Annotated in this window: 55 protein-coding genes and 1 pseudogene (1 of these 56 cut by a window edge); 39 read left to right on the top strand and 17 right to left on the bottom strand. The window is 73.9% G+C overall.

Annotation, left to right across the window (positions count from 1 at the left end):
- Positions 1 to 225 carry the 5' end (the start) of a cobalamin-independent methionine synthase II family protein gene (locus KSNIM_RS01795; protein WP_263101417.1) on the bottom strand. 831 nt of this gene lie to the left of the window's left edge, so the window shows 225 of its 1056 coding nt (coding positions 1-225); the start codon lies at positions 223 to 225; the stop codon falls past the left edge of the window.
- A gap of 188 nt (positions 226 to 413) precedes the next feature.
- Here KSNIM_RS01795 and KSNIM_RS01790 point away from each other — a divergent pair, with 188 nt between their 5' ends.
- A complete protein-coding gene (locus KSNIM_RS01790) occupies positions 414 to 566 on the top strand; it encodes a hypothetical protein (protein WP_263101416.1) in 153 nt (50 codons plus the stop codon).
- Positions 567 to 575: 9 nt separating this feature from the next.
- Here the strand turns inward: KSNIM_RS01790 and KSNIM_RS01785 are convergent, their stop codons facing one another.
- On the bottom strand, positions 576 to 1094 hold the full coding sequence (locus tag KSNIM_RS01785) for a SixA phosphatase family protein (protein ID WP_263101415.1): 519 nt from the start codon (positions 1092 to 1094) through the stop codon (positions 576 to 578).
- 198 nt (positions 1095 to 1292) lie between these two features.
- Entirely contained in the window at positions 1293 to 1691 is a 399-nt protein-coding gene (locus KSNIM_RS01780; RefSeq protein ID WP_263101414.1) for a hypothetical protein, read from the bottom strand.
- Positions 1692 to 1845: 154 nt separating this feature from the next.
- Here KSNIM_RS01780 and KSNIM_RS01775 point away from each other — a divergent pair, with 154 nt between their 5' ends.
- The gene (locus KSNIM_RS01775) at positions 1846 to 2601 is read left to right on the top strand and encodes an SDR family oxidoreductase (RefSeq protein ID WP_263101413.1); all 756 of its coding nucleotides are present in this window, start codon (positions 1846 to 1848) and stop codon (positions 2599 to 2601) included.
- Positions 2602 to 2923: 322 nt separating this feature from the next.
- Positions 2924 to 3358 (top strand): STAS domain-containing protein, encoded by a 435-nt coding sequence (locus KSNIM_RS01770; RefSeq protein WP_263101412.1) that lies wholly within the window; start codon positions 2924 to 2926, stop codon positions 3356 to 3358.
- 57 nt (positions 3359 to 3415) lie between these two features.
- Here the strand turns inward: KSNIM_RS01770 and rox are convergent, their stop codons facing one another.
- The gene (rox, locus tag KSNIM_RS01765; protein ID WP_263101411.1) at positions 3416 to 4864 is read right to left on the bottom strand and encodes a rifampin monooxygenase; all 1449 of its coding nucleotides are present in this window, start codon (positions 4862 to 4864) and stop codon (positions 3416 to 3418) included.
- A 394-nt stretch (positions 4865 to 5258) separates the two neighbouring features.
- On the opposite strand from rox, the gene KSNIM_RS01760 reads away from it, so the two are divergent.
- A complete protein-coding gene (locus KSNIM_RS01760) occupies positions 5259 to 6557 on the top strand; it encodes a S1 family peptidase (RefSeq protein WP_263101410.1) in 1299 nt (432 codons plus the stop codon).
- Between the two features lie 310 nt (positions 6558 to 6867).
- Here KSNIM_RS01760 and KSNIM_RS01755 read toward each other — a convergent pair whose 3' ends face one another.
- Positions 6868 to 9780 (bottom strand): BTAD domain-containing putative transcriptional regulator, encoded by a 2913-nt coding sequence (locus KSNIM_RS01755; RefSeq protein ID WP_263101409.1) that lies wholly within the window; start codon positions 9778 to 9780, stop codon positions 6868 to 6870.
- A gap of 169 nt (positions 9781 to 9949) precedes the next feature.
- Here KSNIM_RS01755 and KSNIM_RS01750 point away from each other — a divergent pair, with 169 nt between their 5' ends.
- From KSNIM_RS01750 to KSNIM_RS01740, 3 genes are read left to right on the top strand one after another with little or no spacing between them, the layout of a single operon-like run.
- On the top strand, positions 9950 to 10312 hold the full coding sequence (locus tag KSNIM_RS01750; protein ID WP_263101408.1) for a DUF4386 family protein: 363 nt from the start codon (positions 9950 to 9952) through the stop codon (positions 10310 to 10312).
- Complete coding sequence (locus KSNIM_RS01745) at positions 10309 to 10656, top strand: DUF4386 domain-containing protein (RefSeq protein WP_263107795.1); 348 nt, start codon at positions 10309 to 10311, stop codon at positions 10654 to 10656. Before KSNIM_RS01750 ends, KSNIM_RS01745 begins: the two co-directional genes overlap by 4 nt.
- A gap of 53 nt (positions 10657 to 10709) precedes the next feature.
- On the top strand, positions 10710 to 11006 hold the full coding sequence (locus KSNIM_RS01740; RefSeq protein ID WP_317633979.1) for a hypothetical protein: 297 nt from the start codon (positions 10710 to 10712) through the stop codon (positions 11004 to 11006).
- Between the two features lie 66 nt (positions 11007 to 11072).
- Here KSNIM_RS01740 and KSNIM_RS01735 read toward each other — a convergent pair whose 3' ends face one another.
- Entirely contained in the window at positions 11073 to 12920 is a 1848-nt protein-coding gene (locus KSNIM_RS01735; protein ID WP_263101407.1) for a glycoside hydrolase family 15 protein, read from the bottom strand.
- Between the two features lie 392 nt (positions 12921 to 13312).
- Here KSNIM_RS01735 and KSNIM_RS01730 point away from each other — a divergent pair, with 392 nt between their 5' ends.
- On the top strand, positions 13313 to 14152 hold the full coding sequence (locus KSNIM_RS01730) for an MBL fold metallo-hydrolase (protein ID WP_263101406.1): 840 nt from the start codon (positions 13313 to 13315) through the stop codon (positions 14150 to 14152).
- A gap of 16 nt (positions 14153 to 14168) precedes the next feature.
- Here KSNIM_RS01730 and KSNIM_RS01725 read toward each other — a convergent pair whose 3' ends face one another.
- Positions 14169 to 15422, bottom strand: coding sequence for an RNA polymerase sigma factor (locus tag KSNIM_RS01725; RefSeq protein ID WP_263101405.1), 1254 nt, complete (start codon positions 15420 to 15422; stop codon positions 14169 to 14171).
- Entirely contained in the window at positions 15419 to 15772 is a 354-nt protein-coding gene (locus tag KSNIM_RS01720) for a YciI family protein (RefSeq protein WP_263101404.1), read from the bottom strand. Before KSNIM_RS01720 ends, KSNIM_RS01725 begins: the two co-directional genes overlap by 4 nt.
- 197 nt (positions 15773 to 15969) lie before the next feature.
- On the opposite strand from KSNIM_RS01720, the gene KSNIM_RS01715 reads away from it, so the two are divergent.
- Complete coding sequence (locus KSNIM_RS01715; protein ID WP_263101403.1) at positions 15970 to 16125, top strand: hypothetical protein; 156 nt, start codon at positions 15970 to 15972, stop codon at positions 16123 to 16125.
- An 80-nt stretch (positions 16126 to 16205) separates the two neighbouring features.
- Here the strand turns inward: KSNIM_RS01715 and KSNIM_RS01710 are convergent, their stop codons facing one another.
- Complete coding sequence (locus KSNIM_RS01710; protein ID WP_263101402.1) at positions 16206 to 16715, bottom strand: hypothetical protein; 510 nt, start codon at positions 16713 to 16715, stop codon at positions 16206 to 16208.
- A 111-nt stretch (positions 16716 to 16826) separates the two neighbouring features.
- Between KSNIM_RS01710 and KSNIM_RS01705 the strand changes: the two genes are divergently transcribed.
- Entirely contained in the window at positions 16827 to 17984 is a 1158-nt protein-coding gene (locus KSNIM_RS01705; RefSeq protein WP_263101401.1) for a hypothetical protein, read from the top strand.
- A 47-nt stretch (positions 17985 to 18031) separates the two neighbouring features.
- Here KSNIM_RS01705 and KSNIM_RS01700 read toward each other — a convergent pair whose 3' ends face one another.
- Positions 18032 to 18436: a hypothetical protein gene (locus KSNIM_RS01700; protein WP_263101400.1), complete on the bottom strand. Its 405-nt coding sequence runs from the start codon at positions 18434 to 18436 to the stop codon at positions 18032 to 18034.
- A 480-nt stretch (positions 18437 to 18916) separates the two neighbouring features.
- Between KSNIM_RS01700 and KSNIM_RS01695 the strand changes: the two genes are divergently transcribed.
- The 5 genes from KSNIM_RS01695 to KSNIM_RS01675 all read left to right on the top strand — a co-directional run bounded on the left by KSNIM_RS01695 (position 18917) and on the right by KSNIM_RS01675 (position 21881).
- The gene (locus KSNIM_RS01695) at positions 18917 to 19156 is read left to right on the top strand and encodes a DUF6296 family protein (RefSeq protein ID WP_263101399.1); all 240 of its coding nucleotides are present in this window, start codon (positions 18917 to 18919) and stop codon (positions 19154 to 19156) included.
- A 242-nt stretch (positions 19157 to 19398) separates the two neighbouring features.
- Positions 19399 to 20199 (top strand): GNAT family N-acetyltransferase, encoded by an 801-nt coding sequence (locus tag KSNIM_RS01690; protein ID WP_263101398.1) that lies wholly within the window; start codon positions 19399 to 19401, stop codon positions 20197 to 20199.
- A 78-nt stretch (positions 20200 to 20277) separates the two neighbouring features.
- Positions 20278 to 20502 carry a translation initiation factor IF-1 gene (infA, locus tag KSNIM_RS01685; RefSeq protein ID WP_263101397.1) on the top strand — a complete coding sequence of 75 codons (225 nt, stop codon included), beginning with the start codon at positions 20278 to 20280 and terminating at the stop codon, positions 20500 to 20502.
- A gap of 349 nt (positions 20503 to 20851) precedes the next feature.
- Positions 20852 to 21634, top strand: a complete 783-nt coding sequence (locus KSNIM_RS01680; protein WP_411543838.1) for an EamA family transporter — start codon at positions 20852 to 20854, stop codon at positions 21632 to 21634.
- 52 nt (positions 21635 to 21686) lie between these two features.
- The gene (locus tag KSNIM_RS01675; protein ID WP_263101395.1) at positions 21687 to 21881 is read left to right on the top strand and encodes a hypothetical protein; all 195 of its coding nucleotides are present in this window, start codon (positions 21687 to 21689) and stop codon (positions 21879 to 21881) included.
- Positions 21882 to 21935: 54 nt separating this feature from the next.
- Here the strand turns inward: KSNIM_RS01675 and KSNIM_RS01670 are convergent, their stop codons facing one another.
- Positions 21936 to 22751 (bottom strand): NRDE family protein, encoded by an 816-nt coding sequence (locus tag KSNIM_RS01670; RefSeq protein WP_263101394.1) that lies wholly within the window; start codon positions 22749 to 22751, stop codon positions 21936 to 21938.
- Between the two features lie 396 nt (positions 22752 to 23147).
- Between KSNIM_RS01670 and KSNIM_RS01665 the strand changes: the two genes are divergently transcribed.
- The 6 genes and pseudogenes from KSNIM_RS01665 to KSNIM_RS01640 all read left to right on the top strand — a co-directional run bounded on the left by KSNIM_RS01665 (position 23148) and on the right by KSNIM_RS01640 (position 31435).
- Positions 23148 to 24413 carry an MFS transporter gene (locus tag KSNIM_RS01665; RefSeq protein WP_263101393.1) on the top strand — a complete coding sequence of 422 codons (1266 nt, stop codon included), beginning with the start codon at positions 23148 to 23150 and terminating at the stop codon, positions 24411 to 24413.
- Between the two features lie 184 nt (positions 24414 to 24597).
- Positions 24598 to 27825, top strand: coding sequence for a fused isobutyryl-CoA mutase/GTPase IcmF (gene icmF, locus KSNIM_RS01660; RefSeq protein ID WP_263101392.1), 3228 nt, complete (start codon positions 24598 to 24600; stop codon positions 27823 to 27825).
- Between the two features lie 207 nt (positions 27826 to 28032).
- Positions 28033 to 28533, top strand: a complete 501-nt coding sequence (locus tag KSNIM_RS01655; RefSeq protein WP_263101391.1) for a VOC family protein — start codon at positions 28033 to 28035, stop codon at positions 28531 to 28533.
- 28 nt (positions 28534 to 28561) lie between these two features.
- Positions 28562 to 28924 (top strand): annotated as a pseudogene (locus KSNIM_RS39010) (class I SAM-dependent methyltransferase); the annotation flags it as partial.
- Positions 28925 to 29318: 394 nt separating this feature from the next.
- The gene (locus KSNIM_RS01645; RefSeq protein ID WP_263101390.1) at positions 29319 to 29573 is read left to right on the top strand and encodes a hypothetical protein; all 255 of its coding nucleotides are present in this window, start codon (positions 29319 to 29321) and stop codon (positions 29571 to 29573) included.
- A 113-nt stretch (positions 29574 to 29686) separates the two neighbouring features.
- Entirely contained in the window at positions 29687 to 31435 is a 1749-nt protein-coding gene (locus KSNIM_RS01640) for a penicillin-binding transpeptidase domain-containing protein (protein WP_263101389.1), read from the top strand.
- Between the two features lie 76 nt (positions 31436 to 31511).
- On the opposite strand, the gene KSNIM_RS01635 is transcribed toward KSNIM_RS01640, so the two are convergent.
- Positions 31512 to 32486, bottom strand: a complete 975-nt coding sequence (locus KSNIM_RS01635) for an NAD(P)-dependent alcohol dehydrogenase (RefSeq protein WP_263101388.1) — start codon at positions 32484 to 32486, stop codon at positions 31512 to 31514.
- 232 nt (positions 32487 to 32718) lie between these two features.
- Between KSNIM_RS01635 and KSNIM_RS01630 the strand changes: the two genes are divergently transcribed.
- The gene (locus KSNIM_RS01630) at positions 32719 to 32931 is read left to right on the top strand and encodes a hypothetical protein (protein WP_263101387.1); all 213 of its coding nucleotides are present in this window, start codon (positions 32719 to 32721) and stop codon (positions 32929 to 32931) included.
- A gap of 92 nt (positions 32932 to 33023) precedes the next feature.
- On the opposite strand, the gene KSNIM_RS01625 is transcribed toward KSNIM_RS01630, so the two are convergent.
- Genes KSNIM_RS01625 through KSNIM_RS01615 form a run of 3 tightly spaced genes read right to left on the bottom strand, consistent with a single transcriptional unit; the run spans position 33024 to position 35897 of the window.
- The gene (locus KSNIM_RS01625) at positions 33024 to 34607 is read right to left on the bottom strand and encodes an FAD-dependent oxidoreductase (protein ID WP_263101386.1); all 1584 of its coding nucleotides are present in this window, start codon (positions 34605 to 34607) and stop codon (positions 33024 to 33026) included.
- Positions 34604 to 35260: a DUF5987 family protein gene (locus tag KSNIM_RS01620; RefSeq protein ID WP_263101385.1), complete on the bottom strand. Its 657-nt coding sequence runs from the start codon at positions 35258 to 35260 to the stop codon at positions 34604 to 34606. Before KSNIM_RS01620 ends, KSNIM_RS01625 begins: the two co-directional genes overlap by 4 nt.
- A gap of 7 nt (positions 35261 to 35267) precedes the next feature.
- A complete protein-coding gene (locus KSNIM_RS01615; RefSeq protein WP_263101384.1) occupies positions 35268 to 35897 on the bottom strand; it encodes a hypothetical protein in 630 nt (209 codons plus the stop codon).
- A gap of 275 nt (positions 35898 to 36172) precedes the next feature.
- On the opposite strand from KSNIM_RS01615, the gene KSNIM_RS01610 reads away from it, so the two are divergent.
- From KSNIM_RS01610 to lexA, 11 genes are all read left to right on the top strand, one after another.
- Positions 36173 to 37597, top strand: a complete 1425-nt coding sequence (locus KSNIM_RS01610) for a hypothetical protein (RefSeq protein ID WP_263101383.1) — start codon at positions 36173 to 36175, stop codon at positions 37595 to 37597.
- A 121-nt stretch (positions 37598 to 37718) separates the two neighbouring features.
- Positions 37719 to 38423 (top strand): FadR/GntR family transcriptional regulator, encoded by a 705-nt coding sequence (locus KSNIM_RS01605; RefSeq protein ID WP_263101382.1) that lies wholly within the window; start codon positions 37719 to 37721, stop codon positions 38421 to 38423.
- Positions 38424 to 38984: 561 nt separating this feature from the next.
- Positions 38985 to 40391, top strand: coding sequence for a nucleobase:cation symporter-2 family protein (locus KSNIM_RS01600; protein ID WP_263101381.1), 1407 nt, complete (start codon positions 38985 to 38987; stop codon positions 40389 to 40391).
- Between the two features lie 194 nt (positions 40392 to 40585).
- Complete coding sequence (locus KSNIM_RS01595) at positions 40586 to 41221, top strand: MarC family protein (RefSeq protein ID WP_263101380.1); 636 nt, start codon at positions 40586 to 40588, stop codon at positions 41219 to 41221.
- Between the two features lie 197 nt (positions 41222 to 41418).
- Positions 41419 to 43008, top strand: a complete 1590-nt coding sequence (locus KSNIM_RS01590; RefSeq protein WP_263101379.1) for a serine hydrolase — start codon at positions 41419 to 41421, stop codon at positions 43006 to 43008.
- 73 nt (positions 43009 to 43081) lie between these two features.
- A complete protein-coding gene (locus KSNIM_RS01585) occupies positions 43082 to 43492 on the top strand; it encodes a PPOX class F420-dependent oxidoreductase (protein WP_263101378.1) in 411 nt (136 codons plus the stop codon).
- 124 nt (positions 43493 to 43616) lie between these two features.
- A complete protein-coding gene (locus KSNIM_RS01580) occupies positions 43617 to 45101 on the top strand; it encodes an MFS transporter (protein WP_263101377.1) in 1485 nt (494 codons plus the stop codon).
- 98 nt (positions 45102 to 45199) lie between these two features.
- On the top strand, positions 45200 to 46564 hold the full coding sequence (locus KSNIM_RS01575) for a carotenoid oxygenase family protein (RefSeq protein ID WP_263101376.1): 1365 nt from the start codon (positions 45200 to 45202) through the stop codon (positions 46562 to 46564).
- A gap of 113 nt (positions 46565 to 46677) precedes the next feature.
- The gene (locus KSNIM_RS01570) at positions 46678 to 47181 is read left to right on the top strand and encodes a nuclear transport factor 2 family protein (RefSeq protein ID WP_263101375.1); all 504 of its coding nucleotides are present in this window, start codon (positions 46678 to 46680) and stop codon (positions 47179 to 47181) included.
- Positions 47182 to 47528: 347 nt separating this feature from the next.
- Positions 47529 to 48197, top strand: coding sequence for a peptidylprolyl isomerase (locus KSNIM_RS01565; protein WP_263101374.1), 669 nt, complete (start codon positions 47529 to 47531; stop codon positions 48195 to 48197).
- Between the two features lie 208 nt (positions 48198 to 48405).
- On the top strand, positions 48406 to 49089 hold the full coding sequence (gene lexA / locus KSNIM_RS01560; protein ID WP_411543637.1) for a transcriptional repressor LexA: 684 nt from the start codon (positions 48406 to 48408) through the stop codon (positions 49087 to 49089).
- Positions 49090 to 49220: 131 nt separating this feature from the next.
- On the opposite strand, the gene KSNIM_RS01555 is transcribed toward lexA, so the two are convergent.
- Both KSNIM_RS01555 and KSNIM_RS01550 read right to left on the bottom strand, forming a co-directional pair.
- Positions 49221 to 49508: a hypothetical protein gene (locus tag KSNIM_RS01555; protein WP_263101373.1), complete on the bottom strand. Its 288-nt coding sequence runs from the start codon at positions 49506 to 49508 to the stop codon at positions 49221 to 49223.
- A 280-nt stretch (positions 49509 to 49788) separates the two neighbouring features.
- A complete protein-coding gene (locus tag KSNIM_RS01550) occupies positions 49789 to 50325 on the bottom strand; it encodes an AAA family ATPase (protein ID WP_263101372.1) in 537 nt (178 codons plus the stop codon).
- A gap of 181 nt (positions 50326 to 50506) precedes the next feature.
- Between KSNIM_RS01550 and KSNIM_RS01545 the strand changes: the two genes are divergently transcribed.
- The 6 genes from KSNIM_RS01545 (at position 50507) to KSNIM_RS01520 (ending at position 56612) form a co-directional block, all read left to right on the top strand.
- Complete coding sequence (locus KSNIM_RS01545; RefSeq protein WP_263101371.1) at positions 50507 to 51769, top strand: HEAT repeat domain-containing protein; 1263 nt, start codon at positions 50507 to 50509, stop codon at positions 51767 to 51769.
- A gap of 328 nt (positions 51770 to 52097) precedes the next feature.
- Positions 52098 to 52256 (top strand): SMI1/KNR4 family protein, encoded by a 159-nt coding sequence (locus KSNIM_RS01540; protein ID WP_263101370.1) that lies wholly within the window; start codon positions 52098 to 52100, stop codon positions 52254 to 52256.
- Positions 52257 to 52936: 680 nt separating this feature from the next.
- Positions 52937 to 53719, top strand: a complete 783-nt coding sequence (locus tag KSNIM_RS01535) for a BTAD domain-containing putative transcriptional regulator (RefSeq protein ID WP_263101369.1) — start codon at positions 52937 to 52939, stop codon at positions 53717 to 53719.
- Positions 53720 to 53770: 51 nt separating this feature from the next.
- On the top strand, positions 53771 to 55312 hold the full coding sequence (locus KSNIM_RS01530; RefSeq protein ID WP_263101368.1) for a phage tail sheath family protein: 1542 nt from the start codon (positions 53771 to 53773) through the stop codon (positions 55310 to 55312).
- Positions 55313 to 55323: 11 nt separating this feature from the next.
- Positions 55324 to 55845: a phage tail protein gene (locus KSNIM_RS01525; protein ID WP_116164957.1), complete on the top strand. Its 522-nt coding sequence runs from the start codon at positions 55324 to 55326 to the stop codon at positions 55843 to 55845.
- 8 nt (positions 55846 to 55853) lie between these two features.
- On the top strand, positions 55854 to 56612 hold the full coding sequence (locus tag KSNIM_RS01520; RefSeq protein ID WP_263101367.1) for a hypothetical protein: 759 nt from the start codon (positions 55854 to 55856) through the stop codon (positions 56610 to 56612).
- Positions 56613 to 56715 lie beyond the last annotated feature (103 nt).

The raw sequence follows: 56715 nt of genomic DNA, 5'->3' as shown, positions 1-56715 counted from the left end.
GAGGCCGGACAGTCCCTGGAGCGGGTAGGTGAGGAAGCTCGGCTTGGTCTGCTCGCCGTCGGTGACGACCGGCGACCCGATGGCCTCCAGGCTCTCGACGGTCTCGCGGACGGCGTGGTCCTGGGCGGCGACGAGGTGCGCGCCGTGCTGGCTTCCGGTCGACATGGCGGTCAGCAGCTCGGCGGTGCGCGGAAGGCTGCCGATGAGTTCGGTGGGGATGCTCACGGCGGAACAGTACGGTGACGAACGGACCTGGCCGCGCAGACACGAGCAGCGCGGCGCTGCCCGACTCCTTCGGAGCAAGCACGCGCGGGCCCCGGCCCGTGTCGTCCGGCGCGTCCCGCGCATGGGGGCAGCGGAGGCGGGGCAGGCGGGGTGTCGTCCAACGGAAGCGACCGACTCCGGAGGTGGCCGTGAACACCGTGATGGTCCTACTGCTCGCCCCGCTCGTCCTGGCCGCCGTCCTCACGGCCACCGACCCGGGACGTCGGGCCCGCCACCGCGGAGAGCGGCCCGCTGCGCGGTACCGCCACGGTGGGGTCGCCCGGCACGCCCGGCCGCGCTGAGCCGGACGGTCAGGCTCCGGGGGCCCAGAACGCGACCAACCGCGCCACCCCCGGCTCGACACCCTTCCACGGGCCGCCGAACTCCAGCACGGCCATGGACCCGTTGGGGAACTCGGAGCCGTCCATCCGGTCCAGGAGGTCGCCGTCGGCCTCACCGGCCAACGCGTCGGCCGCCTCGTGGACCCCCGGGTTGTGGCCGAGCACGAGGAGCACGGACACCGCCTCGGAGGTCTCGCCGACCAGCGCGAGGAGATCGGCGGCATCGGCCTCGTAGACGCGGTCCTCGAAGACGGTCGGGGGAGCGGCCGGGAGCTCGGGGACGATCGACTCCCAGGTCTGCCTGGCCCGCCGGGCGGTCGACACCAGGGCAAGACCGGGTGCCACGCCCGCCCCGGCGAGCCACCGACCGGTCTCGGGCGCCTCGAGCCGGCCGGCCTCGGACAGCGGCCGTTCGTGGTCGTTCATGCCGTTCGGCTCGGCCTTGGCGTGCCGGACCAGCACGATCCTGCGCATCGGATCCGCGCCCACGATGATCTCCTGTCCCACGACGGATGTCCCACGACGGATGTCCCACGACGAACGGGTCGGCGCGACGCTACTGATGCCCCGTCACCATCCTGGCGCGACACCGCGTCCATCACCCGAAAGAGGTGCTCCGGGGGCGCCGACCGCCGCACGGTCCACCGGGCCTGCCGGGCCGCTGCCGCGTCCGCCGCCCCGGGAGGGTCACACCGCGGTCGGCCGTGACCCGCCCCGCCCCGTCACGGCGGAGACCAGGGCGGAGACGAGCGAGGTCGCCGCGAGGCTCCCCACCGTCACCATGCCGACACCGACCAGGAAGAGGCCGCTCGCATCGTCCGACCAATCGACGAAGGCCGCAGCGGTCAGACCGGCCGTGGTGCCCAGCACGGCACCCGCCACGCGGCGCCGGGACGCGGCCCAGCACACCGGCGCCAGCAGGGTCAGCACCAGCCCGATCACCTGCCAGGCCTCGTACGGGCCGGACTCCGAGCCGTCGGGGTGCATGTCGCGGTGCTGGTCCCAGCCGAGCCAGGCGGCCCAGGCCGCGATCGGGAGGAGGACCAGAAGGAGAACGGGAGTGAGTTCCCGCAGTGTTCGGCGCATGATCCGAGCCTCCCGTCCCCGCCGGCCCGGCGACAGAGCACGGATACTCATCTTCCCCGAGTGGTCGGCCCGTCGACGGCCGGTCGGTTGACCTGGAGTGCGCTCGACGTCCTAGCGTCGCGGTACGGGAGCTTCGACGAACGGGGTGGTCAGGGTGAAGGTGCTGGTGACCGGCGGGACGAGCGGACTGGGACACGCCATGGCCTCGGCGCTGTCCGCGGCCGGCGCACGGGTCGCACTGACCGGCAGGTCCGCCGCACGGGCGGCCGGGGCGGCCGGTGGGCTGCCGGGCGCGATCGGGATCGGACTCGACGTCCGGGACGAGGCCTCGGTGGCCCGGGCCGTCGACGAGGCGTGGTCGGGGCTGGGCGGCATCGACATGCTGGTGAACAACGCCGGGATCGGCATGCGGACCGTCAACCCGCACTTCATGACGGACCCGCAGGCCTTCTGGGAGGTGCCCGTGGACGGCTTCCGTGCGGTCGTCGACACCAATCTGACCGGCTACTTCCTGATGGCGCGCGAGACCGTGCCGCGGATGCTGGCCGCCGGCGGCGGACGCGTCGTCAACCTCTCGGTGAGCACCTCCACCATGCACCGGGCCGGCTTCGTCCCCTACGGGCCGTCGCGGGCCGGCAGCGAGTCGCTCTCCCGCATCATGGCCGCCGACCTGCGCGGTACGGGAGTCACCGTCAACCTGCTGCTGCCCGGCGGCCCGACCGCCACGGGAATGCTGCCCCCGGACGTCGACCCCGGGAACCGGGCGTTCCTCGACCCGGCCGTGATGGGCCCGCCGATCGTCTGGCTGGCCTCCGAGGCCGCGGCCGCCGTCCACGACGAGCGCATCATCGCCGTCGAATTCGAACAATGGCTGCGCGACCGGACCGGCGGCCACGGAGAAGCCACCTGACGAGGGCGTCGCCGCGCCCACAGTCCTTCCTGCCCGTGGTCCATCCTGCCCACGGTCCCTCCTACCCACGGCGCGCGGCCCGGCCACCGCGCGCGGGTCGCGCCTGTGCACACTCTCCGTGACCGGCTACACCAGCATGTGCGCAGGCCTGGCCCGCCACCGCACGGCCGGCGCGCCCGGGCCGTCGGCGGTCTGGTGCGATCGTCCAACCCGCCGCCGCCGCGCTGCAGATGAGAATCGCGGCGGCGGGCGCCGGGCCACGTGCATCGGGTTCGAAACGTTGCGTTCGGGCAGGAATACCGGAGAGCTGGGAGGTGGCACGATGCTCCGGTGCGACGACCGCGGACAGATCGACGGCAGACCCTCCGAGCGGCCCGCTGCGAGTCCGCTCGGCGTCCGCACCCTGGCCGACGGCGCGCTGTCGCTGCAGCTGGCAGCCGGCGGCCCGGCCACCCTGCTGCTGGTGGCCGGCACCCTGGACGACCGCTGCGCCGTCGATCTGCCGGAGGCGCTGCTGTCGGCCGCCCGCGCCTGCCCGGGCGGCCTGGCGCTCGACCTGCGGGCCGTCGTGGCCTGCGACGAGGCCGGTGTGGCCGCCCTCGCGCGGGCCTGGGAGTACGCGCGGAAGGCCGGCCACACGGTCGGACTGGCCGCGTCCACGGCCGGGCTCGACCGGCTGATGGTCCTCACCGACACCCTTCAGCTGGTCGCCGGCCACTTCGACACCGGCCCCGGTGCCGTTCGGGCGTCCGTCTGACCAGGCTGCTCCCGCGGGGTCTCGGCCCGCGCCCGTGGCGGCTCAGCCCGTGGCGGCTCAGTCCGTGGTGGCGGCCCCGAACCACCTCGGCAGGTGGCCGAGCAGGTCGTCCTGGTCGTCGCCGACCCAGGCCACGTGGCCGTCCGGCCGGAGCAGTACCGCAGGTACCTCCAAGGCCTCCAGTTCCGGGCCGTCGTCGACGACGTGGTCGACCCGGTCGGCCCAGCCCGCCACCGACAGCAGGCCGGTCCGGTCGACCAGCAGCCCGCGCCCGCCGTGCATCAGGCCGTACAGCCGGCCGCGCTTCAGCGCCACGTCCCGCATCCGCCGGCCGAGCAACTCGTGTCCCTCGCCGAAGTCGTAGCGGACCCCGACCGCCGTGATCATCCCGGTGACGTACCGGTTCACCTCCTCGAAGTCCATCAGGCGGGAGAAGAGCCCGCGCAGCGCCGTCGCCCCCGGGTCGGTCCCGAGCAGGGTGATCTGCGCGCGGGTGTTGTCCAGTACGGCGGCGCCCACCGGGTGCCGCTCGGCGTGGTAGCTGTCGAGGAGCCCCTCCGGGGCCCACCCGGCGACCGCGGCGGCCAGCTTCCACCCGAGGTTGAAGGCGTCCTGGATGCCGAGGTTCAGCCCCTGTCCGCCGGTCGGCGGGTGGATGTGCGCCGCGTCGCCGGCCAGCATCGCCCGCCCCGACCGGTAGCGCTGGGCCTGCCGGGTGGCGTCGCCGAACCTGGAGAGCCAGCGCGGCGCGTGGACGCCGAAGTCGGTGCCCGCGACGGCCCGCAGCTGCTGCCTGAACTCGTCCAGGGTCGGCGCGCCCGCCCGGTCCTCGGCCACCCCGTCGGCGGGCACGACGATGCGGTACAGCCCGGCCTGCCCGTCCACGTCGGGCGTGGCCCCGAACCGCAGCTGGGTCCTGCGGACCTCCTCGACGACGGTGGCGATCACGGCCGGATCCTCGGTCGCCTCCATGTCGCCCAGCAGTGTCTCGACCTTGGCGGGCTCGCCGGGGAACCCCATGCCGAGCAGCTTGCGCACGGTGCTGCGGCCGCCGTCGCACCCGACGAGGTACCGCGAGCGCAGCCGCGTGCCGTCGGCCAGCTCGACGTCCACCCCGTCCTCGTCCTGGCTGAGCGCGACCAGCTCCCGGCCGCGCCGGATCTCGGCGCCCAGCTCGACCGCGCGCTCCTCCAGCAACCGCTCGGTGGCGGGCTGCGGGGTGGCGAGGCCGTACGGGTGCGCGGTGTCCAGGCCGTCCGGCCACGGCTTGGCGATGCCGCCGAACAGCCCGCCCACCTGGAACCGCTCGCTCACGGCGGCGAAGCGCTCCAGCAGACCGCGCTGGTCCGTGATCTCGACGCTGCGTGCGTGCAGCCCCCGGCCCCGGGACTGCCCCGTCCGTTCGGTCAACTTCTCCAGTACGACCGTGCGCACACCGTGCAGCCGCAGTTCGCAGGCGAGCATCAGGCCGGTCGGTCCGCCGCCGACCACGATCACATCGATCACGAGAAAAACCCCTCCGTACAGATAGGCCTGCGGCCTGCCATTTCCGGATGCGCCGATTGTGCGCACGCCCGGTGGACCGGCATCGCCGCGGCCTAGATTTCCACGCCCGAATTTCCACCGTCCGCCGGATTCCCGCCGCTCCGGCTTCGGTGGGCAATTCTGCGGCAGTGGAGGGGCCTTGCCGCAAGGCCCCACGTGCGATATATCTTGGGAGTGGCAAGGAGCGAGCGACCTCCTTGCCTTTGCTTTTTCCCGCGGCGGCGTAAGGGGAGCCCGGCATTCCGCTCGGCGGTGCGGTCCGGGCGGGCCCGCGATTTGCGCCGCCGGCGACCACCCGGTTTGAATGGCCCCCGTCAACAGTTCGAGACGCGAACTGTCGAGCAAGGGGGGAATTTTGACGGCTCTGCGCAAGAACACCCTGGCGGCGGTCATGGCGACCGCGCTCGTGGCCGGTTCGATCCTCGTCACCGGGATCAATGCGGCCCACGCCAAGGACGGCGACGGGGATGCACCGGACACCGACTCGGCGATCCTCTCGCTCGCCGCGAAGACCGAACCGCTGAACGCGATCGCCGACGCCCTCGGCGAACAGGGCCGCACGGCCTATTCCGGCACCTACGGCAACCTGTTCGTGGACGAGGACGCCGAAAAGGTCACCCTGTACGTGACCGACGCCCAGCAGGGCCGGAAGCTCATCGCCGCCGCCAAGGCGGCCCACCCGGCCATCGACACCGCTCTGATCAAGGTCGCGTCCGCCAAGTACACGATGAAGGACCTGGACGCCCAGGCCGACCGGCTCCTGGAGACGAGCGACGCCGACGGCCTGACCGGCGAGCCCGAGGTCCTCTCCGTCTCGGTCAACCCGGACAACTCCGGCCTCACCGTGGCCGGCAAGAAGGACAGGCTCGACTCGGTCAGGACCAAGGTCGCCTCCGGCATCACCGGCACCGCCGGCGCGCCCGTCACGATCGTCGAGGGCGACCCGGCCGAGGCCCAGTCGTGGCGGTGGAACGACACCGCCCCGTTCATCGGCGGGGACGTGCTGGTCGGCTCCGCCCACAAGAGCGGGACGGTCACCCAGTGCACCGCGGGCATGGCCCTGGAGAACGGCGTCGGCGAGGACTACCTGATCACCGCCGCCCACTGCTTCCGCAACGTCACCGACGTCTACGGCGAGGGCGACCCCGAGGGCGACTTCAGCCTCGCCTTCGGCCACAAGGTCGGACGCGTCGTCAACACCAACCCGTACTGGGACTTCCAGGCCATCCTCACCAGCGGCCGCAACGGCGCCGGCACCAACTCCGACGAGGCCGACAAGCCGAAGGGCAAGTGGTACCGCGTCAAGGGCGCCTCATACTCCTACAACGGCCAGTCCGTCTGCCAGGACGGCGCACGCTCCTACTACACGGGCCACGGCGTCCCGTGCGGCATCAAGGTCCAGAACTCGGACATCCGCTACCGCTTCCAGTGGTCGGACGGCTCCTGGCACACCGTCCGCGGCGTCAAGGGGCACAACGGCAACTGGGCCGTGACGCGCGGTGACTCCGGCGGACTGGTCTTCAGCGTCACCAACCGGACCGACCGCCGGGCCCGCGGTCTCGTCTCCGCCGGCGACGGCCACACGGACATCTACTGGACCGAGGCCCCGGACATCATCAACGCCCTCGGCATCGACCTGAACCCGCACACCTGATCCACACACCGGCCCCCGCACCTGACCCGCACCGTCCGGCCGCCCCACGGAACGGGCGGATGCCCTTCCGGGGGCGGCCCGGTGGTGCCAGACCGCGCTGGCCGATCACGGTGCGCGGGAGGGGTCGGCGTGGGGGAGTTGCGGGGCGGCCGCCGGGTGCACTTCGTGCTGGCCCTGGCGCTGTGCGGGGCCGACCTGCTGTGTACGGCGTCGACCTGGCTGCGCGGCGCGCACGCACGGGTGCTCCTCGGCCCGGTGTCGGTCATCCGAACACGTGCGGGGACACTCCGACACCGCCGCGTGCAGCGGCTCACCCGGCTGTGCCGCGCCCGCACACCGCCGCGAGGGCGTCCCGCATGTGGACCAGGGCGGTGCGGTCGTCGATCCGGACGGCGGCGGGGACGCCGTCCGGGGCGCCGGGGAGGTCGGGGACGAGTGTCCGGGCGGCCAGGGCGCCGAACTCGTTGGCCGTCGCCAGGTATCCGCGCACGCGGGCCGCCTCCGCAGTACGGCCGGTGGCCGCCATCATGGTGACGAACTCGATGCCGACGACGCTCGCCGCGATCACGTTGTCGGTCTCGATCAGCCGGTCGACGTAGGAGAGGAGCAGCCGGAATGCCCTGTCCCGCTCGCCGCGCCGGAACGCCGACCGGGCCCGGGTGAGCTCGTCGGCCGACAGTGTGCCCGCCGGGACGTCGACCCCGGCCGCCTCGTCGAAGAACCGGTCGGCGTCCTCACGCCGGCCCTGGAACATGGCGCTGTAGCCGAGCGTCTGCAACGCCCAGTGCAGCAGGGTCGGCGGCCCACCGGCCCGGTACCGCTCCGCCAGTGCGGCGACCGAGGCATCGACCTGGCCGAACGCGCCGATGCCCAGGAGCGGCCCTGCCGAGGTGAGTTCGAGGAACGAGGCAAGGTGTTGCCCGCGCCGGCGGCGGACCTCGGCGACCGCTTCCGGCAGGACCCGCCGCAGCGCCTCACCGTCGCCGGACGCGTATGCGAGGGCATGGCGGGCCAGCGGTCCGTTCGGAGCGCCGTACCGCTGCGCGACCCGGTGGTATGCCGCCGGGTTGGCGTTCTGGGTGTGGCGTTCGGCGGCCCAGAGGAGCCAGAAGGCGCGCAGCTCCCGGCCGTCGGGCGAGGTCGCCGGTTCGGTCGCGGCGAGGATGCGTTCCGCCCAGGCGCCGATCTCCTGCCGGCCCCGCAGCGGGAGTTCGGTGACGACCGGCCGGGCCAGCGCATCGGCCAGCCGCGGGTCACCGGACGTGCACGCCCAGGCGACGGCCGCCCGCAGGTGCGGCCAGAGCTCGCCGAGGCGGGCGACCCCCTCGCCCTCCTGCGGCCCGGTGAGCAGCCGGCCGACCCGGGCGACCTCGACCCGGCACCAGTGCGCCTGCCGCTCGGCCACCGCGTCCGTCCGCCCGCGCTCGTGCAACCGCTCCGCGGCGAACCGGCGCACCGGTTCCAGCAGCCGGAACCGCCGACCCGCGGCACCGAAGGCGACGGTGACCATCGACCGCTCGACCAGCGAGCCGACCAGGTCGTCGACCTCCGGCGGGCCGAGGGAGCGGCCGTCCGGCGGGCTGAGGTTTCCGCCGTCCGCCACGGCCAGGGCCGCGCCCGGCTCGAACGGCGCGGTGAACACCGACAGCCGGGCGAACAGCTCCTGTTCGGCGGGAGCGAGCAGGTCGTACGACCACTGGATGGCCGCCCGCAGGGTGCGGTGCCGGGCGGTGCCGGTCCGCCGGCCACCGGCCGTCCGCAGGGCGTCGTCCAGCCGGGCCGCGAGGTCGACGGGCCGGTGGCTCGCCATCCGCGCGGCGGCCAGTTCGACGGCCAGCGGGATGCCGTCGAGCCGCCGGCAGATCTCCTCGACGTGCTCGTGCTGCGCTCCCGGGTCGTAGCCGGGGTCGGCGGCGCGCGCACGGGTGTGGAACAGCGCGGCGGCGGCCGCTGGGGCCAACGGCCCCACGGGCAGGACCTGTTCGCCCGGGACGGCCAGCCGCTCACGTGCGGTCGCCAGGATGCGGACCTGAGGGCAGCCCTCCGCGACGGCCCGGGCGAGTGCGGCCGCGCCGTCCAGGACGTGCTCGCAGTTGTCGAGGACGAGCAGGGCCCGGGAGGTGCGCAGGCCCGCGACGACCGACCGGGTCGGGGTCTGCCCCGGACGCTGCACGAGGGACAGCCCGTCGGCCAGTGCGTCGGCGACCGCGCGGGGCACGTCGGCCGAGGCAGTGATCTCAGCCAGTTCGACCAGCCACGCCTCCCGGTCCTGCTCGGACGAGGCCGTCCGAGCGGCGGTCAGCGCGAGGCGGGTCTTGCCGATCCCGCCCGGCCCGACCAGGGTCACGACCGGCGAGTGAACGAGTGCCCCGGCGACGGCCCGCAGCTCGTCGGCACGGCCGACGAGGCGGCCGACGGGAACGGGCAGAGCGCCTCCGGCCGGGGCGGGGCCGGCTACGTCGGTGCCCGCCTCCTGCGTTGCGCCGGCGGGCCCGGCCGGGTCGTGCGGCGGCGCGCCCGGCGATCGGTGCAGCAGGTCGTCCTGGGCGAGGACCCGTGCTTCGAGCGCGCGCAGGGCGGGCCCGGGTTCGACGCCGAGTTCGGTGACGAGGTGCTGCCGGGTCCGCCGGAACGCCGCGAGGGCCTCGGCCTGACGTCCCGTCCGGTAGAGGGCGGTCATCAGCAGGGCGCAGAAGCCCTCGCGGAGCGGATGGCGTTCCGTCAGCTCCGCCAACGGGCCGACCGCCCCGCGCGGGTCGGCCCCGACCCGGCGTTCGAGGTCGGTCTCGACGGCGCCCAGCCACTGCTCGGTCAGGCCGGCCACGGCCGCGGCGAGGCCGGGCGCATCCAGGCCGGCCAGCGGATCGCCTCCCCACTGGGCGAGGGCCGCGGCGGGATCCCCTGCCCGCAGGTGGTGTTGGAAGCGCGTCACGTCGACCGCGTCCGGCGGGACGTCCAGGCGGTAGGCGGCGCCGACCCGGACGATGGTCTCCGCCCCGAGGACCTTGCGCAGCCCGGCGACGTGCCACTGCAGCGTCTTCTCGGCCGTCCGCGGGGGTGCGTCGCCCCAGACGAGTCCGACCAGGCGGGGCACCGGCAGCGGTGTGCCGGGCGTCAGGGCCAGTGCCGCGAGCACCGTCTGCGCCTTCGCCGGTCCCACGGCGAGCGCACGGCCGTCGTCGGTGGCGGCGCGGACGCCCCCGAGCAGACCGATCCGCACCATGGTGCCGCCTCCCGGGCCTCGACCACCGCCGAGCGTGCCATAGGCCCCGACCCCGGACAAGCCTCCGCCCCACCGCCCGCACACCCGTGCCCCACCGGCCGCACACCGGTGCGACCGACCATCGGCGGAGCGGCCACCGCGGCCGCGACGACGGGGACGGAGCGAACGCATGGACAGGCGGACAACGGCACGGGTGACGGGCCTGCTCTTCGTCACCGCAACGGCGGCGGGCGCACTCGGAGCAGGCCTCATCGGAGACCTCGACAGCCTGGACTCGGCCCGGTCCGTCGCCGACCGGTCGGACTCCCTCACCGCGGGCGCCCTGCTCGTCCTGGTCATGGCGGTCGCGATCGCGATGATCCCGCCGACGCTCTACCCCGTCCTCAAGGAGCACGGCGAGGCACAGGCCCTCGGCTACGTGGTCGCCCGGACGGTCGAGGTCGTGCTCGTCCTCCCGGCCGCCGTCGGTCCGCTCGCCCTGGCGGCCGCGGGTACCGGGCAGCCGGACGCCGTCGACCGCTCCGGACGCTGACCCGGACGTACGACCTGTGGGGGCCGGCCTGCAGCTCGGTGTTCTTCTGCCTGAGCGTCCTGCTGCTCAACCACCGGCTGTACCGGTCGCGGCTCGTCCCCCGGTGGATCCCGGTGTGGGCCCTGCTCGCCGTCGTGCCCTACCTGGCCGACGCCCTGCTCGCCGTCCTCGGCCCCTCCGTGCCGCCGGCCGTCCGTGCCGCGCTCGTCGTCCCGCTGGCGCTGAACGAGATGGCGCTCGCGCTCCGGCTGCTGGTGCGGGGCTTCGCCGCGCCGGAGGCGCCGCACACCGCCCGCGCCACCGCCCCCGGGCCGGAGGGCCGCCCGGTGGGCAGCACTCCCTGAGGCCGGTCGGCCCCGCGGTGCCGCGTGTCGGATGGCGTGCGGGGTGGGTGCTCGTGCGACTCAGCCCCTCGGTGAACGTCGTCCAGTCGTGCTTCCCCGCGGCGCAGCAGGGCGAGATCTCCGGACTGTCGCGGAGTATCTCCAACCTCGGCTCCTCGCTCGGCACGGCCCGTCGCCGGCACGATCCTGGTGTCGGGGCCCAGCAGGGGCGCGTACGCGGCGGCGTGGCCGTGCTCGCGGTCCTCGGTCTAGGCGGGTTGACCGCCGCGTTCCTGCTGCCGTGCGTCCGTCGGCCCGCGACCGCCGGATCGGCGGCGGTGGCAGCGCCCGGCGCCCCGCAGCAGCAGTGACCCCGCTCCGGACGACACACCGCCGACCGCCCCGGGAGGATCCGGGACGGCCGGCGGTTCGTACGGTCACTCCGGGCTGCGCTCCGCGCGGTCGAGTTCCTCGTCGAGGGCGAGGGCCGCGTCGATCAGAGCCAAATGGGTGAATGCCTGCGGGAAGTTGCCGAGCTGCTCGCCCGACGGGCCGATCTCCTCGGCGAACAGGCCGACGTGGTTGGCGTAGGTGAGCATCTTGTCGAAGGCGTAGCGGGCCTGGTCGAGCCGGCCCGCCCGGGCGAGCGCCTCCACGTACAGGAAGGTGCACAGGTTGAAGGTGCCCTCGGAGCCGCGCAGGCCGTCCGGGGAGGCAGCCGGGTCGTACCGGTAGACCAGGCTGTCGCTGACGAGTTCGCTGTCCATGGCGTCCAGGGTGCTGAGCCACTCCGGGTCCTTCGGGCTGAGGAACCCGACCTTCGGCATGAGCAGCAGGGAGGCGTCGAGGACGTCGGTGTCGTAGTGCTGGACGAAGGCGCTGCGCTTCTCGCTCCACCCGCGCTCCACGATCTGCCGGAACACCGCGTCGCGTTCGGCCTGCCAGCGGGGGATGTCGCCGGGGCGGGAGTGTGCGGTGGCCAGCCGGATCGCCCGGTCGAAGGCGACCCAGGTCATCAGACGGCTGTAGGTGAAGTTCTGGCGGCCGCCGCGGGTCTCCCAGATGCCCTCGTCGGGCCGGTCCCAGTTCTCGGTGAGCCAGTCCACGACACCGGCGAACGCGCGCCAGCCGCGGATCGCGCCATGGTCCATGGCCTGGGCGAGGGCGTACGCGGCCTCGCCGTAGATGTCGAGCTGGATCTGGTCGGCCGCGGCGTTGCCGGCCCGCACCGGCGCGGAGCGCCGGTAGCCCTCCAGATGGTCGAGCACCTCCTCGGTGAGGTGCGGCTCGCCGTCGACCCGGTACATGATCTGCAACGGCTCGCCCGAGGCCGTCCCACCGGCGTCCAGCCGGTCCCGCAGCCAGCGGCGGAAGGCGTTCGCCTCCGTGACGAAGCCGAGGTCGATCAGCGCCCGGACCGACAGCGAGGCGTCGCGCACCCAGGTGTAGCGGTAGTCCCAGTTCCGCTCCCCGCCGATCTGCTCGGGCAGGCCCATGGTGGCGGCGGCGATCGGCGCGCCGGTGGGGGCGTACGTCAGGAGCTTCAGGGTGATCGCCGAACGGGTCACCATCTCGTGCCAGCGGCCGCGGTAGCGGCAGGACCGCAGCCAGTGCAGCCAGAACCGGGTGCACGCCTCGAACTCGGCGGTGATCCTCTCGGCGGTGGGAGCCGGACCGCCCGGCCGGCCGCTGAGCGTGCCCGGCTCGCCCGACTCGCTGGTGAGCACCACGGCGGCGCGCTCCCCGGCGTTCAGCGTGAACCGGGCGGACACGTCCGTGCCGTCCGGGTGCAGCGCGATCGGCGCGGTCGTCTGCAGATGCAGGTCCGTGCCGGGGCCGCTGAACAGCACCGACCCGTCGTCGAGCCGGGTCAGTCCGTGCGCCGCCCGGCCGTAGTCGAAACGCGGCCGGCACAGCAGCTCGAACGGCAGACTGCCGCGCACCACCCGCGCCGCCCGGATCAGCCGGTGTCGGGCCGACGGTGTCGACGAGGGATCGGGCGGCATGAAGTCGACGACCTCGCCGACCCCGCCGGGCGCCATGAAGCGGGTGATCAGCACAGCCGTGTCCGGCAGGTAGAGCTGGCGGACGGTCGCCTCGGGGCCCACATCGGCGGCGAGCCGGCAGAAGCCGCCGCGGTCGCTGTCGAGCAGCGAGGCGAACACGCTGGGGGAGTCGAACCGGGGGGTGCACCACCAGTCGACGGTGCCGTCGGCGGCGATCAGCGCCGCCGTCTGCAGGTCGCCGACGATGCCGTGGTCCGCAATCGGGGGGTAGTCGTTCACAACGCCTCCTCGGCCCTACGCGCCGGCCGGGGCCGTAGCGGCCCCGAACCGCGCCGCGACCGTCCAGGGATCGGTACCGCGCCACCGGAGCGGGCGTGCTGTCGGTTGCACGGCCCTTCCGGGGCCGGATGCCGGGCGGACGTCCGCCGCGACCGGCTCGGGGCCATCGACCGGATCTGCCCATCATTGCGGCGGCGCCCGCCCTCGGCCACTTCGCTCCGGTCCCGGCTTCCCAACGGCGCGCGGCCGCCGTCGCAGGGCCGCCCGCGCAGGGCTGCCGCCAGGTTCCTACTCGCTGGTACGCTGCCGCGCGGCACCGATGCCCGGGCACCGTCCGCGAACCCTGAGGACCGGTCACGACCCCGCCTGCGTCCGAGCGGCCTGGAGGCCCCATGCGCGTGCACCACCTGGACTGCGCCACCATGTGCCCCTTCGGCGGCCGGCTTCTGCTCGGCAGCGGCGGACCCCTCGTCGGCCGGCTCTCCGCGCACTGCCTGCTGATCGAGGGCCCGACCGGGCTGATCCTCGTCGACACCGCCTTCGGCACCGCCGACGTCGCCGACCCCGGCCGGCTCGGGCGGCAGTTCCTCACCACGGTCCGGCCCCGCCTCGACCTCGCACGCACCGCACTGCACCAGGTCCGCGCCCTCGGGTACCACCCCGAGGACGTCCACGACATCGTGCTGACCCACCTCGACCTCGACCACGCCGGCGGCATCGGCGACTTCCCGAACGCGCGGATCCACGTCCTCGACGAGGAACTCCGCGCCGCCCGCGCCCGTGCCACCCGCGGCGAACGCGACCGCTACCGCCCCGCACAGTGGGCCCACCACCCGCGCTGGGTCGAACACCCTCGCAACGGCGCCACCGAGGACTGGTACGGCCTGCGGGCCCTCCCGATCCTGCCGGGCGAAGCCCCCGACCTGCTCCTGGTGCCGCTGCCCGGCCACTCCCGCGGCCACAGCGGCGTCGCCGTCCGCACCGACGACCGCTGGCTGCTCCACTGCGGCGACGCCTACTTCTCGCACACCGACGTCGCCCCCGGCCCCGTGCGCCGCCCGCCCGGCCTGACCGTCTTCCAACGCCTGGTGGCGATCGACGACCACGCCCGCCGCGACACCCTGGAGCGCCTCCGCGAGCTGCGCCGCAGCCATGCCGACAAGGTTCGGACGGTCTGCGCCCACGACCCGTTCGACCTGGTGACGGCCCCGTACGCCGAACCGCAGCCGTGAGCGCGCCGGCAGCCGGTCACGGGTCGGCGAGCTCCGCGAGCCGGCGGGCGAGGGTGGCGCGCTCCGGCTCGTTGCCGACCAGGTCCAGGGCGGCCCGGTAGGCGGCGGCCGCCTCGGACGTGCGGCCGAGTCGGCGCAGCAGGTCGGCCCGGGAAGCGGGCAGCAGGTGGTAGCCGCGCAGTTCCTCCGCCCCGGCGAGGTCGTCCAGCAGGGCGAGACCCGCCCGCGGCCCGTCCCGCATCGCGACGGCCATCGCCCGGTTCAGCGCCACCAGCGGGGACCGCTCGATCCGCAGCAGCACGTCGTACAGCGCGACGATCTGCGGCCAGTCCGTGGAGTCGAAGTCGGCCGCCTCGTCGTGCAGCGCCGCGATCGCCGCCTGCACCGCGTACGGCCCCGCACCGGGACCGGTCAGCGCCGGAACGAGGAGGCGCCGACCCTCGGCCACCAGGTCGGGGTCCCACAGCGCGCGGTCCTGGTCCTCCAGCAGCACCTGCCGCCCCGCGGCGTCGGTCCGCGCCGCGCGCCGCGCATCGGTGAGCAGTAGCAGCGAGAGCAGCCCCGCCACCTCCCGTTCCGCCGGGAGCAGCCGGTGCAGGATCCGCGCCAGCCGGACGGCCTCGTCCGCCAGATCGGGCCGCAGGAGGTCGTCGCCGGAGCTGGCCGCGTACCCCTCGGTGAAGACCAGGTACACCGCCCGAAGCACCGTCGGCAGCCGCTCGGGCAGCTCGTCCGGCCCCGGGACGCGGAACGGGATCCGCGCACTGCGGATCTTGCGCTTCGCCCGCACGATGCGCTGCGCCATCGTCGCGGTCGGCACCAGGAACGCCCTGGCGACCTCGGGCGTGGTCAGGCCGGCGAGGAAGCGCAGCACCAGCGCGGTCTGCGCCTCCGGCGACAGCGCCGGGTGGCAGCAGGTGAAGAACAACTGCAGCCGCTCGTCCGGAACGTCCTCGAAGCCGGGCTCGGGGAGGAGGACGGCCGCCGCCCGGTCGCTCTCCACCTGGAGCACCGCCAGCCGCTCCGCGAACGCGCGGTCGCGGCGGATCCGGTCGATGGCCCTGCGCCGTGCCGTGGTGAGCAGCCACGCCAGCGGCTTGTCCGGCACGCCGTCCACCGGCCATCGCTCCAGCGCGGCCTCGATCGCCTCGGACGCGGTCTCCTCCGCCAGGTCCAGATCACCGAACCGGGCTGCGAGCAGGGCGAGCAGCCGGCTCCGGTCCTCGCGGAACACCGCCTCGACGGAGCGGGCCGCCCGCCGCTCGTTCACGACCGGTCCGGCTCCCAGACGGTGCGGACCTCGACCGTGCCGTACTTCGCCCCGGGGCACCGGGCCGCCCAGTCGAGCGCGGCGTCCAGGTCCGGAACGTCGATCAGGTAGTAGCCGCCGACGATCTCGCGCGTCTCGGCGAACGGCCCGTCCGTCACCACCCGCTCGCCGTCCACACGGACCCGCACGGTGGTCGCGTTCGACAGCTCCAGGGCGTTGCCGTCGAGCCTGACCCCGGCCTCGGTCACGGCCTTCTCGAACGCCATGAACTCCTCCACGGTCGGCTCCCCGGCAGGCCGCTCCTCGGCGGAGCCGGGTGCGGGGGTGTTGATCAGCAGCAGGTACTTCACGGTGCGCCTCCTCGTGCATCGGACGGTCGTGCAGGTATGACGAACGGGCAGCGGCGGAATCGACAGGGCGACCGGAGAATCTCCTCGGGAATCCTGCCGCGGATCCTGCCGCGGATCCGGGGCCGACCGCGAGCAGCCCCGCCGGAGCGGGCCCACCGATGCCGGAACCCGGTCGTGCCGTGGTGAACGATGGACGGGTGATCACCGAAGAGGGCGCTGTCGAGCTGGCCCAGGCACCCCTGGAGAGGAGGACGGAGAGCGCCGTCGCCGCCGCCCGTCTCGCCGACCACCACGCCGACCTGGCGGTGACCGGCCTCCACCTCCTCGCCCTGGGCCGCCGGCCGGCCGGCTGACCGGTCGGACCCCGGTTGCCCGGCCCGCGTCCGCAGGAACTCCGCAGCCCGGCACCTGAGGCGTCACCCGGTGGTGGAGCTCAACCCCGGTGGGACGGCTCCGGATTCAGCGGGTTGTCGTCCGCGGACACCAGGAGGGCGGCCGAGGCGCCCAGGCGCGCCTCCCAGGAGCGGAAGGCCTCGGGGTGGTGGATATCCAGGGAGTCGAGGCAGCAGGAGCAGCATTCCTCGGTGGCCACCGCGAGGAACCGCGCCTCCGGCTCGGTCGCCGTCTCCGCCATGCCGTGCCAGACCCGGGCGGCGACCTCCCTGGGAGTGAGGTCGCCGTACACCAGACGGGCGGACAGGTGGTGCAGCAGGCAGCGTTCGGCCGTGCCGTGGTCCGGTGCCGCCACGCCGAGTTCGGCGACGGCTCGGTGCAGCAGCGCGTCGAGTTCGGCGGTGTCCTCGTTGCGGCTGCGTCCCGCGAGGTCCCGGAGGGCCGGGGAGTCCAGGCCTTCGGCCAGCAGCTCGGCGGCGGCCATCGGCAGGTCCTCGGGGAGCACGTGGCCGACGGCGTGCTGCCAGGCCAGGGTGAAGGCGGGGTCCATGGCGGCGTGCTGCCGGGCGCCCACCGGCGGTGACCAGCGATTTCCTCGCCACCGGGTCCGTGGCAGTCGGCGGTCGCTGCTACCGTCCTGATGATCGTTCAAGGGGGAGTCATGACCGACAGCACGCCGATCGCCGCGCTCGCCGAGCGGCTGGTGAACACCGAGTGGGACGACACGGCCGAGGCCGCCGGAATGCGCACGGTCGTCGAGGGGCTCGGGTTCGGCTGGACGGACACTCCGGACGGCGCCCGGGCGGCCACGCCGTTCGCGGCGGGTGACGCGCGGATCGACCGGATCGCCGACGCACCCTTCGACCGCCGCGCGGAGTTCGCGGAGCTGGCGATCCCCGTCCTCCGCACGGACGGTACGGCGCTCGGTCACGCCCGGGCGTTCCGGCACGCCGCCGACGCGGTCGAGGGCGTCCTCGGACGGGCCGTCAGGATGGGTTCGTACGGCACGAGGGATCCGTACGGGCGGCCGGGTGCCCGCCGGGGCGACTGGGGCGCGCCCTACCTGCGGTGGGAGTGCACCGCCGGCCACGGTGCGATGCTGGAACTCACCGCCGGGGCCGAGGGGCCGGAGCTGCTGCTCCGCTCCACCTCCCGGTTGTTCGCGATGGCCCACCACTGGCGGTACGAGGGGTACCTGCTGACCGGGTTCACCGGGACGTGCGAGGAGGACGACGAGGACGCCGACGAGTACGGCGCCGGCACCCGCCCGTACATCGACGAGGCCGGCGACTGGGACGACCTGCGCAGCGCCCTGACGGAGTTCCTCACCGTGCTGCCCGCCGAACTGCATGCGCTCGGCACCTCGCTCGCGCTGCCGCTCTACGCCTTCCTGGAAGCCCCGCAGCGGACGGCCCCGCTGCTCTTCGACCTGGTCTGCGACGGCGGAAGTCTCCTCGTGGGCCACTACGAGCCGTCCGCCGCCGCGCCCGCCCGCGGTGGCACGCCGGCCGAACTCGGCTGGGAATCCGCCGACCTGCTGCCGGCGGGCGCCGTCCCCGAGGTGCGCGGCCGGCGGCTGCCCTGGCGGACCGACCTCGCCGTGTACGGCTGGGGCCGGGCGGAGGTGCCCCCGGCACGCTGGCGCATCGACGCGGGCGGCCCCGGCGAGGTCCGGGCCGCCCAGGTCGCCGACCTCCTGGTCAGCACGGCCCGGGCCGCCGGCGTCGGCACCGCACTGAACCTGCTGGTCGGCACCGAGGGCGAACGGCACCCCCACTTCGAGCTGGCCTTCCCCGGCCTGCGGCTGCGCGTCGGCTGACCTCCGGCTCGTCCCCGGCCGACGCCCGCCCGGAGCAGCCGGCGCCGTCAGGACCGGGCGCCCATCCGCCCGGGCACGCGCCCGGACAGCACCTGGCCCAGGTCCAGCAGGCTCAGGCCGAACATCAGGATGCCCAGCGGGACGTGGAACGCGGGTATGCGCGCGACGCCCAGCACCACCTGGACGGAGGCGAGCACCAGGAAGACCGAGGCGTGGAGGATACGGCGCGGCGACCCGCCTCCGGGGCGCCAGGCCAGGATCGCGGCGAGCACGTACAGCATCGACGCGCCGTACATGACGCGTGCTCCGACACCGTGCAGTACCTCGCTCCCGGGCGAGGAGAGCAGCAGCCCGGCGGTGACCGCCTGGAAGAAGACGGCCGCGGTCTGCAGGGCGATCGAGATCTGCAGGAATCCGAGGCTGCGCCGATCCGTCGTCGTCCGTCCGTTCATGGTGCGATCCCCTCGTCCGCCTCGTGGCGGGTCGCTCGGTGGCCTGACGGAAGGAGGACGACGCAGGCCCCCGGAACGTGACAGGGCACGGAGAGGCGGTGCGCGCCCGCCGGAGCAGCCCACCGCGGACGACGGGCCGTCACCCGCCGGCGCGTGCGGTGATTTCCATCGTTGGACACCTTCCCCGTGCGGCCCCGCCTCCCCCTGCCGTCTGGGGATGCTCGCCGACCCCGTCGAGCGGCACCGGTCGGAGATCCACCCCACCACAGGGTCAGGAGCACCTCATGCACGACTGGAGGCCGGCCACCCCGCGGGCCGTCCCTGCCGCGGCTCGCGGCACCCTCCGCCACGCCAGGGTCCTGGTGGCAGCCGTGGCCGCTCCCGGACTCACCGCGGCCGGACGCCCGGCGGGTGCACGGCGGCCGGGCCGTCGGACAATGGAGGCCGGGGCAGGGCCGTTCTGGAGAGGGAGTGATCGCCGTGGCACCGGACACGGCCCGCTGGATGCTGACCTTCCCCGGACCGGCAGGGTCCCACGGTGAGCAGGACACCGTGGTGGTGGAGCGGCAGGCCGGCTACGGCCCGCACGGGCACCCCGTCTACGAGGACGCCGACCGGGCCGTCCGGGTGGAGATCGAGGACGGCGGCCTGGTGCACATCATGGACCTGGTGAGCCGGCCCGTGCCGGACACCCCCGTCCACGCCGTCCCGCTGCGCTGATCGCACCCGCCGCTGCCGTTGTGGCGGTGGGCGCTCCGGGTCCCGCTCGGCCGGTGCCCGGAAAACCGGTTGGGCCGGGCGGGGCCGGCTGGTAGCGTCTGGGCAGCCGTGAGAAGACCGAGGGAGGTGACACCCGTGAAGGCTGTATCCGTATGGGTGCTCCCCATCTCCGTTGCGGCGGGCGGCTGACCGAGGTGTCGCCGGGAGCGCCTGGAAGAAGGCACTCCCGAGAGGCAACACCCATGAATCCCTTGAATTCCGCCCCGGCCGGGGGCAACCGCGCCGCGGTCCGGGTCACCCGGGTCTCCGACTCGCAGTGGCAGGCCGTCGAGGACGGCCTGGTGGTCGGCAGCGGCGACACATCGCTCCGGCCCGACGGACGGCTGTTCCTCAGCATCGACGCGTGGCACGGCGCCGCGTTCGACCGCATCGCCGACGCCGTGCTGGCCGACCTGGCGACACCGCTGTACACCCTGGTGGACGAGGCGGACCCCGACACCGCGTCCGCCTGGGAGCGGGCCGGCTTCACCCCCGCCCGCCGCGAGTGGGGCCACCTGGTGCCCACCGATCCGCAGATCACCGGCCTCGACCCGGTACAGTGCCCGGAGGGCGTGACGATCGTCCCCGCCGGCTCCGCGGAGGAGGGCCCGCTGCGCGTCCTCGACCGGACCGTCCGCGAGGAGGTCGAGGCCACTGTCGGGTGGCACACGATGCCGGCCGAGGTCCTGCCCCGCCCGGCGGGGGACACCGTGGTCGACCCGTCGAAGTACGCGGTGGCGCAGGAGGCGGACGGCTACGTGGGCCTCGTCCGGGTGGTGCCGTTCCTCCGGCAACCGCGGATCGGACTGGTCGCCGTCCGGGCCGACCGGCGGCGCCGCGGCATCGCCCGGGCACTCCTGGCCCACGCGCTGGGCTCGCTGCACACGTCCGGGAAGGCCTGGGCCTGGGCCGAGGTGGACGAGTCCAACACGGCCGCCACCGCCCTCCTCGCCGGCCTCGGGGCCCGGCGCGCCGGCAGCACCCTGGAGCTCGTCCGCCGCTGACCCGCGGCCCCACGACCGGGCGCACGCGGCCGCCCGAGCCCGTCGCCCACACGATCACCGACCGAGAAGTGAGGAAGCATGACCAAAACAGCAGGGGGCATCGAAGTCGAGGGCATCGTCCTCGAGTGCCTGCGCAACGCCACCTTCACCGTGCAACTCGAGAACGGGCACAAGGTGCTCGCCCACATCAGCGGGAAGATCCGGAAGAACTACATCAAGATCCTCCCGGAGGACCGGGTCCTCGTGGAGCTCAGCCCCTACGACCTCACCCGTGGACGCATCCGCTACCGCTACCGCTCATGACCGGCCGCGGGGAGCAGTGATCCCCCGACCGCGACGGCGCGGGGAGTGCTCCGCGGCGTGAGGACGACGGCCCTGCCGAACCCGAGGTTCGGCGGGGCCGTCGGCGTTGGCGGGCGGAAGGGCGGAAGGGCGGAAGGGCGGGCCGGCGGGTCGGTCGGCCGGTGGGTCGGTCGTGGGGGGTCGTCGGTTGACGGTCTGCCGCCCCGGCCTGTTGTATGGCCCGAAGTTGGCTATACATCTTTGGGCCCGGGAACTGCTCCCGACCCGTCCGGAAGGGGTCCGTGTGACGCGGGAAGCGGTTCCGTTCGTGGTGCTCGCCGCCGCGGTGCTGCACGCGCTGTGGAACGCGATGGCGCACCGCAGCAGGGACGGCCTGGCCGGGTTCGCGCTGATGAACACCGCGATCCTCGGCTGCGGCGCCCTGCTCGCCTGCCTCGCCCCGCCGCCGGACCGGGCGGCCTGGCCGTTCATCGCGGCGTCCACCGTGTTGCAGGTCGGCTACCAGCTGCTCCTGCTTCAGGCGTACCGGCTCGGCGACTTCGGCCAGATGTACCCGATCGCCCGCGGCACCTCGCCCCTGGTGGTCGCGCTGCTGTCGGTCACGGTGCTCGGCCGGCCGCTGCCCGTCGGCCAGGCCGCCGGAGTGCTGGTCATCTCGCTCGGGCTGGCCGGGCTGGCCTTCGCCGGCGGACTGCCCGGCCGCGCCCAGCTGCCCGCGCTCGGCGCCGCACTGGGGACGGGCGTGCTGATCGCCGCGTACACCGTGGTGGACGGCACGGGCGTCCGGCGGGCCGGCGGCACCGCGGGCTACCTGGCCTGGATGTTCCTCGCCCAGGGCGCGGCGATGCTGCTGGTCGCCCTCGCCGTCCGCGGCCGGCCGCTGCTCGCCGCGATGCGCCGACGGCCGTGGCGCGGCCTGGCCGGCGGGGTGATGTCACTGGCGGCGTACGGCCTGGTGGTGTGGGCCCAGTCGGTCGGCGACCTTGCCGCGATCGCCGCGCTGCGCGAGACCAGCATCCTGATCGCCGCCCTGATCGGCGCGTTCGTGCTGCGGGAGCCGCTCGGCCGTGCCCGGCTGGCCGCCGGCGCCGCGGTCCTGGCCGGCATCGTGGCGCTCAGGCTCGGCGGCTGACACCGCGTCGGCAGGTCGACGGGGCGGTCGGGGCGTCGACGACGACAGCGGCGTGGGCCGGCAGGTGTACGGATGCCCGGGCGGCGGCGAGTGCCGGGCACGCCGCGCGGTCGCGTTCGGCACCTACGTGATGACCGGCGGACTGCTGGTCGGGAACACCGTCCGCCTGACCCGGGACGCCGACGACACCCCGCTCGTCGAGGTGGTCGGCTTCGAGACCGTCCGCCGAACCGTCGGCCTGCCCTGACCGCGGTGGGACCGCCCCGGCGCTGCCGCTCGCCGCACCGCGCCCGGTGCGGACTCAGCCGGCGGGCGGGCGGGTGTCGACCGGGTACCAGGCGGCGTTGCCCGGGGCCGGGTTGAAGTCGTAGCGGATGCCGTCACGGCCGAGGCCGACCAGGGCGAGCGAGGTGGTGGCCCAGACCCGTCCGCTGCCGAAGTCGCGGTGCTGGACGAGGGCGGCCGGGTCGGTGCGGTCCAGGCCGTCGCCGTCGGCGATCTCCGGCCAGTCGCCCCACACCTCGGCGGTCGGGGCGTCCGGGCCGCCGGCCGGGTCGGTGGGCGGCTCCGGCCGGTGGACGGCGGCCAGTCGGGGCCGGAAGTGCGCCAGCCGGGCGGCCATCATCCGCGAGGCGCTCCGGGACGAGGTCCGGTGCGAGGCGAGGCCCTCCATCCCGTCGTTGATGACGGCGTGCAGGCCCGGCTCCAGCGACCGGCGGGTGAGTTCGGTGCCGCTCCACCCCAGCATGGAGACCGCGTCCGGCACCGCGGTGATCAGGTGGAACGGGTCGTAGCGCGCCCAGTCGCGGTCGCCGAGGTCGTCGCCGTCCGCGGCCAGCAGTGGCAGTTCACCGCGGGAGAGGCGGTTCGCCGGGTCGGCCGGGAGCCCGAAGCCGTTGAGGATGCAGGCCAGCCGCGGGGTGCGGCCGGCGCCGCCCGGGTCGACCGCCAGCCAGGTACCGCCCGCCAGCAGGTCGAGGCCGCCGAGCAGCCGAGGCCGGGCCGGCCAGTGCCTGGCGGGCGGCAGCCACGCCCGGTCGGCGTACTCGTCCCGCGCGGCAAGGATGACGACCGGCACCGGGGAGCCGGGGTCGAAGCTGACGAACACGGTGCACACGGCGCATCCCCTCACCCGAGCCGTTCCCTGCCTGTGATCCTCGCACGGGGGCGGAAGGCCCGGGCTGCCGGGCCGTCGCCCGCTCGTTGCCGGGATCTGACGTGCCGTCCGGGCCGCGCCGTCCGGGCCGTGCCGTCCGGGCCGTGCCGTCCGGGCCGTGCCGTCCGGGCCGTGCCGTCCGGCGGGGGCGGCCCGGCCCGCATCGTCCCGTCCGCCGGGATCCGGCCGGCCGACCGTAGGAGCCGTTCCCGATCGATCGTCCGGGAAATCTCGATATGAAGTATCTTGATATCGAGATTTGTTGGCGGAGAGACGAACGGGGGGCTCGCCATGCGGCGGCACGCGAACGGACTGGTTGCACAGCTGCGGAGACCGCCGGGCGGGCGCGACGGGCGGATGATGCTGCTCTCCCAGTTCGTCGACCGCACCGGCACCGGCGTCTGGTCGGCGGCGTCCGTGCTCTGGTTCACCTTCGTCCGTGGCCTGGACGCCCGGCAGCTCGGCCTGCTGCTCGGCGTCGCCGCGGTGGCCGGGATCGCCGGATCGCCGCTCGCGGGACGGGCGGCCGAACGGCTCACCGTCCGGGGCCTGCTGGTCGCCTGCCACCTGCTGCGCCTGGGCACCATGGGCCTGCTGCTGGTGGTGGACGACTACGCGGTGCTGCTGGCCGTGGTGGCCCTCACCTGCCTGGGCGAGCGCGCGGCCAAGACGCTCGAGATGCTCTTCGCCACCCGGGTCGCGGGCGAGCGCCGCGGTGTCTACCAGGCGCTGTTCCGCAGCACGGCCAACGCCGGCTACGCGCTCGGCGCGGGCATCGCGGCCCTCGGGCTGGCCGTGGGCACCCCCGCTGCGTACCGGGCACTGATCCTGGCCAACGCCCTCTCCTTCCTGCTGGCCGCCGTCCTCGTCCTGCGCACGGCCGAGCCCGCCGGGCAGGGCCTGGTGATGGCGCGAGGCGCGGACGGCGGGGGAGCGGCGGCCGCGGACGCCCCGACCGCCACGCCCAGCCCCTGGCGGGACCGCGGCTACCTGCGGTTCGTCCTGCTCGACATCCCGCTGAACCTCGACGACTCGGTGCTCAATGTGGGCCTGCCGCTCTGGCTGGTGCACCACACCGCCGCGCCGCACGCCCTCGTCCCCGCCTTCCTGGTGGTCAACACCGTCCTGGTGGTGCTGCTCCAGCTGCGCGTCTCCGCCTGGGCCGACGGCCCGCGCGGGGCGGTCAAGGCGCTGGGGTGGTACGGGGCGGCGCTCCTCGGGTGCTGTCTGCTGCTCGCTGCCGCGACCGCCGGCGACGCCTGGTCCGCCTCGGTGGCACTGCTGGCGGCCGCCGTCCTGGTCACCCTGGCGGAGCTGCTGCGCTCGGTGAGCTCGTGGGAGCTGGCGGTGAGCCTGGCGCCGCCGCGGGCCCGCGCCTCCTACCTGGGGGTGGCCGGGATGGCCCAGTCGGTGCAGAAGTCGGCGGGGCCGCTGCTGATCACGGGGCTGGTGATGACCGCAGGCCCGCTGGGCTGGATCGCCCTGGGCGGAGCGGCGACCGGTCTCGGCGCCGTCCAGCGCCGCGCGAGCCTGCGCCGGCTGGCCTCGGTGGCGGCGGCGTCGCCGGCGGCGAGTCGCGCCGGCCGGTCACCCGCCTCCCGGGCCGGGGCCGTGTCCCCCTGAGGGGTGATTCCGGGCCGTGCCGCCCACCGCCCGCCTGGCCCTGGCGAAGGCCTCGCACACCGGCTCTACCGCGGGCGGCCGTCCGGGCGACATGTGCGTCTGGTCACATCGCTCCTCACAAAAATGCTAGGACGTCCTACTATATTTGTTCAGTAGTCTTCGCCGAACCGACATGAGGTCCTCCATGAGTGATCTGCACCGTCCCGTGCACCCCGTCCGACTGGTCACCGCGTCGGCACTGTTCGACGGGCACGACGCATCGATCAACATCATGCGGCGGATCTTCCAGTCGCAGGGCGCCGAGGTGATCCACCTCGGCCACAACCGCTCCGTCCAGGAGGTCGTCGACGCGGCGCTCGAGGAGGACGCCCACGGCGTGGCCGTCTCCTCCTACCAGGGCGGACACGTGGAGTACTTCGAGTACCTCGTCGACCGGCTGCGCGAGGCCGGGGCCGAGCACATCCGCGTGGTCGGCGGCGGCGGAGGCGTGATCGTGCCCGAGGAGATCACCCGGCTGCGCAGCAGCGGTGTCACGATCTTCTCGCCCGAGGACGGCCAGCGGATGGGCCTGGCCGGCATGGTCAACACGGTCGTCAAGGACTGTGACTTCGACCTGTGGGACGGCCGGGCGGCCGACCTGGACGCGCTGCTGGCCGGCGACCGGTTCGCGATCGCCCGCAGCATCACCGGCGCGGAACTGGGCAAGCTGCCCGCGGACTTCATGGAGCGGGTGCGAGCCGCCGCGGCCGCGCGGGTGACCCCCGTCCTGGGCATCACCGGCACCGGCGGCTCCGGCAAGTCCTCGCTGACCGACGAGCTCGTCCGCCGGTTCCGCGTCGACCAGCAGGACAAGCTGCGGGTCGCGGTCATCGCCGTCGACCCGACCCGGCGCCGCGGCGGCGGTGCGCTGCTGGGCGACCGGATCCGGATGAACTCCCTCGACGGGAACCGGGTCTTCTTCCGCAGCCTGGCCACCCGCGGCAGTCACGAGCTGCCCGAGCACCTCTCCGACGTGCTCGACGTCGTCAAGGCCGCCGGCTTCGACCTGGTGATCGTCGAGACGCCCGGCATCGGCCAGGGCGACGCGGCCATCGTGCCCTTCGTCGACACCTCGCTGTACGTGATGACGCCGGAGTTCGGCGCCGCCTCGCAGCTCGAGAAGATCGACATGCTGGACTTCGCCGACGTCGTCGCCATCAACAAGTTCGAGCGCCGCGGTGCCAAGGACGCCCTGCGCGACGTCGGCCGCCAGCTCGTCCGCAACCGCGAGGCCTTCGGCATGCGGCCCGAGGACATGCCGGTGTTCGGCACCTCCGCGGCCACCTTCAACGACGACGGCGTCACCGCGCTCTACCAGAGCCTGAAGGCCGCCCTCGCCGAGCACGGGCTGCCGCTGACCGAGGGCGCCCTGCCGGAGGTCTCCGTACGCCACTCCTCCGGCATCCGCCAGGTCGTCCCCGCCGAGCGGGTGCGTTACCTCGCCGAGATCACCGAGACCGTCCGCGGCTACCACGCCGAGACCGAGCGGCTCACCGAGGCGGCCCGTTCGGTGCAGCGCCTGGACGTCGTGCGGGGCCAGCTCGCCGACGCCGGCCACGACGCGGCGAACGTCGAGGCGCTGCTGTCGACCGCCCGCAAGCAGCTCCCGCACGAGGTCACCGAGCAGATCGAGAACTGGCCCGCCGTGGTCGCCTCCTACTCCGGCGACGAGCAGGTCGTCGTCGTCCGTGACAAGGAGATCCGCACCAAGCTGACCCGCGAGTCCCTCTCGGGCAACCGGATCCCGCGCGTCGCACTGCCCCGCTTCACCGACCACGGCGAACTGGTGGGCTTCTGGCGCCGCGAGAACCTGCCCGGGCTCTTCCCGTTCACCGCCGGCGTGTTCCCGTTCAAGCGGGACGGCGAGGACCCGGCCCGCATGTTCGCCGGCGAGGGCGACCCCTTCCGCACCAACCGCCGGTTCAAGCTGCTCTCCGAGGGCCAGCCCGCCACCCGGCTGTCCACCGCCTTCGACTCGGTCACCCTCTACGGCCGGGACCCCGACGAGCGCCCCGACATCTACGGCAAGGTCGGCACCTCCGGAGTCTCCGTCGCGACCCTGGAGGACATGAAGGCGCTCTACGACGGCTTCGACCTCGCCGCGCCCACCACCTCGGTGTCCATGACCATCAACGGTCCGGCGCCCACCGTCCTGGCGTTCTTCCTCAACACCGTGATCGACCAGCAGGTCGACGCCTTCCGCGCCGCCGAGGGCCGCGACCCCTCGCCCGAGGAGGCCGCCGGGCTGCGCGCCCGCGCGCTGGCGAACGTCCGCGGGACGGTGCAGGCGGACATCCTCAAGGAGGACCAGGGCCAGAACACCTGCCTGTTCTCGACCGAGTTCTCGCTGCGGATGATGGCCGACATCCAGGAGTGGTTCATCGCCAACAAGGTCCGCAACTTCTACTCCGTCTCCATCTCCGGCTACCACATCGCCGAAGCCGGCGCGAACCCGATCAGCCAGCTCGCCTTCACCCTCGCCAACGGCTTCACCTACGTCGAGGCCTACCTGGCCCGCGGCATGCACATCGACGACTTCGCGCCCAACCTGTCGTTCTTCTTCTCCAACGGCATGGACCCCGAGTACTCGGTGCTCGGCCGGGTCGCCCGGCGGATCTGGGCCGTCGCGATGAAGCAGAAGTACGGCGGCAACGAGCGCTCCCAGAAGCTGAAGTACCACGTGCAGACCTCGGGCCGCTCGCTGCACGCCCAGGAGATGGACTTCAACGACATCCGCACCACCCTTCAGGCGCTGATCGCCATCTACGACAACGCCAACTCGCTGCACACCAACGCCTACGACGAGGCCGTCACCACCCCCTCCGAGGAGTCGGTGCGCCGGGCGCTGGCGATCCAGCTGATCATCAACCGCGAGTGGGGCCTCGCCATGAACGAGAACCCCCTGCAGGGCTCGTTCGTCATCGACCAGCTCACCGACCTGGTCGAGGAGGCGGTGCTCGCCGAGTTCGACCGCATCAACGAGCGCGGCGGCGTGCTCGGCGCCATGGAGACCGGCTACCAGCGCGGCCGCATCCAGGACGAGTCGATGCTGTACGAGCAGCGCAAGCACGACGGCACGCTGCCCATCATCGGCGTCAACACCTTCCGCCGCCCCGGCGGCGACGGCGAGGCCCAGCAGCTGGAGCTCGCCCGCGCCACCACGGCCGAGAAGGAGTCCCAGCTGCAGCGCGTCCGCGACTACCAGCGCGGGCACGGCGCCGAGGCCGCGGAGGCGATCGCCCGGCTGAAGTCGGCCGCCATCAGCGGCGAGAACGTCTTCGAGGTCCTCATGGACGCCGCCCGGGTCTGCTCCCTGCAGCAGGTCACCGAGGCCTTCTTCGAGGTCGGCGGCCAGTACCGCAGGAACGTCTGACGTCCGCGGAGGACACCGTCGGGCCCCGGCCGGCCACCCGCGTGCGCCGGCCGGGGCCCGCGACCCGTTCCGCCCGGACACCCGGGTGACCGACGCGGACGCGACTGCTCCGTGCCACCCGCACGGAGCGGTGCGGCGTGGCCCCGGTGCGTGCGGGAGCTCCGCGGCCTACCGTCGTCGGCGAGACCCGACGAACGGGAGGACGCAGTGCCCGAGCAGAAGATCACCACCTTCCTGTGGTTCGACCATCAGGCCGAGGAGGCGGCGCGGTTCTACACCTCGCTGTTCCCGGATTCCCGGATCGTCGGAGTGCAGCGCTACGGGGAGGCCGGCCCCGGCGCGGCGGGCTCGGTGATGACCGTGTCCTTCGATCTCGCCGGACAGCGCTACGTCGCACTCAACGGCGGCCCGATCTTCCCGTTCACCGAGGCGATCTCGCTCCAGGTGAACTGCGAGGACCAGGCGGAGGTCGACCGGCTGTGGGACGCCCTCACCGAGGGCGGGCAGGAGAGCGACTGCGGCTGGCTGAAGGACCGTTACGGGCTCTCCTGGCAGATCACCCCGCGACGCCTGATGGAGCTGATCGACGACCCGGACCCGGCTGTCTCCCAGCCGGCGATGCGCGCGATGCTGCAGATGAAGAAGATCGACATCAAGGCGCTGGAGGACGCGGTGGCGGACGGCGGCGCCACGGGACCGGCCTCGTAGGCACCCCGGTCGTCACGCCAACTTCCTTGTGCCGTCCGCCAGTACGGTGGTCGAGCGGGGCGGAGGAGACGCTCTGCCGCGACCGCGAGCCCGCGGGCCCGGACGTCGGAGGCCCGCGGGGTGGCGCGGACCGGACTGCGCAGGAGGGGGGCAGCCCGTGGGCGTGCAGCAGTACGACGAGATCGGCGAGGTGTTCGAGGGATTCAAGTCCCTGCCGTTGACGCGCTACGGGGAGGTGCCCAGCTTCCTGGGGCTGGTGGGGGTGGAGGGCCGATCGGTGCTCGACCCGGCGTGCGGCACCGGCTTCTACAGCCGCGAGTTCACGCGGCGCGGTGCCGCGGAGGTCCTCGGCGTCGACATCTCCGTCCAGGTGATCGCCGCCGCGCGGGACATCGAGCGGCGCGACCCGTTGGACGTGCGGTACCAGGTCGGGGACGTGTGTTGCCGTCCCGCGCCGCGAGGTCTACGAGGAGTGTCTGCGGGCAGCCGGGTTCCGCGAGCTCGAGTGGGTCGCGCTGCAGGTGTCCGAGGCCGGCATCCGCGCGTACGGCGAGGACTTCTGGACGGACCTCCTCGCCCAACCGTCGCTGGCGATGCTGCGCTGCCGGGCCTGACCGCGGGCGCGGTTCCGCCCCGCGGGCGGCACGGGCGGTGAGCCGTCCGGGTGCCTTCCGCCCCTCTCGCGACCGTGGGAGGGCCGGTGGGGGTATGCCGTCCCGGACAGATGCGACCCAGGGATGCGCGAGGAGAACGGCGTGTACGCAGCAGTGCGAAGGTACGAAGGCGTGACGGATCCCGCCGAGGCGGGACGCCGGGTGGCCGAGGGGTTCCTCCCCCTCCTCCGTCAGGTACCCGGCTTCGTGGCCTACTACTGGGTCGACGCGGGGAACGGCGTGATGGTCTCGACCAGCGTCTTCGAGGACCGCGCCGGCGCCGAGGAGTCGGTCACCAGGGCGGCCGACTTCGTGCGCGACAACCTCGCGTCGCTCCTTCCGAACCCGCCTCAGGTGACGTCCGGTCAGGTCGTCGCCGCCGGATAGCAGATCGTCGCACATCCGTTCCCCGGCCGGGCCTCTGAGTACGGATACTCATTGCGCCCGGCCGTTCGGGAGCGGATGATCTCCACCGCCATGATTTTCACGAGGGGGCGGGGATGATCGGGTACGAGGACGACCGGTACGAGGAAGCCGAGTACGGCGACGCCGAGTACGAGGACGCCGAGGACGGGGCGGAGGCGACGGCGCCCGGGCGGCGCCGGCGAGCGGTCCGGGCCGGCGTCGCGGTCGTCTGCGGGGGCATGCTGGCGATCGGCGGCGTGGGTGCGTACAACGTCGCGCACGCCGTCTGGGGCGGATCCGGGGGCGGCGGCGCGGCGAAGCCGGCGCAGCAGGCCGCGGCCACGGCCGCTCAGGCGCCGACCACGGACCAGGCCGCGACCGCCGCGAAGGGCTTCCTCGACGCCTGGGGGAGGGGCGACGTCGCGGCGGCCGCCGCGCTGACCGACCGCCCGGACCTCGCCACCGGTGCGCTGTCCTCCTTCCGGCAGGAGCTCCACCCGAGCGAGTTCACCCTCACGCCCACCGGCGCGACCGGTGCCACCGCGGCCGCCTCGGCGCAGCCCGGCCGGACGGCGCAGGGCTTCCACGCCCGGATGCGGTTCGAGGGCACCGACCGTGCCTGGGAGTACGACGGCCGCCTGGGCGTGGTCCGCACCGACGAGGGCCGGACCGCCGTGCACTGGGAGCCGGGTGTGATCCACCCGAGGCTGGCGGAGGGCGGGTCCATCGCCGTCCGGACGGTGGACGCACTGCCCGGCCGGCTGGTCGACCGGAACGGCAAGCCCTTCGACGACTCCTCGCCCGTCAAGGCGATGCTGGCGGGCGTCAAGACGGGCGGCCGCCCCGGCACGCCCGGCCGGGCGGTGGTGCTGGTGCGCGGTGCCGCGCAGCCCGCCGAGCAGCTGTTCACCCTCACCGACCCCGGCGCGGCCGAGTTCCGGGTGACCCTCGACGCGGCGCTCCAGCGCGCGGTGGAGGCCGCGCTGCGGGAGCAGACCGGCGGGGGCCGGGCCGGGTCGGTGGTGGCCGTCGAGCCCAGCACCGGACACGTCCTGGCCGTCGCCAGCGCCCCGGCGGGCACCTTCAACCGCGCTTTCGGAGGCGAGATCGCGCCGGGCTCCACCATGAAGGTGGTGACCGGCGCCGCGCTGCTGGAGGCCGGCCTCGACCCGGACAGCCCCGCGCCGTGCAGGGACACCGTCAACTCCCCGAAGGCGTGGCACAACGACGAGCGCGGCGACCACCTCGGCTACACCCTGGCCGACGACTTCGCGCACTCCTGCAACACCGCCTTCATCGAGCAGGGCCTCGCGAAGCTCGGGCCGGGCACGCTCGCCAAGGTCGCCGCCGAGCAGTTCGGCCTCGGCCTGGAGTGGCACACCGGCCTGACCAGCTTCGACGCCCGGATCCCCGCCCCGGGCAGCCGGGACGAGCAGGCGGCGGAGTACATCGGCCAGGGCAGCATCCAGATGAACACCCTGCTGATGGCCTCCGTCGCGGCGACCGTGCAGAGCGGCACCTTCCGCCAGCCGGTCGTGGTGGACGGCGTCGCCGACCGGGCCACCGCCCCCGGCCGGCTGCCCGCGGCGATCGCCCGCGACCTGCGGGCCATGATGGCCAAGACCGTCCGGGAGGGCACCGCCCGCGCCCCGATGGCCGGCCTGTCCGGCCAGGTCGGCGCCAAGACCGGCACCGCCGAGGTCGACGGCAGGAACCCCAACAGCTGGTTCATCGCCTACCGCGGCGACCTGGCCGTGGCGGTGGAGGTCGAGGGTGCGGGCCACGGCGCCGAGGCCGCGGGCCGGGCGGCCGCCCAGATCCTGCGGGTGGGCAACCACGGCTGACCGCAACGCCGTTCGCGCACCACGGGGCCGAGGCTCCCCGCCGTCACCGTGTGCCGTGCGCTGCTCCCGGGCGCCGTCACACGGTGACGATCACCTTCGCGCGGGCGTGCTCCACCTCCAGGTACCGGATGGCATCGGGCACCTCGCTCAGGGCGTAGGTCCGGTCGATCACCGGGGTGAGCCTCCCGGACTCGGCGAGCTCCCGCAGAGCCGCGAGGTTCTCCCTGGCCGGCTTCGCCGTGAGGACGAGCAGCCGCTGGCGGACGAACGGTGACATCAGCTTGCCCCTGAGGACGAGGCCGATCGGGCCGACGGCACTCCCTCCCTCGAACACGCCTCCGCCGGCGAGGACGAGCCTGCCCACCGGCGTCAGAGCGCGCCGGCACTCGGCCAGCGAACGGTTCCCCACCAGGTCGAACACGAGGTCGTACTGCCGGCCGGTCGTGGTGAAGTCCTCCCGGGTGTAGTCCACGAGGTGGTCCGCACCCAGGGAGCCGACCAGGTCGAGATTCTTCGTGCTGCACACGCCGGTCACCTCCGCGCCCAGCGCCTTGGCGATCTGCACGGCGAAGGTGCCGACACCGCCCGACGCGCCGTTCACCAGGACCCGCTGACCCGGCTGCACCCGGCCGAGGTCGCGCAGGCCCATCAGAGCGGTGTTCCCCGCCAGCGGGAGAGCGGCCGCCTGCTCGAACGACAGACCGGCCGGCTTCACCTCGACGACGCTGTCGGAGGCGCACACGTACTCGGCGAACGCACCGTCGGCCTCGCCGAACACCTCGTCACCGGGACGGAACCCCGTCACACCCGGCCCCACCGCCTCCACCCGGCCCGCGAAGTCCGTGCCCCGGATCCGCGCCTTCGGGGCGCCGACCCCGAGCGCCAGGCGTGCCAGGTACGGATCGCCCCGCATCGTGTGCCAGTCACGGGCGTTGACCGACGCCGCACGGACCCGCACCAGGACCTCGTGCTCTGCGGCGACCGGTCTGTCGACCTCCCGGAGCTCCAGAACATCGGGCGGGCCGTACCGCTCCTGGACGATCGCCTTCATCGAGTCCCCCTGTTGACCATGAGTCCGGTGCGAAACGGACACGGCCGGCCGGAGTCCCGGGGCCACCCACGACGGTAGGGGAACGCCCGGGGTACGGGCATCAGGGCGAGTCCCTAGGTGACAGCGGATGCCAGGGGCGCGCAGCCGGCGGCACAGGTCCGATATTCCCGACGATCAAGGACGGATGGGGCGTATGGTCGTGAATCCCCCTCGAGGGAGAGGAGTTGACCTGATGGGACTGTTCAGGGACGCACCGCCCCAGGTGCATCCGGAGTACACCCAGCTGCGCTTCATGGCCGCAGGGTCGCCGTCCTGGTGGAAGCAGAACCGGCACCGCGTCCTCGCCGTCGCGGGCCTCCTCGTCGGCTTCTGGCTGGCGGGGCACCACGACGCTACGCCCAGGACCTGCGACACCCCGGCCGCCACTGCCAGCCCCGCCCCCTGATCCGGCCGCCGCCGCAGCTGCGGCGGCCGGATCGGGCAGGGCCTTCGGCCCACCGGCTGCCGACCGTGGTCCCACCGCCGGGCCGCCGGGGATCACGGCGGTGGTGCGCCGTACGTGACGGGGACTCCGGCCTGGTTGGCGCGGGCGACGACGGCGGGGACGGCGCGCTCGGCGAGGGCGGCGATGGTCAGCGACGGGTTGACGGTCAGGGAGGTCGGGACGGCCGCGCCGTCCGTGACGAACAGCCCCGGATGGCCGCGCAGTTCGTGCTGGTCGGTGAGCGCGGAGGTACCGGGGTCGTCGCCGATCCGGCACGACCCCAGGGGGTGGGCGGTGACCGAGCCGCCGACCTGCTCCGTCCAGGGCCGGACGGTGGCCAGCCCGTCCTGCTCCAGGACGGCACGGAGTTCGGCGTCGGCCGCGTTCCAGCCCGCCCGGGTGTCGGCGGTGGGCGAGTAGGCCATGGTGCCGAGCCCGAGGCCGGGGGCGAGGCGGACGAAGCCGCCGGTCGGCGGCGGCGGGCCGAACGTCCCCTCGTTGTCGTCCTCGGTCATGGCGAGCACGGTGAGCCAGGACCGCCACGAGCGGCGCAGCTGCCGCTTCGCGGTGCCGAACCACCCCGGGCCGAGGGTGGCCCGGGCGAGGGTGCTGGTGATCGGTGGGAAGTAGATCTGCTGGAGCGTGAAGCGGCTGAACTCGGGGGCGGCGCCGTCGAGGTGGTCGAAGGTGGCGGCGGTGATGGGTTTGCCGATCGGCAGTGCGGCGTACGCGGAACCGTCCGGACGGGAGAGGCCGAGCAGGCCGCGGACCTTGGCCTCGTCCAGGACGGCGACGGAGACCCGGTCGCCGTTGCCGGAGAAGTAGCGGCCCACGGCCGCGGGGATGCCGCCGAGGGCGAGGGCGGAGCGCTGCAGGACGACCGGGGTGCCGACCGCGCCGGCCGCGAGGACCACGACCTTCGCGTGGATGGTGCCGGTCTCCAGTGTGCAGCCGTAGTCCGAGGGATCCAGGACGGTGTAGCGCACGGCGTACCGGTGACCGTCGATCCAGGACGGGACGACGGCCTGGACCTCGTGCAGGGGCCGCACGTCGGCGCCGTGGGCCTCGGCCGCGGGCAGGTAGTTCAGCAGCATCGAGCGTTTGGCGTCGAAACGGCAGCCCGACAGCATCCAGTTGCAGTCCGTGCAGCGTTCGGGGTCGACGGCGACGGGCACCGGGTTGCAGGTGCGCCCGGCCCGGTGGCAGGCCGCGGCGAGGACGCCGCCGGCGTACGAGATGCCGTCCCAGCCCAGACGGGTGGTCGGCAGGGACTGCTCGACCCGGTCGTACCAGGGGTCGAGCGCGGCGCGGGTCAGTGCGGCCGGCCAGATGCGCCGCCGCAGGCTGCCCCGGCGCTCGAAGACGAAGGACGGGGCGCGCAGGGATGCGGCGAAGTAGACCACGCTGCCGCCGCCGACACAGTTCCCGGCCACGACCGAGATCCCGTCGCCCTTGATGACGTCCACGATCCTCGTGTAGCTGCCGAGTCGCAGGTCGTGGGTGAAGTCGCCGGCCGCCAGGCGGGGTCCGCGTTCGAGGACGGTGACGCGGGCGCCGCCGGCGGCGAGGTGGTAGGCGGGTATCGCGCCGCCGAACCCCGAACCGATCACCAGCACATCGGCGGTCTGCGCGCTCATGCCGGGCTCCCCGAGGCCGTGGTGCGCGGATGGAGGCCGGCCAGGGGCCGGTTGTAGGAGTGCTCGGGGAAGCGCCACAGGCCGTCCGCGTCCGGCGGGGGGAAGCCGATCCAGGCGAGCCCCGGATGGCCGGCGGCGAGGGCGTCGGCGGTGTGCCGGTGGGCGGCGGTGTCGAACGCGAGGCCGACCAGCAGCGCCAGGACCTGCCAGACCGGACGGTCCACCTCGCCCGGTTCGAAGAGGCCGGTGACCAGGGCGGTCCGGTGGTCGAAGGGCAGGCCGACGAACGGCGGCCACCCGGGCGGGAGCCACAGCAGATGGGTGGCGGCCCGGGCCAGCGCGCGGGCGTCGAGCAGACCGGCGATCTCCGGCAGCCACGGGCCGAGCGGCAGGTCGGGCGAGGTGAGGACCTGGACGGCGCCGGCCTGTACCGCGCCCGGTCCGGTCACGGCGCCGGCGATCGGCAGGTCCCCCGGGTGACGCCGCTGCCCCGGGACGAGGGTGTCGGCGAACGCCTCCAGGCTCTGCGTCGTCCAGGGGTTCAGGTCGCCGGCCCGGGCCGGGGCCGTGCCCGGCCGACCCACGGCGAGGACCGCGGTGGCCGCGGCGAGCGCCTTGAGCAGACCGCGCCGGTCCAGTGGGGCGAGGGGCATCGTCGGCTCACCCGGCCAGGGCGCAGCGGAGATCGGACGGCAGCGCCGTGGTGAAGCCGCTCTCCCCGGAGGCGGTGCCGTAGGCGGCGAGCGCGTCGGCCAGGGCGGGGTGGTGCGGCCGCAGCGCGATGACGGCGTCGCCGATGCCGACGGGCACTCCGTCGACGCGGAAGCCGGTCAGCCGCACGCCGGCCCTCCGGCCCGTCCGGTCCCACCAGTACTGGCCGTCCCAGGCCACCCACGGCGCCGCACCGGTGCTGGGCTGCACGCTCCAGTGGTCCTGCTGGTAGTAGTGGCAGGTCAGCAGCGAGGCCGCGATCCGTGCCGGTTCGGCGAGCAGGAAGCGCAGCGCGCCACCGTTGTCCACGGTGATGTCGCGCTTGCTGTACTCCACGCACAGCGGGTCGGTGAACATCAGCCACCACGGCGGCTGCTCGCCCTCGCCGTAGCGGTGCCACGCGCAGGTGGCTGCGAAGTCGGGTTCGGTGAACGGGCCCGGAGCGGAGAGGGGCGTGGCGGCGGACGGCGTGGTGGCGGCGGGTGCGCCGGCGGCGCCGGCCGGGGTCGCGGCCGAGGCCACCGCCCCGGTGGCCAGGACGGCCGCCAGCAGGGCGGTACGCAGACGTGGACGGGACACAGGACCTCCTGGGAACAGGGCAGGACGGGGTGTCGCGCAAGGACGCGGCGCGGCGCCACCGCAGTGGTGGGGGGCGCTCGGGCCGGCACGGACGAGGATGCGGCACGACTACCGGCGAGTACAAGAGGTGGGACGGTGACTCATCCACGGCACCCTGCGGCATCCGGAGTGCCATCCACAGTGCCTTCGCCACCGCTCTATTGACGGACCGTCAACCAGGTGGTTCGGTGGCTGAGCCACTGACGCCGGACGTGCGGACCGCAAGGGGGACGGGCATGGGATCCCGCGGAACGGCCTTCGCCGAAACGCTGCTCGGCACCGTCCGCCTGGCCGGGGAGGCCGAGGCGCGCCCGATGCGGATCGACCTCGAGGTCCGCGCGGACGCACTGCTCCTGCCGCACCGCACCGCCGTCGCCACGGTGACGGGCAGGATCCGGATCCGGGGCATCGCCGACGACCCCTGTGCCACCGGGCAGTTGGAGATGTCCCTGCTGGCCCGCCGGCGGATCGGCTACCGGCTGGACTTCACCGCAGGCGACCGCCGCCTGACCCTGGACGGCCGGAAATCGCTCTCGCTCCGGCGGCCGGTGCGGTCGGCGACCGTCCTGCCGTACACGCTCTCCGCGGACGGACGCGAGGCCGGCCGGGGCGCGCTGCGCCTTTCGCCCGGCGGGCTGCTGCCGTTCCTGGCCGGCTGGCGGTTCCCCCGCCGCGGCGAAGGGGAACGGCAGTTGGAGCCGCGCTGGGACGGCAGGCCGGGCCGCACCGAGGTCTGGTACACCACGCTCACCGAACCGACCGGGCGGACGGGCGTCTGGCTGCACCACGAACTGGTCGCCCCCACCGACGGCTCGCCTGCCCGGGTGCACGGCTGGATCGCACTCTTCCCGCCCGAAGGCCCGGTGGAACACGCCAGGTTCGGCCCCGAGCCCTGGCCGACCCGCCGGCCGTACTCCACCGCGGCCGCGGACGAGAAGGACACCGCGGAGGCGGCGGAGAAGGCGAAGGCCGGCGAAGGCGTGCGGCACCTGCGGGGCACCGCCGGCCCGTACACCTGGGACCTGACGGAGCACCCGGCGGGCGAGCCGCTCTACACCTTCCCCCGCTGGGCCTGGCACCACGGGGGCCTGCCGGCAGCCCAGATGCTGCCGGCCGCCGCCTCCCGCTACACCGGCACGATCGACCGCCCCGGCGGTGTGCTCCACCTGGACGGCGCCCCCGGGGCGACCGCCCGGATCCACGGCCACGGCAACGCCGAGCGCTGGGCCTGGCTGCACGCCGACCTCGGCCACGGCGACGTGCTGGAGGTGGTCGCCGCCGTGTCCAGGAAACCCGTGCTCGACCGGCTGCCGCCCCTGGTCTTCCTCAGGCTCCGTCACCGCGGGCGCACCTGGCCGCGGGGCGCACTGCGCCCGGCCGTCGGTCTGGCAGGAGCGGCCCGGTTCAAGGCGCACATCGGACTGCCGACCTGGACGGTCACCGGCCGGACCCTGCTGCGCCGGGTCCGTGTCACGGTCACGCAGCCGGCAGAACGCACCCTGGCACTGGAGTACACCGACCCGGACGGGAGCCGGGCGGTGTGCCGCAACAGTGAGGCCGCCGACGCCCGGATCGTGCTCGAACGCTGGTGGGGCCGATGGCGCCCGGAGGCGTCCTGGACGCTGGCCGGAACCGCGCACGCCGAGGTCGGCGGCCGGTGAGCCGCCGCACGCGGCCCGCTCGAGCGGGCCTTGACGGTCCGTCCGCCACCGGATTGACTCCCGGTCCAGAGGCCGGGCGCCACCCGGCCGCAGGAGTCGAGGAGCGAGGAGGCCGCTGCCGATGCCCGAGACCATCCCACGCCGGTCCGTGGTCGACCTGCTGGCCCACCGACTGCGCCAGGACATCCTGAGCGGTATCCACCTCCCCGGCGCCCTGCTGCCGCCCGAGCGGGACCTCGCCGCCGGCTACGGCGTCACCCGCACCACCCTGAAGCACGCCCTCTCCCGCCTCGAACAGGCCGGCCTGATCATCACCCGACACGGCATCGGCACCCGGATCCGCGACTTCCTCCACGAGGGCGGCGCCGACCTCCTGCCGATGCTCGCCGCCCACGACCCCGGTTGGCTCACCGAGGTGTTCGAGGTACGCCGCCACATCGGGGCCCTCGTCGCCCGCCGTGCGGCCGCCCGCCGCACCGCCCACCACGCCCGGCGCCTCGACGACCTCCTACAGGCCGTAAGGAACGCACCGGACGGGGACGCCGCCCAGCTCGCCGACATCGAGGTGCACCGCGAGCTGGCCCGCGCCACCGGCAACCGGGTGTACCTGCTGCTCACCAACACGCTCTTCAACGCCTACCTGCCCGTCCGTGCCGCCCTCCGCGCGCCGTTCGAGGACCCCGCCGCCGCGGCCGACCGGCTGGCCCCGGTCGTCCGCGCGGTCGCCGACGGCGACGAGGGCCGAGCTGAACGGGCTGCCGAGGAGTACCTCCGCAGCACCGAAGGCATCATGCTCGACTCGCTCGGGGCGGGCCGGACCGGCTGACCGCCCGACCCGCCGGACGGACCGCCGGACGGACCGCCGTCGACGCGACCGCACCGACGCGAAGCGACCCGCACCGAAGCGACCCGCACCGAAGCGACCCGCACCGGCGCTGACGGGGCAAACCGGCAAGCCGGCGGCCCCGCTCTTGCGTGCGCCCTTCTTCAGGACCACAGCCGATCGGCCTGGACGTTTCCGCACGGCCGCTGCTTGACGCGCGCGCGGTTGTCGTTGGTCCGGCCGTCGGCGGGGAGGCGCCGGCCTGGCGGCGTGGGCTCGCCTGCGGCGTGGGCTTGGAGGAAGCGACAGGTCCTGCCGCGGGCCAGGGCAATCGGGCCGGAGCTCTTGACCATCGGGGCCGCGCTTTCTACATTCTGTGGAACCGAATCGCGGAACTGATGTTCCGCATCGCGGACCTGTTCATGGGCCGGGCCTGTTCGCCGCGGGTTCCGGCAGGTGGGCGACGGCACACCGCCGTCCGCCAGGGTCGTCCCGACGTCGCCGTGTCCCGTTCCGGTCGGCGTTCCCGGGCCCGAAACCACCTCGGATGTGGAGGGACAGCACATGGGACGTCGCGAAGCGCCCCTGAAGCCCGCAACGCCGCCGCACCCCGTCGACGAACTGCTGCCGCCCGGGCGGATGGCGACCGTCGCCCTCCAGCACGTCGCCAGCATGTACGCCGGGGTCGCCGCTCCACCGCTGATCATCGGCGCCGCGGCCGGCCTGACCCCGGCCCAGCTCACGACCCTGCTGGCCGCCAGCCTGTTCATCGCCGGCATCGCCACCCTCCTGCAGACCCTGGGGTTCTGGCGGATCGGCGCGCGGCTCCCCTTCGTGAACGGTGTCTCCTTCGCCACCGTCTCGCCGATCCTCGCCGTCATCGAGGCGCAGAAGGGCGCGGCGCTGCCGCTGATCTTCGGCTCCACGCTGGTCGCGGGCCTCTTCTGCTTCCTGCTGGCACCCGTCTTCTGTCGGCTCGTCAGATTCTTCCCGCCGGTCGTCAGCGGCACGGTGATCACACTGATCGGCGTCTCCCTGCTCCCGGTCGCCGGGAACTGGGCCCAGGGCGGCAACTCCGGGGCGCCGGGCTACGGCTCGCTCGGCAACCTCGGCCTCGCGGGGCTCACCCTGGTGTCCGTACTGCTGTTCCACCGCTTCCTGCGCGGCTTCCTCCAGCGGATCGCGATCCTGCTCGGGCTGCTCGTGGGCACCCTGGTGGCGATCCCGTTCGGCAAGGTGGACGTCCACGCGCTCGGCAGCCTGCCGCTCGTCGAGCTGCCGCACCCGTTCGCGTTCGGTGCACCCCGGTTCGAGGTCGCGGCGATCGTGTCGATGCTGGTGGTGATGGTGGTCTCGATGACCGAGTCCACCGCCGACATGATCGCGCTGGGCGAGGTCGTGGAGAAGCCGGCGGACGACCGCACCATCTCCGGCGGCCTGCGGGCGGACGGGATCGCCACCGCCCTGGGCGGCGTGTTCAACGGCTTCATCTGTTCGGCCTTCGCCCAGAACATCGGGCTGGTGGCGCTCACCAGGATCCGCAGCCGCTTCGTGGTGGCCCTGGCCGGGATCTTCCTCGTGGTGATGGGCCTGCTGCCGGTCGTCGGCGGGTTGGTCTCGCTGGTGCCGCAGCCGGTGCTCGGGGGAGCGGGCGTGGTGCTGTTCGGTTCGGTGGCGGTGGCGGGCCTGCGCACGCTCGGCAAGGCGGACCTGAGCGTCGGCTCCAACGCGCTGATCGTCGCCGTCAGCCTGGCCTTCGGCATCTTCCCGATCGCCTACCCGGGCTTCTACCGGGCGTTCCCGCAGCAGATCGCCACCGTCCTGCACTCGGGCATCTCGGCGGGCTGCCTCCTGGCGGTCACCCTGAACCTGGTCTTCAACCACCTGGGCCGTGCCCGCACGGTCCCGCCCGCGCCCGTGCCGCACGCCCCGGTCGTCGAGGCGGTGGCCCGCGTGGCGGACCCGGCCTGACGCCTGCCGGCGGGCCGGGCGCGACTCCCGGCCCGGCCCGCCGGGCGATGCGACGTCGGGCTGACGCGACGTCGGGCTGACGTGCCGCCGAACCGACGTGCCGGCGGCCGGCCTGACCTCGCGGGTGCGGGGGCTGACACGGCGCCAGGCGCGTCGCACCCGGCGACGCAGGGACGCCCCCCGATGATGAGGGGATGCGCGACCTGACCACCGTCACCGCCTTCGTGACCTTCTTCGCGGTCATCGGCCCGCAGAAGGTGCTGATCGCGTTCGCCCGGCTGAGCCGCACCCGCACGATCGGGCAGATGCGCCGGTTGACGATGGTCAGCTCGCTGCTGGCGGCGGCGGTCGGCATCCTGATGGCCTACTCGGCCGAGTTCCTGACCACGTTCTTCCACGTCTCCACCCAGTCGCTGCAACTGGCCGGCGGGGTGATCTTCTTCATCTACGCCGTCGCCCTCGTCATGGGCATCCACCTCGGCGAGGGCGAGGAGGAGGACGAGGAGTCGCTCCACCCGATGTTCGAAGGGGTCCGGGAACTGCTGCTCCCGTACATCGTCAGCCCGCTCGCGGTGACGGCGGAACTGCTCGGATCACTGGACGAGAACACATGGGGCTGGCGGACGACCGTGGCCGGCATGTACGTCCTGGTGATCGTCATCGACTGCGCATGCGTCCTGCTGCTCGCGCCGCTGCTGCAACGGACCCACGGCACCGTGCTGGAGGTGCTGTCCCGGCTGCTCGGCCTGCTGCTGGCGGCGGTCGGCGTGGAGGTCTTCCTGTCCGGGCTGGAGAGCCTGGGCGTCCACCTGTCCAACCCGCACTACTGAGCCGCCGTGCGCGTCACCGCTGGACGGGTGGATTGCGCGCGGATCGGCGCGCGGCGGCGGGCGGGGCGGCCCCGGGCCGACGAATACTCGCGAGGTGGCGCGCACGGTGCCGCCGGAGCGGGGCCGTACCGCCCGGACGAGGGGAGAACTCGATGGTTCGTCACGGTGGCCGGAGGGCCGCGCGGCCCGGGTTGCGCGTGGCCGTGCCGCTGCTGGCCGGCGCGCTGATCGCCGGATGCACCTCCGGCGGCGCGAACGGTCCCGTGGTCGCGCCCGCGCCGAGCCCCTCGTCCACCCCGGCGAGCGCACCGCCCGCCCAGCCGCCGCCGCAGCTGACCGAGCAGCAGGTCTCCGCCGCGGTGGCGCAGATCGACGGCTACGTGCAGAACGCGATGGCGAAGACGGGCGTGCCGGGGGTCGCCCTCGCCGTCGTGTACAAGGACGAGGTCGTCCATGTGAAGGGCTTCGGCGTCCGCCGGCTCGGCTCACCCGAGACGGTCGACCCGGACACCGTCTTCCAGCTCGCCTCGCTCTCCAAACCGATCTCCTCCACCGTGGTCTCCGGAGTGGTCGGCCAGAAGGCCGTGAAGTGGGACGACCCGGTCGCCGCCCACGACCCCGGCTTCGCACTGGCCGACCCCTGGGTGAGCAGCCACGTCACGGTCGCCGACCTCTTCTCGCACCGCAGTGGACTGCCGGACCACGCCGGGGACCTGCTGGAGGACCTTGGCTACCAGCGTGACTACATCCTCCAGCACCTGCGCGACCATCGGCTCGCACCGTTCCGGGCGAGCTACGCCTACACCAACTACGGCCTGACCGAGGCGGCCGTGGCCGTCGCCAAGGCCAAGGGCGTGGCCTGGGAGGACCTCGCCGCGGACGTCGTCTACAAGCCGCTGGGGATGAGCTCCACGAGTTCGCTGCGCTCCGCCTACGACAACGCGGCGAACAAGGCGACACCGCACGTGCGGACGGACGCCGGCTGGCAGGTCAGCACCACCCAGAACCCGGACCCCCAGGCCCCGGCCGGCGGGGTGAGCTCCACCGTGCAGGACCTCGCCCGGTGGATGCGGCTGCAGCTCGCCGACGGCAGCTTCGAGGGGCGGCAGATCGTCGACCCGGCAGCCCTGAACGAGACCCGGCTGCCGCACATCGTCTCCAACCCGCCGCACGCGCCCGCGGGCAACGCCGGCTTCTACGGCCTCGGCTGGAACGTCAGCACAGACCCCCGCGGCCGGCTGCGGCTGAACCACTCCGGTGCCTTCGAGCTGGGCGCGGCGACGGTGGTCACCCTGCTGCCGTCCGAGCAGCTCGGGATCGTCGTGCTGACCAACGGACAGCCGATCGGCGTCCCGGAGGCGGTGGCCGAGGAGTTCTTCGACGTCGCGCAGGAGGGTCACGAGACGGTCGACTGGCTGAGCTTCATGGGCAAGGTCGTGCCGGCCGCCGCCCAGGGCGCGGCCTCGCCGACCGACTACACCAAGCCCCCGGCCGGCGCGGCCCCGGCCAAGCCGGACACGGCGTACGTCGGGACGTACGGCAACGGGTACTTCGGGCCGCTGACCGTCGGCTCCCAGAACGGCCGGCTGGTGATGAGCCTCGGACCGGAGAACCTGCAGTTCCCGCTCCAGCACTACGACGGCGACGTGTTCAGCTTCCAGACCCGCGGGGAGAACGCGGTCGGCCTGTCCGGGGTGACCTTCACCGTGGGCGCCGACGGGCAGGCCTCCACCGTGGTGGTCGAGCAGTTCGACCACGACGGCCTCGGGACCTTCACCCGCGGCTGACCCGCCGCCAGGTCCCGTGGACGGGCCCGGGGCTGTGCGTGCACCTGACCGGGCGGCAGATAGCCTCGCCCGAATGACGACCATGCTGAACGAATCCGTCCGGGCACTGCTCGACGCGCCGATCCCCGCCGTCCTCGCCACCCTCAACCCGGACGGGGCCCCGCAGACCTCGGTGGTCTGGGTCGGCCGCGACGGCGACGACCTGCTCGTCTCCACCGCGGCCGGCCGCCGCAAGGCACGCAACCTGGTCCGCGACCCGCGCGCCAGCCTCACCGTCTACGACCCGGCCGACCCGGACCGATACGCCGAGATACGCGGGCTCTGCACGGTCACCGAGGACACCGGCCGCACCCTCGCGGTTGCCCTCGCCGAACAGTACGAAGGCCCCGGCGCCGGACAGGAGTACCTCGACCTGCCGGCGGAGGTCCTCCGCGTCGTCCTCCGCATCAGCCCGACCAGGGTGGTCGGCAGTCTGACCGCCTGACCTCCTTACGGCAGCCTCCGGCTCCACGTGCGATCAGCAGGTGGACAGGTCCGGACAGGAGTGGACAGTACCCGCTCCTGCCGGGCCTGGAGAGTGGACACCGCCCCGCACGAAGCTGTGCGGCATGAACCTCCCACGCACACAGCCGAAGCACACGCAGCAGGGGCGGCTGCCGCCCGTCCGCCGGCCGGCCGCCGTCCTCGCGGTGCTCGCCGCCGCCCAGTTCACCGTCATGCTCGCCACCTCGATCGTGAACGTCGCACTGCCGCAGATCCGCACCGGTGTCGGCCTGTCGGAGAGCGGCACCACCTGGGTGGTCAACGCCTACGGCCTCGCGTTCGCGGCGCTGCTGCTGGCCGGCGGACGGGCGGGCGACCTGCTCGGCCACCGCCGGGTGCTGCTCACCGGCCTCGCCCTGTTCGCCGTCGCCTCGCCGGCAGCGGGGCTCGCCCACTCGCCCGAGGTGCTCATCGCGGCCCGCGCCGTCCAGGGCATCGGCGCCGCCGCCATCGCCCCGGCCGCGCTCGCGCTCGCCATGGACGCGTACCCGCCGGGCCCCGGCCGCGGCCGGGTCCTCGGAGTGTGGGGCGCGGTCTCCGGCGCGGGAGGCGCGGGCGGTGTCCTGCTCGGCGGTGTGCTGACCCAGGCGCGGGGCTGGCCGTGGATCTTCCACACCGTCGCGCTCGGCGCAGCGCTCGTCCTCGCCGCGGCGGCGGTGCTCGTCCCGCCGGCGGCCCGCGTCGGGGCCGGGCGGTTCGACCTGCTGGGCACGGTCACCGTCACCCTCGCCCTGACCTGCCTCGTGTGGGGGCTGACCGCCGTGCGCGGCGCCGGCTGGACGGACGGCCGGGTGCTGGGCGCCCTGGGCGGCGCCGCCGTCCTGCTCACCGCCTTTGCCCTGGTCGAGGTCCGCCGCCCCAACGCACTGGTGCCGCCACGGCTGTTCGGCACCGGCCGGGTGGCAGCGGGGAACCTGCTGATGGCCCTGCTGGGGTCGGTGTGGATCGCCCTGTTCTTCTTCCTGCCGCTCTACCAGCAACTGGTCCTCGGCTCCGGCCCGCTCGCCACCGGGGTCGGCCAACTCCCGCTCGCCGCGGCCAACATGATCGGATCCGCGGTCGCCCCGCGCCTCGCCCGCCGGATCGGCGCCGCCGCGACCGTGGTCGGGGCGCTGCTCACCGAGGCCGCGGGCTTGCTGTGGCTGGCCCGGGTCAGCGCCGGCGGGAGCTACCTCGCCGACGTCCTGGGTCCGAGCGTCCTGGTCGGCCTCGGCCTGAGCATCGCCTTCGTCCAGCTCACCGCCTTCGCGGTGGAAGGACTCCCGCCCCAGGACGCGGGACTGGCCGGCGGGCTGGTCAACACCACCCGCCAGGTCGGCGGCGCGATCGGCCTCGCGGCGCTGGCCAGCCTCGCCGGCTCCGTCACCGCCCGCGCGGCCACCCACCAGCCCCACACCGAGGCGCTCACCGCCGGCTACCGGGCCGCTTTCGCGGCCTCGGCCGCCGTCCTCGCCGCAACGGCCCTCCTCGCGGCGCTCCTGACCCGCCGCACGTCCCGGGAACCGGAACCGGCCCGGGCATCCCGGACCCCGCTGCTCCCCAGGACCTGACCGGTCCCCAGGAGCCGGCCGCACCACCCGCAATGCCGTACCCGCTGCCCGACGCGCCGTCCGGCAGATCACCCCACCGACCGAAGGAGACTCCCGCCATGACCGCGGACAAGCCCTACCTGACCGGCCACTACACCCCCGTCGCCGACGAGGTCACCGCCACCGGGCTCACCGTCGAGGGCACCCTGCCCACCGAGCTGACCGGCCGCCTGCTCCGCAACGGCCACAACCCGAAGCCCGGCATCACCCCCACCCACTGGTTCAAGGGCAGCGGGATGGTCCACGGCATCCGGCTGCGCGAGGGCCGCGCCGAGTGGTACCGCAACCGCTGGGTGCACACCCCGGCCCTGGACGGCGCGCCCTACATGACCGAGCACGGTCCCGACCTGACCGCCAGCACCGCCGGCACCCACGTCATCGAGCACGGGGGCCGGTTGCTCGCACTCTGCGAGTCGAACCTCCCCTTCGAGCTCACCCCGGAGCTGGACACCGTCGGCGCCCACGACTTCGACGGCAAGCTGCGCGGCGCGATGACCGCGCACCCCAAGGAGGACCCGGTCACGGGGGAGCTCCACTTCTTCGGGTCCTCGCCGTTCCCGCCGTACCTGATGTACCACGTCGCCGACGCCAAGGGCGAGCTCGTCCACAGTGCCGAGATCCCGGGAGCGACCGCCTCCCTCAAGCACGACTTCGCCGTCACCCGCCACCACGTGGTGTTCATGGAGGGCAACGTCACCTTCGACCCGGGCGAGCACTCCGGCATCCCCTACGGCTGGAGCGACCGGCAGCCCGCCCGCATCGGCATCATGCCGCGCGGCCGCGACGGCGCCGGCCAGGTGCGCTGGTTCTCCGTCGAACCGGGCAACATGCTGCACGTCTCCAACGCCTACGAGGACGGCCGCGGCCGCATCGTCCTGGAGGGACCCACCGTGGACCGCGAGGGCTTCCGGCTCTCCTGGAACTGGTGGATCGGCGCCCCCGGACGCGGCACCGAGCCCAACGCCCGCTCCTACACCCGCCGCTGGACCGTCGACCCGGCCGCCGGCACCGTCGACGAGCAGATCGTCGACGACCTCGCGGTCGAGTTCCCGACCCTCAACGAGGAGTACCTGGGCCGGGAGAACCGCTACCAGTACGCCATCTCCTTCCCCGACGAGCGGGGCTTCGGCAGCTACGGCGTCGTCAAGTACGACCGCACCACCGGCGCCCGCCGCATCCACCCGGTCGGCGACGCCCGGCTGCCCAGCGAGGCCGTGTTCGTCCCCGCCGCCGGCGGCACCCGCGAGGACGACGGCTACCTGCTCACCGTCGTCTCCGACCTCAAGCAGGACGCCTCCCAGCTCCTCGTCCTCGACGCCTCCGGCCTCGACCGGGTCGCCACCGTCCACCTGCCCCGGCGGGTGACCGCCGGAATCCACGGGTCCTGGATCCCCGACACCGCCCCGGACGGCGCCGCGGGCTGACCGCGGCCGCCCGCAGGGTCGCGGCGGTGCCACCGACACCCGCACCGCCGCGGCCCCCGCTCCCGCCCGATCCCGGCCCGGTCCACAACCCCGCAGCCGAAGGAGCCGCCACGATGTCCCGCCCCTCCCGCGCCACCACCACGCTCGTCGCCGCCGCAGCGCTCTGCACGGCCGCCACCACCGCCACCGCCGCCGCGCAGGGCGCCGCCGGGCACCCGCCGAGGATCGTCACCGCATGGGCCTGCGCCTGGAACGGCACCGACCCCCGGGAACTCGGCGCCCTGTTCACCGTCGACGGCACGTACACCGACCTCGCCGTCGGCGTCACCTTCCGCGGTCGCCAGGAGATCTCCGGCTGGAAGGCCCGCGCGGACGACCTCATCGCCAACGTGCACGTCACCGTCCGCACCACCCACCGCCACAGCCGGCGCATCACCGCCGAGGCCGTCTACTCCGGCCACCTCAAAGCCGCACCCAAGGCCTTCGCCGTCCCCATGACCACCCTCCTCGACCTCGACGACCACGGCCGGATCACCTCCGACCGGGACCACTACGACCTCGCCACCGTCCTCACCCGGTCCGGCCTGCCCACCGAACGGACCCCACCCACTCCCTGACGCACCGCCCGCGGCGCGGCACCACCCACCGGCGGTGCCGCGCTGCGGGGTGCCGGGCAGGAGCCCGCTGGACGGCAGCGCACCGACCTGGAATCCTCCAACCGTGCCGATCTCCGTTCTGCTCGCCCTCTGCCTGCTGGGCTGCTTCGGCCTCGGCCTGCTGCTCACCGTCCTCGGCCTGGTCGGCTCGCCCGCCCGCGACGCCTGACGGGAGCTGTCGAGGGCCGCGTGCACGGTTCCGGCCGGGCCGGTCCTTCGGGTCCCGTGCTCCGTGAGTCGGTGCATGGCCGGCGTCCGGGCGGGCATGCATGACGGGTCCGCGCCAACTCCACCCGGAAGGCTGCCACGTGAAGCGCAAGACCTGGTCCCTGCTCACCGCCCTGACCACCCTGCCGCTGGCGCTGTCCAGCACCGCCGCGGCCGCCCAGCCGTCCGCCGCAGGTGGCACGACGGCCGCCGCCTGCAGCTACACGCCGGCGGTTCCGGCCGACAACTTCAAGGGCATCCCCGTCTTCGACGCGAAGAAGGCCGCGAAGCCGTACAGCGCGACGCTGCGGACCAGTCAGGGCGCCATCACCTTCAAGGCGCTGACCGACAAGGCCCCGTGCACCACCTTCTCGTTCCGGTTCCTCGCCGAGCACGACTACTTCGACCGCAGCCACTGCCACCGGCTCACCACCCAGCGGATCTTCGTGCTGCAGTGCGGCGACCCGACCGGCACCGGCAGCGGCGGACCCGGCTACTCGTTCCCGGACGAGAACCTGGAGGGCGCCACCTACCCGGCCGGGACGGTCGCCATGGCCAACGCCGGTCCGAACACCAACGGCAGCCAGTTCTTCTTCGTCTGGAAGGACACCAAGCTCTCGCCCAACTACACGCCATTCGGCCAGGTCACGGCCGGACTCGACGTCCTGCAGAAGATCGCCGCGGGCGGCGAGGACGACCAGAACAACCCCGGGGACGGCTTCCCGAACCTGCCCGTGAACATCCGCCACGTGGCCATCACCAAGCGCTGACCGCCCGGTGGCCGCAGCGCCACCAGCAGCGGAGGCCCGCACCATCGTCGGCGGCTCGTCCGGAACCGTTGCCGGACGGGCCGCCGACGGTCCGCACCCCGCGCGGGCGAGCGGGCACCGCTCCGCGCGCCGGCCGAAGCCGTCGGTGGTTCCCAAGACCCCCCGAGGGGATTAGAGTCCGAGTCAAGATCGACGGAAGGGGCCGGGTGTGAACAGCGCGATTCCGCCGGGGCGGCGCTCCGGCCGTCCGACCGGGGCCCCGAGGGGGCAGGACCGGCTGACCGATCGGCAGCGGGCCATCCTCGACTACGTCGCCACCACCGTGGCCGAGCGGGGCTACCCGCCGAGCATGCGGGAGATAGGCCAGGCCGTCGGACTGAGCTCCACCTCCTCCGTCGCCCACCAACTCGGTGCACTGGAGCGCAAGGGCCTGCTCCTGCGCGACCCGCACATCCCCCGCGCCTACCGGGTCCGCCGCAAGGACGGCTACGAACCCCCGGCCCGGGAGACCGAGGAGGGCCTGGTCGACGTCCCCGTGGTCGGCCGCATCGCCGCCGGCCGGCCGATCCTCGCCGAACAGGACGCCGACGACGTCTTCACCCTCCCCCGGCGCCTCATCGGCACCGGCGACGTCTTCATGCTGCGCGTCGTCGGCCAGAGCATGACCGGCGCCGCGATCTGCGACGGCGACTGGGCCGTGGTCCGCAGCCAGCCGACCGCCCAGTCCGGCGAGATCGTCGCCGCCATGATCGACGGCGAAGCCACCGTCAAACGGCTGCGCCGGGACGGCACCCGCACCTGGCTGCTGCCCCACAACCCCGACTTCGAGCCGATCCCCGCCGACCGCGCCACCATCCTCGGCAAGGTCGTCGCCGTCCTGCGCAGGCTCTGACCCGGGCGGCCTCCATGCCGGCCACGCCGGCCACGCCGGACCTCGGCGAGCGAGGATCCGCACGGTCGCACGGTCGCCGACCGCGGACTCGCCGGCCGGTGCCTTCGCCGGATGCCCCGGTGGCTCCGGAGCTACTCCCAGAGCCCGGAGCAGCTGTATCCGGTGGTCGACCTCTCAGGTCCGGTTCTGATGTGGAAGCTGGTGATGTGCCCGTGGCAGATGCTGCCGTCGGGAGCGACCTCCAGCAGCGACGCATCCACGAGGAGGCGGTTGACCTCCCGTCCCTCGGCCTCGGTGATGCGCCGGAGGAACTCACGCGGCGCCTTGTGGAACTCGTCCCAGTCCTCCCGGGTGAACTCGACCTCCCAGAACTCGATCTGGTGGTCGTCCTCCTCGTACCTGGGCATGAACTTGGCCATGACTGGCCTCCCCGCAATCGTGAACGGCCCCCAAGTTCCAGGCTTCCGCCCGTGGACTCCCCTCGCAACTGCGGTCACGCCGGGTCACCGGCGAGCGCCGCAGCCCCCCGTACACAGCCCCCGTCCGCAGCCCGCCGAGCGTGGACCACCGCCATGCGTGGGGCCCGCCGGATCCGCCACCTTCATTTTCACCTTCGACGCCGACTGCGCCGCTCGCGACATCGGAACGCGGTGAGCTGACTGCCGCCGGACCGCCGGCCGTCGGACCGTCGGCCGGAGGTCAGGGGCGGGGTGTCCAGCCGGGTGGGGTGAGGGCGGTGTCGGTGAGGATCCGTTCGACCGTGGCGTCCAGGCTGCTCTCCTGGCCGATGACGTGTTCGAGGCCGCCGGGCAGGAGGTCGCGGGCCCGGTACCAGCCGGCCATCCGCTCGGGGGAGACCTCGGCGGCCAGTGGGCGGGTGGCGTGCCGTCGCACGGTCTCGTCGAAGTCGACGTCCAGGTAGTACAGGTGGCTGCGTCCGCGGTGGTCGGCGGCGAGCCCGGTCAGCATCCGCCCGTAGCGGTCGGCGGAGAGGATGCCCTCGACGACGACGTGGAAGCCGTGGTCGAGGGCGTGCCGTGCGACGAGGTCGATCAGGCCGATGTTCGCCCCGTCGGCGACGTCCCGCTCGCGCAGCACGTCGCGCCGCAGCACGTCCTGGCCGACCACGGCGACACCCCGACCGTAGGCGGCGCGCAGCCGGGCGGCGGTGCTCGACTTCCCGGCGCCGCTCGGCCCGCGCACCACCACCAGCACGGTGTCCGGTCCGCCCGTCACACCGGCACCGCACCGGTTGCCGCGGCCCCGCCGGCCGCTGCGCCGCACAGAGATCCCGGACCGCTGCTGACGGCCCGTCGGATGTCGTCCATGGCGTACGACGGTACCGGGCCCGCGGGCCGCCCGAGGGGAGGTCCGGGGGAGGGGTGAGATGTCAGTGCGGTGTGGGAGGTTCTCAACCGTGACGAGTGAGACCACTGACAGCGTTTTCGCAGGCCTGGACGCCATCGACTGGGCATCCCTGGAACATGCCTACGGTCCGGCGGGCGACGTCCCGGACCAGCTCCGCTCGCTGTGCGGCGAGGACGCGGAGGGGCGCGGGCGGGCCCTGCACGCCCTGTACGGCAACATCTTCCACCAGGGCAGCCGCTACCGGGCGTCGGCCTTCGCCGTGCCCTTCCTGGCCCGGATGGCCGCGACCCCGGCCCTGCCCGGCCGGTCGGAGGCCCTGGAGCTGCTCGCAGCGCTGGCGATCGGCTACGACGAGGCCCATCTGCCCGGTGGGGTCGCCGTCGAGGCGTGGCGGCGCGAGATCGCGGAGTTCCGGGCGCAGGACCCGGCCGCGGTGATCGCCGAGTACGACGCCTGGGTCGCCCGGGCCGCGAACGAGGCGGAGCGCCGCGTCCGCGAATTCCAGCGCAGCATGTTCGACTTCGACGACCACCTCGCCGCGGGCGAGGCCGAACTGGCGGCCTACGACGCCGTCAGGCGGGAGGTGCCCGCTCTGGCCGCACTGCTGGCCGACGCCGACCCCGCCGTCCGGGCCGCGGCCTGCCGCCTGCTGGCCTGGTTCCCCGAGGAGGCCGCGGCGACCCTGCCGCAGCTGCTGGACCTGGCCGACCGCGAGACGGTCCCGGCGGTCGCGGCCACCGCGCTGATCGCGGCCGGACTGCTCGGCGACGCGGCCACCGTGGACCGGATCCGGGCCTTCCTGACCGCCGCCGACCCGGCGGTGCGCTGCGGTGCCGCGATCGCCCTCGCCCGGCTCGGCAGCACGGGAGCCGAGTCCGCCGTCGACGTGACGGTGCTTGCCGAACTGGCCGCCGTCGAGGCCGAGGAACCGGAGTCGGAGCCGGACGGGCCCGCAGTCCCGTTCCACGACGGCGACCTGCGCGGGTACGCCGCCCTGGCCCTCACCCAGGTCGCCGACCGCTACCCGGGAGAAGCCCTCGACGCAGTGACCACGGGCCTCGCCTCGGCGGCCGGACCGGCTGCCTTCCCCGTCACCGCGGCGGCCCTCCGGCTGGCCTTCGGCAACCGGCCGCCGACCCCGCTCCCGCCGTTCGCCGAACTGGACCACCGTCAGCAGCGCCTGGTGACCACCCTGGCCTCGATGGGCGAGGACACCTGGTGCTGGGGCAACTTCATGGAGATCCTGCGCGGTTGGGAGATCCCGAGCAGGCGGACGGAGCTGCGCACCTACGCCGGCCTGCCGAACGACTGAGGCTCATGCCCCGCCAGCCCCGTGCCGGGCCGATCGAGGCCGAGCCGGGGCCCGGGTGCCGTCCACGTCGGATCGGCGGCACCACGGCCCGCCCCCGGACGGCCGTCCGCCGGGCCGTGCGCAGGTGCACCTACGGGCGGCAGATCCAGCGGCCGTTGCGGGCCGAGATCCGCGGCAGCGGAGGATCCTTGAACGGCCTGAGCCGCTGCAACCGCTGTGCTCGGTCCCTCGCCGTGACCCGGCGCGGCAGCGCCGGTCCACCGGGGACGCCGATCCGCTTCCTGCGCGGGGATGCGATGGTGGTCCATCGACGAGAAGGGCTCGGCACATGTCCGCGGTGAACGCCCTGGCGGACCTGGTCGGTCTGCGGCCCACCCGCTCCTCCTCGTGCGACTGGGCGGCGGTGGAGGCGGACATCGGCCTTGCCCTCCCGGAGTCCTTCAAGAGCCTGGTCGAGGTGTTCGGAGCGGGTGAATTCAGCCAGTAGCTGTTCGTCCCCGGCGTGGACGGTGCCGAATCGCTCTCACGCATGGTGGCTGCCCGGTCCGAACCCGCCCTGACCGACCCGGGAATCCTCCATCCGCACGCCGCCCGGCCCGCGCGCGGCGGACTCGTGCCATGGGGCCAAACCTGCCAGGGGGACGTCTTCTTCCGGCTCCCTTGCCGGCCCGGCCCCGAGGCCTGGCCCATCCTAGCGTCGGAGGAGGACTCCGCGGCGTGGCACAGCTTCGGCATGACGGTGCCCGAGTTCGTGCTCCAGGTGGTTTCTCCCGGGGGCACGGTCGATCCCGGCACCATGGGTTCCCTCGTCCAGCCCCCATTCGCGCCGCTCGACCGGGAGCCGTAAGTCGGGACGGACGACTGCGTGTTCGCCTGTGATCGTGTCGGCGCGCCCGTCCCCGGCCGGCCGTGGGGCATCGCCCGCCGCCTCTTGACGGGCGATGCGCCCCCGTCCGCCTGACGGATCGTCAACGTGAACCCTCGGAAGGACTTCACCCGGTACGTCGACACCGGACACGGGATTCCGGACGCCCGGGCCCGGCCGCACGGCGCGCAGGCGTCCTGCAGGGCGGCTGCCGCCCGCGGGCGGAGGCCGGTCGCTCCGGCGCTCCCTCGGCTACCGTCTGCGATCGAACCGCTCGATCGTCACCCTGCGTGAGGAACTTCATGTCCGTACCGAGCGTCGCCACCTCCCCGTTCACCATCCTGCTCCTCGACGGCTTCGCCGTGTGGTGCGCAGGCCGCGCCGTCGCCGTGCCGCCGAGCGGGCAGCGGCTCGTCGCCTATCTCGCGCTGCGGATCGGTGCCTGCCGATCGGCGGTCGCGACCGCGCTGTGGCCCGAGGCGTCCGAGGAGAAGTCGCAGGCCAGCCTGCGGACCGCCGTGTGGCGGGTCAACCGGGCGGCGCCCGGGCTGGTGGTCACCCGCGGTCTGCACGTCGCCCTGGCGCCGGACACGGCCGTCGACAGCCGGGAGTTCGCCGCCCGGGTTCGGCGGATGCTGCGACCGACCGCCGACGGGCAGGCACCGCCGGCCGACCCGGTCGACGAGGACGACTACGCCTGGCTGTTGACGGCCGGCGGACTGCTGCCGGGGTGGTACGACGCATGGGTGGTGCTCGAGCAGGAGCACACCCGACAGCTCCGGCTGCACGCACTGGAGGCGGCAGCCCGGCGGATGGCCGAACAGGGGCGCCACGCGGGGGCCCTGGAGCTGGCCTTCGAGGCCGTCCGCCTGGAGCCGCTGCGGGAGAGCGCCAGCAGGGTGGTCATCGCCGTGCACCTGTCCGAGGGCAACACCGTCGACGCCGTCCGGCACTACGAGTGGTTCCGCAGGCTGCTCGACGCCGAACTGGGACTGCGGCCGTCCGCGAGCATGACGGCGCTGGCCCGGGGGCAGCGCGTGAACCCGCGCGACGCGGCCGGTGATCGGCCGGTGACGCCGTGGTGACACGCACCGGATAAGCCATGGGTAGCAAACGAACTGACGGAGGGAAAGCAGATGCCGGTGCCATTGTCCTACCCCGGCGTGTACGTGGAAGAGCTGCCCAGCGGCGTGCGCACGATCACCGGTGTCCCCACCTCGATCACGGCCTTCGTCGGGCGTGCCCTGCGCGGCCCGCTGCACCTGCCCGTGACGCTGACGTCCTACGCCGACTTCGAGCGCACCTTCGGCGGACTCTGGTCGGAGAGCCACCTGGGCTACTCGGTGCGGGACTTCTTCCAGCAGGGCGGCGGGACGGCCCTGGTCGTGCGGGTCCACGCCGGCGCCGCCAACGACACCGCCGCGCTCGCCATCGGCTCCGGCAACAAGCGGCTGAAGCTCAACGCGGCCTCGCCCGGCGCCTGGGGAGCGAAGCTGAAGGCGACCGTGGACGACGACGTCCGGCTGAACGACGACGGCACGAAGGACCCGGCGCTGTTCAACCTGACCGTCCTCGACACGGCGACCGGGACGAAGGAGGTCTTCCGCAACGTCTCCTATCTGACCGGTGCCGTCCGCCGGGTGGACCTCGTCCTCGCGGCGGAGTCGCAGCTCGTCAGGGCGGACACACCGCTTCCCACCCAGCCGCAGGGCACCTCCCCGGTGGAGGCCACCGCCACCGGAGGCGGTGACGGCGGGCCGATCGGGGCCGCGGAGATCGCCACCGGGGCCAACCTCCAGCCGGACAAGAAGGGCCTCTACGCCCTGGAGAAGGCCGACCTGTTCAACCTGCTCGTGATCCCGCCGTATTCGGGCGCCGGCGAACCGGGCGACCGTGACGTCGACGGCGCGGTCGTCACCGCCGCCGTCGCCTACGCGGAGAAGCGGCGTGCCGTCGTCGTGCTCGACCCGCCGCAGGCCTGGACGACGGTGGCCCTGGCCGTCTCCGGCGCCGCCGCGTTCACCGGCAGCAGGAACGCCGCCGTCTACTACCCCCGGGTCAAGCAGCCGGATCCGCTCCGGGACGGCCAGGCGATGGCCTTCGCCCCGTCCGGGGGCGTCGCCGGTGCGATCGCGCGGACCGACGCCGACCGGGGAGTGTGGAAGGCGCCCGCCGGGCTCGACGCCACCCTGTCCGGGATCACCGAGCTGGCCGTACCGCTGACCGACGGCGAGATCGGGCTGCTCAATCCGCAGGCGGTGAACTGCCTCCGCCTGACGCCCGGAGCGGGCCACGTGGTCTGGGGTGCCCGCACCCGCAACGGCGCGGACCGGACCGCCTCGGAATGGAAGTACCTGCCGGTGCGCCGCACCGCCCTGTTCATCGAGGAGAGCCTGTTCCGCGGCATCCAGTGGGCGGTCTTCGAGCCGAACGACGAACCCCTCTGGGCCCAGCTCCGCCTGAACATCGGTGCCTTCCTCAACAACCTGTTCCGGCAGGGGGCCTTCCAGGGCAGGACCGCGCGCGATGCGTACTTCGTCAAGTGCGACGCGACGACCACCACCCAGACCGACGTCAACCTCGGCATCGTCAACGTCCTCGTCGGGTTCGCCCCGCTCAAGCCCGCCGAGTTCGTCGTCCTCCGGCTGCAGCAGATCGCCGGCCAGATCCCCGCCTAGGAGCCGACCCCATGGCACAGTTCAGCGTCAACGCCCAGCGCTTCGACCCGTACAAGAACTTCAAGTTCCGGGTGAAGTGGGACGGCCGCTACGTCGCCGGCGTGAGCAAGGTGAGCGCCCTCAAGCGCACCACCGAGGTCGTCGAGCACCGTGACGGCGCCGACCCGTCCACCGCGCGCAAGTCGCCGGGCCGCACGAAGTACGAGGCGATCACCCTCACCCGCGGCGTCACCCACGACGTCGAGTTCGAGCGGTGGGCCAACAAGGTCTGGAACTTCGGCTCCGGCCTCGGCGCTGAGGTCTCCCTGAAGGACTTCCGCAAGGACCTGATCATCGAGCTGTACAACGAGGCGGGCCAGCTCGTCCTCGCCTACAAGGTCTTCCGCGCCTGGGTCTCCGAGTTCCAGTCCCTCCCCGAACTCGACTCCAACGCCAACGCCGTGGCCATCCAGACGCTGAAGCTCGAACACGAGGGCTGGGAACGCGACGTGGACGTGGTCGAGCCGCAAGAACCGTCGTTCGTCGAGCCGTAGGAGTGGATGTGCGCGCACTGCACGCGGGGGAGGTGCTGCGGCTGTGGGACGAGTGCCGGGACGCGTCCCCGCAGACCCGTGCCCTCGCCCTCGCCACCGCGGCCGACGACGGAACCTCGCCCGTCCCGCCGGCGGATCGGCCCGTCGGCCGCGTCACCGCGCTGCTGCTGCGCCTGCGGAACGCCCTGGCCGGTCCGCGGATGGCGGCCACCGTCGGCTGCCCGGGATGCCACGGCACGGTGGAGTTCCGGGCCACCACCGAAGCGCTGCTCGCCTTGGAGGACGAGATCGTCGACACCCCGCCGCCGCTGCCCCACGGCGGACACGAGGTGCTCTGGCGGTGCCCCTCGTACCGGGACCTCCAGGCGGTGGCCGCGCAACCCGAGGCGGAGGACCCGGAGCACGGCGCCCTGCTGCTGCTCCAGAGGTGCCTGCTGAGCCTGCGCCAGGAGGACGGCACGGCCGCGCAGAGCGCCGTCGACCTGCCCGACACGGTGCGCGGGGCACTGACCGAGGCCATGGCGTCCGCGGACCCGCTGGCCGAGGTGCTGGTCGACCTCCGGTGCCCGGACTGCGGGTACGCGTTCACCGCCGAATTCGACGTGGCCGCCTTCGTATGGGCCGAGGTCGAGTCCCGCGGACGGCAACTGCTGCTCGACATCGACGCACTGGCCCGCTCGTACGGCTGGTCCGAGCACGAGGTGCTCGCACTGAGCGAGTCACGGCGGGCGAGCTACATCCGCATCGTCACGGGGGAACTGCCATGACCGACCTCCTGCACCGGCTCGCCTCCAGGGCCGCCGGCCGGACCCGTCGGCCCGCCACCGCTCCGCTCCCGCTGCGCCCGCCGGCCGCCGAGCGGTCCGCCCG

It is taken from the genome of Kitasatospora sp. DSM 101779, assembly GCF_025655475.1.
Classification (GTDB): Bacteria; Actinomycetota; Actinomycetes; order Streptomycetales; family Streptomycetaceae; genus Kitasatospora.
This window is presented reverse-complemented; position numbering and strand designations above follow the sequence as displayed.

Bases quoted from the DNA above. Each gene is read 5' to 3' on its own strand.
- KSNIM_RS01580 (WP_263101377.1), top strand. From the start codon at position 43,617: ATGAACCTCCCACGCACACAGCCGAAGCACACGCAGCAGGGGCGGCTG.
- KSNIM_RS01600 (WP_263101381.1), top strand. From the start codon at position 38,985: ATGGGACGTCGCGAAGCGCCCCTGAAGCCCGCAACGCCGCCGCACCCC.
- KSNIM_RS01540 (WP_263101370.1), top strand. From the start codon at position 52,098: ATGTCCGCGGTGAACGCCCTGGCGGACCTGGTCGGTCTGCGGCCCACC.
- KSNIM_RS01575 (WP_263101376.1), top strand. From the start codon at position 45,200: ATGACCGCGGACAAGCCCTACCTGACCGGCCACTACACCCCCGTCGCC.
- KSNIM_RS01595 (WP_263101380.1), top strand. From the start codon at position 40,586: ATGCGCGACCTGACCACCGTCACCGCCTTCGTGACCTTCTTCGCGGTC.
- KSNIM_RS01705 (WP_263101401.1), top strand. From the start codon at position 16,827: ATGACCGACAGCACGCCGATCGCCGCGCTCGCCGAGCGGCTGGTGAAC.
- KSNIM_RS01755 (WP_263101409.1), bottom strand. From the start codon at position 9,780: ATGGTGCGGATCGGTCTGCTCGGGGGCGTCCGCGCCGCCACCGACGAC.
- KSNIM_RS01700 (WP_263101400.1), bottom strand. From the start codon at position 18,436: ATGAACGGACGGACGACGACGGATCGGCGCAGCCTCGGATTCCTGCAG.
- KSNIM_RS01585 (WP_263101378.1), top strand. From the start codon at position 43,082: ATGACGACCATGCTGAACGAATCCGTCCGGGCACTGCTCGACGCGCCG.
- KSNIM_RS01610 (WP_263101383.1), top strand. From the start codon at position 36,173: ATGGGATCCCGCGGAACGGCCTTCGCCGAAACGCTGCTCGGCACCGTC.
- KSNIM_RS01535 (WP_263101369.1), top strand. From the start codon at position 52,937: ATGTCCGTACCGAGCGTCGCCACCTCCCCGTTCACCATCCTGCTCCTC.
- KSNIM_RS01680 (WP_411543838.1), top strand. From the start codon at position 20,852: ATGGCGCACCGCAGCAGGGACGGCCTGGCCGGGTTCGCGCTGATGAAC.
- KSNIM_RS01605 (WP_263101382.1), top strand. From the start codon at position 37,719: ATGCCCGAGACCATCCCACGCCGGTCCGTGGTCGACCTGCTGGCCCAC.
- KSNIM_RS01630 (WP_263101387.1), top strand. From the start codon at position 32,719: ATGGGACTGTTCAGGGACGCACCGCCCCAGGTGCATCCGGAGTACACC.
- KSNIM_RS01530 (WP_263101368.1), top strand. From the start codon at position 53,771: ATGCCGGTGCCATTGTCCTACCCCGGCGTGTACGTGGAAGAGCTGCCC.
- KSNIM_RS01525 (WP_116164957.1), top strand. From the start codon at position 55,324: ATGGCACAGTTCAGCGTCAACGCCCAGCGCTTCGACCCGTACAAGAAC.
- KSNIM_RS01690 (WP_263101398.1), top strand. From the start codon at position 19,399: ATGAATCCCTTGAATTCCGCCCCGGCCGGGGGCAACCGCGCCGCGGTC.
- KSNIM_RS01730 (WP_263101406.1), top strand. From the start codon at position 13,313: ATGCGCGTGCACCACCTGGACTGCGCCACCATGTGCCCCTTCGGCGGC.
- KSNIM_RS01620 (WP_263101385.1), bottom strand. From the start codon at position 35,260: ATGCCCCTCGCCCCACTGGACCGGCGCGGTCTGCTCAAGGCGCTCGCC.
- KSNIM_RS01770 (WP_263101412.1), top strand. From the start codon at position 2,924: ATGCTCCGGTGCGACGACCGCGGACAGATCGACGGCAGACCCTCCGAG.
- infA (WP_263101397.1), top strand. From the start codon at position 20,278: ATGACCAAAACAGCAGGGGGCATCGAAGTCGAGGGCATCGTCCTCGAG.
- KSNIM_RS01640 (WP_263101389.1), top strand. From the start codon at position 29,687: ATGATCGGGTACGAGGACGACCGGTACGAGGAAGCCGAGTACGGCGAC.
- icmF (WP_263101392.1), top strand. From the start codon at position 24,598: ATGAGTGATCTGCACCGTCCCGTGCACCCCGTCCGACTGGTCACCGCG.
- KSNIM_RS01710 (WP_263101402.1), bottom strand. From the start codon at position 16,715: ATGGACCCCGCCTTCACCCTGGCCTGGCAGCACGCCGTCGGCCACGTG.
- KSNIM_RS01665 (WP_263101393.1), top strand. From the start codon at position 23,148: ATGATGCTGCTCTCCCAGTTCGTCGACCGCACCGGCACCGGCGTCTGG.
- KSNIM_RS01625 (WP_263101386.1), bottom strand. From the start codon at position 34,607: ATGAGCGCGCAGACCGCCGATGTGCTGGTGATCGGTTCGGGGTTCGGC.
- KSNIM_RS01570 (WP_263101375.1), top strand. From the start codon at position 46,678: ATGTCCCGCCCCTCCCGCGCCACCACCACGCTCGTCGCCGCCGCAGCG.
- KSNIM_RS01555 (WP_263101373.1), bottom strand. From the start codon at position 49,508: ATGGCCAAGTTCATGCCCAGGTACGAGGAGGACGACCACCAGATCGAG.
- KSNIM_RS01750 (WP_263101408.1), top strand. From the start codon at position 9,950: ATGGACAGGCGGACAACGGCACGGGTGACGGGCCTGCTCTTCGTCACC.
- KSNIM_RS01635 (WP_263101388.1), bottom strand. From the start codon at position 32,486: ATGAAGGCGATCGTCCAGGAGCGGTACGGCCCGCCCGATGTTCTGGAG.
- KSNIM_RS01780 (WP_263101414.1), bottom strand. From the start codon at position 1,691: ATGCGCCGAACACTGCGGGAACTCACTCCCGTTCTCCTTCTGGTCCTC.